Origin of the sequence: Corynebacterium sp. HMSC29G08, assembly GCF_001806875.1 — a bacterium.
GTDB lineage: Bacteria > Actinomycetota > Actinomycetes > Mycobacteriales > Mycobacteriaceae > Corynebacterium.
This window is the reverse complement of sequence record NZ_KV786237.1, coordinates 1-57036: the sequence shown is the minus strand read 5'-3', so window position 1 is coordinate 57036 and position 57036 is coordinate 1. Positions and strand designations below refer to the sequence as shown.

Below are 57036 nucleotides of genomic sequence, written 5' to 3'. Positions count from 1 at the left end.
CCACAGCCGCCGTCTGGATCTTCCGCCAGCGCAACCGCGCGGTCCTCAACTGCTCCTGCCACCGGCCGTTATCTACATCCAACACAAACGCCACCCGAAGAACCTCAAATACTTCTTCCAGGCATGGACGGAAACGGTGCCCTCCCGTTGGAAAGTGAAACTGCGAAACTCTCGACGTCCCCTCAAAGTACCTCTTCACCTGGTTACTTCTTTCAGGGTTCAGCTTTGCAGCAAAACCAAGCAAGTGCGTGAATTCATCCCTGTGCGCATGAACATGAATATGCGAACTCGGCTGATTCGGATTCTGGTCCTTCACATATTCAATACGAAAAAGCGGCTCGGTTTCTGTCTTGCCATACGGATAAACCGCAAACTTCGATGATTCAACCGCCAAATAGTTTCCTCCGCTGTCCCATGAACAGCGATATTCAGGAACTACGCCCAACACTTTCTTGCCTTGGGAAAAGAGCGGAATTATCCCCTGCTTTCCTTCAGATTGCGACAAGCGAATCGAAGCGATATCTCCATCACCCTGGTGCAGCAGACTGTATTCAAAAACGAACGAAGACCCAGTGAACGCTTCAACAGCATCACTGAGTTCTTCGTTGAACGCTTCGATCTGCTGCGTCAGCGCGTCAGCGTTACTATCAATGCTTCCCAAGAAGCCACCGTAGTTCCGAAATGCGCTGCCATACGCCCTGCTCGGTAGGTGATAAATCGTACGAGTGGGCACGCTCCTCGAACGCCTCGATTCCACCTTCTACCTGCTGCTCGAGATTATGTAGCTCCTGCTTAGCCTCCTCAACCGTGAGTCGGCGAATAATCGGCGTAGACATAATCCCTCCTTGGAAATGTTCTTGTTGGTTCGCTGTGCCCATTGTTGCACACTGGGGTAACACGCCAGCAGATGTTCGAAATTGTTGTTCGAGCTGAAGGCAGGCGATCAGTCGTAATCCTGTAAACGAGGGGGCCTCGTTTACAAAAGCCCAGGTCGGGTTCGTCACATCCGTAACAAATCGCTTTGTTTGCAATGAGGCTAGCGGGGCGCGTGGGATTAACGCAGGTCAGGGGGTATGTCTCCTACGAGGCTTCGCGGCGCGCAGGTCCACGCAGATAAAACGTGTCGACGATTTCGTACTTCGGCCCGCCGGAGCGGCCTTTGCCCAGGTGGGATTCCATGAGGTGGATTTCATCCACGTGCCAGCGGGGGCCGGAGTAGATGGAGAGGGCGTGGGCGTGGTCCTCAAGAAGCCAGAAGTCCCTGGTACGGGTGCCGGTACGGGCGACGGTGAGGTGGGCGCGCTGCCGGCCGCGGGCGTCGGGCTCCAGAAGGCAGTCAGCCATGAGGGTCTTCAGCTCCGCTTTGTCGCCGCCGACGCCGATCCACAGGGTGCGGCGGTCGAAGCAGCCGGCGCCGCGAAGCCGCAGCTCTAACGGCGAGGCCCAGGCGGTTGCCTGGGCGAGGATGTCGGTGACGTGGTCAGCGTCGTTGGGCTGGGATCCGTAGAACGCCAGCGTAATGTGCCAGTTGTCCGGGTCGGTCCAGCGGGATTCGGTGCCGAAGCCGTCGCGGATCGGGCGGAGTGCGGTGATGAGGTGCTCGCGGACCTCGGTTGGTGGGACGATTGCGGCGAACAGGCGTCTCATGGCCTCAAAGGTACCCTGGAAAACAATGTTTGACTTGGAGAAAATCGGGCGCGGCCTGCCGGTGGCTGGGGTGCTGGGCCAGTTGCCTGAGGCGGGCCCGCTGGTGGTTGAGGCGCCGCCGGGTACGGGTAAGACGACGCTGATCCCGCCGGCGGTTGCGAATGCGCATGGGAAGACGCTGGTCACGGCCCCTCGCAGGGTTGCGGTTCGTGCGGCGTTTCGGCGCCTTTCGCTTCTCGACGACGCGCAGCTTTCCGGCTACGCCATCCGCGGCGAAGCCAAGCGTGGTGAGTTAGTGGAGTTTGTCACCCCCGGCGTGCTGCTGAACCGCCTGCTGAAGGACCCGGAGCTGAGGGGTGTGAACGCGGTGATTTTGGATGAGGTGCACGAACGTCAGCTGGATACGGATCTGGCGTTGGCGATGTGCATGGAGGTGGCGATTCTTCGGGACGACTTCTTCCTCACCGCCATGTCCGCCACCTTGGACGCGACGGCGTTTGCACACCATATGGGCGCGCACGTGGTGTCAACCCAGGCGGAAACGTACCCGTTGGAGGTGCAGTATGCGCCGCATGCGGGACGTGCGTCAGGCACAAAAGAGTTCTACGAACATGTGGCGTCCCTGGCCGCTAGACCTGGCAAAGAACCAGCAACAGCACAGGGCCGCACCTTGGTGTTTGTGCCGGGGGTGCGTGAGGTGGAGTTAGTGTGCGAGGCACTGCACAAGCACGGGGTGGCAGCCGCACCCCTGCACGGGCGGTTGACCAGCGAGCAGCAGGACCAGGCGCTTTACGGGGATGCGCCGGTGGTGGTTTCGACGGCCGTGGCGGAATCATCTGTAACCGTGCCGGGCGTGCGCAAGGTTGTGGACGCGGGCCTTTCAAGGGAGCCGCGCAGGGATGCCCGCGGCATGACTGGCCTGGTTACGGTGTCTGCATCCAAGGCGAGCGCGAACCAGCGCGCGGGCCGTGCGGCGCGTTTGGGGCCGGGCACCGTGGTACGCGCATACTCGGAGGCTGACTACCAGCACTTTCGTGAAGACATCGCCGCGGAGATCACCACCAGTGACCTCACGGCAGCGGTGTTGATGATGAAGGCGTGGGGCTCCCCAGACCTGCCGCTTTTGACCTCGCCACAAGCTGCGGCGCGTCAGCAGGCGGAGGAAACGCTAGAGGCACTGGGCGCGCTGAACAACCGGGGTGAGATCACGGACTTCGGCCGCGCACTTGCCGCGTTGCCGGTGGACCCACGTTTGGGTGCCGCGCTGCTGAAGTTGGGCAGCGGCGCCGCCCCCACGGTCGCGGCGATTGCGGAGGGCCTAAGCGGTGACTTAAGCCGGGTGGATCCCCCGCGCAACCAGGTCACCCGCCTGGCCAAGCTCGCGCCGAAGGGCCCGCCGGTTGCTGCTGGTGAGGTAGTCAGCACCGCGTTTCCGCAGTGGGTGGCCAAGCGCATGGGCGAGGAATACTTGCTGGCCAGCGGCACGCGCGCCACGTTGGATCCGAAGATCAACCTGACAGGCGCCGAGTGGATCGCGGCCGCTGAGGTGCAGCGCACCAAACACAACGCCGTAATCCGCGCGGCTGCCGCCACGCAGCTTCCAACCGAGCGCATCACGCAGGGCTACCGTGCGCATGTAAATAAGGACAAGGTGCAGCTTCGCAAAGTCAAAGCCATCGGCGCAATCGAGCTCAGCGCAACGCCGGTCGCCCTCAACGCCTCAACCAACACCGTCGCCGCCAGCGAGGCACTGGAAGAGGCCGCCGCATCATTCCGCTTCGAGGACTTCCTGCTTGATAGCAACGAACGCGACCTCCTTTCCCGTCTCACCTTCCTCCACGAGCAAGCTGGCTGGCCGGATATTTCGCGTGGGGATTACGCGGTTGAGGTTGGGGAGGTGTTGCGTGGGGCGTCGATAAGCAAATGCGACATGCGGGCCGCAATGATGCGCAACCTGCCGTGGGAGCTGGCCGGCAAGCTGGAGCAAAGCGCGCCGGAGCGCCTAGCGGTGCCCAGCGGGTCGCGGCCGAAGATTTCCTACGAGACCGGTCGGCCTGTGGTGCGCGTGAAACTGCAGGAATGCTTCGGGCTGGCCACCTCGCCGGTGGTTTCCGGGGTGCGCGTGCTATTTCACCTGCTCTCGCCTGCCGGACGCGAACTTGCGGTCACCGATGATCTGCGCAGTTTCTGGGACGGGCCCTACCAGCAGGTGCGCAAAGACATGCGTGGCCGCTACCCCAAGCACCCCTGGCCGGAAGACCCCTGGAGCGCCAAAGCCACGGCGAAGACCAAGAACAAAATGTAAACCGCTACATTATCGGCATGACAACTGCGCATAAGACGCACACCACGGCCCACGGCAGGACGCACACAGTGTCCATGTGGACGCTGGTGTCGCTGATCATCGGCTCCACGGTGGGCTCCGGCATTTTCGCGCTGCCACAAAACATCGGCTCCGCTGCGGGCCCCGGCGCGATGCTCACCGGCTGGCTGATCGCCGGCGTGGGCATGCTCTCTATCGCCTTCGTCTTCCAGATCCTTGCGCGGCGCAAACCGCACCTAGACTCCGGCGTGTACTCGTATGTGCGTGCGGGGTTGGGTGATTTCATCGGGTTCGCCTCCGGCCTGGGCTACTGGCTTGGTTCCGTCATGGCGCAGGTGGGCTACGCCACCTTGTTCTTCGGCACCATCGGCTACTACTTCCCCATCTTCCGCAATCAGTGGGTGCTTGCCCTGGCGGTATCGGTACTGACCTGGTCGATCTTCTTCATGCTCACCCGCGGCATCAAACAGGCGGCGGTGATGAACGTGGTGGTCACCGTTGCCAAAATCGTGCCTATCCTTGCCTTCATTGTGCTGGTGGCATTCCTGGGCTTTAGTTGGGACAAGTTCACGTTCGACTTCTGGGGCGAAAGCTCTGGCCTGTCGTTTTCCAAGCAGCTGCAGGGCATCATGCTCTACACCGTGTGGGTGTTCATTGGTATTGAGGGCGCATCCGTCTACTCCAAGCAGGCATCCAAGCGTACGGACGTTGGCCGTGCCACCATCATCGGGTTCCTGTCCGTTTTGGGTCTTCTGGTTGCCGTGTCCACCTTGAGCTACGGCGTGCTCACCCAGCAGGAACTGGCCGCGCTGCCGGACAACTCCATGGCAGCGGTACTTGAGGCGGTTGTGGGACCTTGGGGTGGCGTGTTCATCTCCATCGGCCTGTGCCTGAGCGTGCTTGGCGCATACGTGTCCTGGCAGATGCTGTGCGCTGAACCCATCGTGCTCATGGCTAATGACGGCCTGCTGCCGAAGCGCCTGGGCCGCGCCAACAACGCCGGCGCACCATTTACGGCGCAGCTGATCTCCACGGTGGTCATCCAGTTCTTTGTCATCGTGTTCTTTGCCAACCAGACCTCCTACAACGCCATGGTCCAGCTGGCAACGATCATGTACCTTTTGCCGTACATTTTCTCCGCGCTGTACCTCGTGCTGCTTGCGCTGCGTGCGGACAAGAACCCGGCCGAGGACACCGAGAACGCCGAGGTACGCCCAGACCGCGCAACCAACTCCAAGCACTTGGTTGTTGCCGCCGTGGCGTTCATCTACTCGCTGTGGCTCATCTACGCCGCTGACATGGTGTACGTCCTCTTCGGTGCGCTCGCCGTGCTGCCGGGCATCATCCCGTACGTACTGACTAAGCGTGCGCATGGTGAGCGCCTATTCAACGCCTTCGAGTGGTTCGTTGTCGCCCTCGTTGTCATCGGTTCTGTGTTAGCCGTGGTTGGACTGGTCAACGGGTCCCTGGTGCTGTAGAGGATTTCAACCAGGGCTAGTCAGCCAAGGCTCTGATGGCATCGAGGAAGTTGGGCATTGCTGTCGATGGATTCGGTCCGGCCTGCCCTGCCTTCACCCTTCCCAGCTGAAGTGCCACAGCTTTAGCCTCCCCATAGCGGCCAAAAGGGAAGTCAGTTTTCAGTGTCTTACCGCGCATGAGACCAGCGGATGCGCAGCGCTTGTCTAACTCTGCACTAGTCGTGGGCGGACGTGAAGATTCGTCAGCATGGCAGAGTAACCACACTTCGAATTTCAGGTTAGAAACAACAAGTACAATGCCCTCCTTTTGCGCAAGCGCAATTGCTTGCCGCAGAGCAGTGGGCTGTTTTCCTTGATTCCATTGGTCCACGTCCACGACAGCGAAGCAGCAAGCGTATGGCACCACATCTCCACCTTGATCGTTTGCTTCATCGCGAATACGGATGGCTTGTTCCACCACGCTAACTGGGTTACTAGTCCACTTTGTCTTCGGCTTCTTGCTCAACTTCGGTCTCACCACAAGCTGTACCCCGAAGTCTTCACTGATGATTCCTTTGAGGCGCTCGAAGTATTGGGGCTCTGTCACCGTGCCTTCCGTAACCACGAGAACTTTGTTCTCTACCTCGTTCTGCGGCCGCCTCGCCGTTGCCTTTCTCCGCGACGGATTACCAGATCTGGACTTCCTTGCTGCCATTAGCGCTAACCACCAACATTCGCGTTAGTTAGGCCCCGTAGCGTTGCCGGGGAGAGGTTCGGGATCGCCCGGTAGCGACCGTCAAGGTAGCGGCGCTCATAGTTCGCACGCGAATCCTTCGTGAAATCCGCCAACGAGTAGACCGTGGTCTTGCCGTCAGAGCCTTTTTCGGTGAACCAGAACGACTGTTCCTTCAGGTTCAGCTCCTGCATCCGCTCCAGCAAGTTTGTGCTGTGTGAGGTGAAAAACAGTTGCGCGCCGCCCACGTTGATTGTTGTGTCTGTGAAAGCTTCAACGATGAGAAAGAGCAGGTGCTGGTGCAGGTGCGCATCAAGCTCATCAACAACTACCACACCACCGGTCTTTAGCGCTTCTACCAAAATGGTGGCGAGTGAAAACCAGGTAACAGTGCCGTCGGATTGCTCGCGTAGTCCGAGCGACATGGTGCCGTCCTCGGTTTGGTGCTCAAAGATCAAGTGCAGTGCCACCGCTTCCAGGTCTTTTTCTGAAAACTCGATGACTCCCCCGTCACCGTCGGAATTCGTCAGCGCAGCGCCTGCCCTAGGGGAAGGATGCAGCTGCTTGAGGGAAGCGGCCGCCGTCTGAAGCTTCTCAACGAGGTCCGGTGGCAACTTGCTTTCATCGAGTGTGACGTGGACTATGCCGGTGTCCGCAGCGACAAGAAGCTGTCCTACATCATCAAAGTTCATCCCTCCGCTTCGCAGCGCTCGCATCACATTGTGAATGCGCTGCTCACGGTGCTGATCACTCAAAGCGATGAACCGCAGCGAATCAACGATCGCCTGAGCCAAACCACCGAGTTTTCCAAACCGTCCGCGCAGCGCAACCGAAAGATAAAGCTCGCGAGGGTTGGCAAAGCGCAAAACAGCCCGCTCATCTTCTGAGACAAAGGTTTTGTTAGGCGTACTGCTCGCAACATCTCGCTCAAAGATTGTGGTCCAACGGCGATTGGGAACGTAATGCAACCATTCCCCCTCAACACCGAGACTGCCGTATTCGAACCCGTACAGGTACCGTGTGCCGTCTACAACAAAGTCGAGTTCAAAGAAGCTTGGCTTCACGCCAGAGGTCTCCGAGGCGAACGGGTAAAACATCACTTCACCTGGATCTTCGAGATCTTGCCAGCGGGTGGCTGAAAGACGGATGGCGCGGGAAAAGTAGCTCAACGCATCCAGCATGTTGCTCTTTCCAGACGCGTTTGCCCCCAACAGCACCGTCACCGGCCGCACAACATCTGCCCACGGGACATCAGGTACCGAGCTTTCGCCAGGCCACTTGGCAAAATCAATCGTCTGCTCATCAGCGATGCTTTTGAAGTTTCCGGCGGTAAATCGAATGAGTTGCACATCGAAAGGGTAACTTAAAAAGGCCTTCTACGTACTTTTTACGCAATTTTGCTTATTGGCTACAGCAGTTCTTCAATAAGCAACTTGGTGCTCAACACCACCACCAGCCCGAGCAGCGCGAACCGGACCAGCTTGGAGCCGCCGGCGAGTACCGTGCGTGCGCCGATTTGTGCGCCGATGACGTTGGCCACTGCAAGGCCGATGGCCAGTGGCCACACCACGTAGCCGCCCACGATGAACACGCTGAGCGCGCCGATGTTGGTGGCGGTGTTGACTACTTTTGCCATCGCCGCAGACTGGATGAAGGATTGCGCGAACACTGCGGTGAACGCCATGATGAGGAACATGCCGGTGCCGGGCCCGAAGATGCCGTCATAAAACCCAATAGCAGCGGCCGCCACAAGAGCCATTGCTTGCCGACGCCCCGTGAACACCCCATCACCGCCCACCCCAAACTCCGGCCGCAACGCCACAAACGTGCCTACGGCGAGGAGCAGCACGATGATGATGGGACGCACGACGCTGTCGCTGACCAACGCCACCGCCGCGGCACCACCCGCACTTGCCGCGCCCGCCACTAGGGCAAACAACCATGTTGCCTTGGGCACGCCAACCTTGCGCACCAACGTGATCGCCGCAGAGGCCGTACCCGTGAGTGCTGCGACCTTGTTGGTGGCCAGCACGGAGGCCGCCGGCATGCCGCTAACGCTCATCAGCACTGGAATCAGTACCAAACCGCCGCCGCCAATCACCGCATCAATCCAACCGGCGAAGGCCGCAGCTATAGCAAGGATGGTGATGGCGGTTGGAGTCATAAGCGCAAAGGGTATCCTAAGCGGCTGTGAACCGTTGGCTTTTCGTAGTACCTGCTTCTGTGGCGTTGGGCGCCCTGTTGAGTTGGGTGCACGTACCGGCGGCATGGATCTTGGGGGCGATCATCGCCTCCGGTGCGGCGGCGCTGTTTGGCAAGAAAGAACTTGAGGTCAACGACATCTTCTTTAGGTTCGCCCGCGGCATCATCGGCGTGATGGCGGCCCTGCCACTGATTGGCATCCCGCCAGCGGACCTCGTGCGCTACCTTGTGCCCGGTCTGGTCAGCGCGGTATTCATCATTGCACTGGCATTTGGCGGCGGCATCATCCTGGCTAACCACGGAGTGTCACGTGAGACGGGCGTGTTGTCACTGTTGGCGGGTGGGGCGTCCATCATGCCGGCGATCGCCCATGAGGTTGGGGCGGACGTCCGCTACGTAGCACTGTCGCAGTACCTGCGGCTTTTGGTGGTGTCATTTACGTTGCCACTGGTGGCTTCACTGCTCGGGGCCACCGGCGACGGCAGTTTTAGCGCGCAGCCTACCCAGTGGTGGATGTGGATACTGGTTCCCGCCATGGCCTTTCTGGGCCAACCGTTGGGCAAGCTGCTGCGCCTGCCCAACGCGGCCATCTTCGGACCGATGCTGATGACCGTGATGGTTGGCTACGTGGTCAAGGTGCCAATCGTCAGCCCTGCGCCGGTTACAATTGCTGCGCTCGTTGCTATCGGCTGGATGGTCGGCGGTGGCTTAAGCGTGCCGGCACTGAAACTTTTTTCACGCATGCTGCCAGCCACGTTCCTCTACATCATCATCCTCATGGCAGCCTGCGCTGGCATGGGTTGGGTGATGTCGAAGTGGCTGGGCCTGACCCTGCTTGAGGGCTACCTGGCCACCACGCCCGGCGCGATTGAAACCGTGCTCGCCCTCTCTGCTGAAGGCGGCACCGGCCCAGCCGTGATCACCCTGCAGTTGATCCGGTTGATCTGCGTGGTGCTGTTCGCAGGCTACCTGCCGCAGATCCTGCTGTGGTTGAAGCGCCAGCGCTAAGTACACGCTTTCTCACGGCGCTTAGCGGAGCTAAGCGCCGTGGTTGAGCACATCACACGCCAGCATGTCCATCGGCATTGAGCCCAAGCGCAGCGCCTTGTCGTGGAAACGCTTCAGGGTCATGCCCTGCTCCAGGGCCTTGTCGCGCAGGTTCAGCCAATCGCGGAAGCCAAGGGCGTAGCACGGCGCCTGGCCTGGCCAACCCAGGTAGCGGTCCAGCTCAAACGCCACCTGTGCCTCGCCAAGCGCGCAGTTGTCGCGCAGGAATGCCTTGGCGTACTGGGCATCCCAGATGCCCGATCCGTCGGGGGTGGGTTTTTTGAGGTGCACGCCTACGTCGATAAGCACACGCGCCAGACGCAACCTGCGGGTATCCAGCAACCCCATGCGATAGCCCGCATCCTCAAAATAGCCATGCTCTGCCATGAGGTGCTCGGCGTAGAGCGCCCAACCCTCGCCGTGGCCGGAGTAGAACAGGTTACGACGCAGCAGGTTGATGCTGCGGCGCTGCAGAAGCGCGGTGCCAATCTGCAGGTGGTGGCCCGGCAGGCCCTCGTGGAAGACAGTGGTCAGCTCCTGCCAGGTGTGGAAGACCTCCTGGCCATGCGGCACGGACCACCACATGATGCCGGGGCGCTCCAGATCATCTGAAGGCTGGGTGTAGAAGATACCGCCGGAGCCCGCGCGGTCAATCGCGCACTCCACCTTGTGCAGCTCAGGCGGAACGGTGAGCTCATCGCCGTTGAGCTCAGCAAAGGCGCGCTCATTGACCGAGTTCATCCACTCCAGCAGCGCATCGGTGCCGCGCAGCTGGTAGCGCGGGTCCTCGTTGAGTTGGCGGTAGGCGGACAGCACGGTCGTACCTGGGCCGTAGAGCTCCGCCGCCAAACGCACCTGTTCATCTACGGTTTCTGCGAGCTGGTCCTTGGCCCAGTCATACGCCTCGTCCCAATCAATGTCACGGCCCAAGAAGAGACCGGCGAACAGTTCGTAGCGGTCACGGCCCACTGCGTCTTCGTGGGAGGACTGCGGAGAAAGCTCCGTGGACAGCCAGTCTGCGAACTCCGCGAACGCGTCCTTGGCGTCCTGCACCGGTGCGCTCTCCGGGTCCACGCCGAGCTGCTCCAGCTGCGAGCCGACCTCTGCCAGCGCTTCCGCCTGGTTAATCACGGCATCAATCTGGCGATGCGACGCCACGTTGCCCGTCTGCGCTGCCTCCGCCAAGGACTCCGCGTACCCGTGCAGGGCGCCGCGCACCTTGGACAGACGTGAGGCAATCGCCTCAATATCCTCGGGTGTCTCCTGGCTCATCAGGGAGAAGGAATCCCGGATGGTCTGCAGCGGCGAGTCAATAACGTTCAGGCTGCTGAGCCATTCACCGTTGTGGTGCAGCTCAAGCTCCCGGGTGATGCGGTCACGCACAACGGCGGCGGTGAGGTGGTCGACGTCATCAAAGTCGTCTTCATCGTCCGAGTCATCGGTGCAGTCATTCAGAGCGTCAATGTCCTGGACCAGGTCACGCATACGTCCAGCTACAGAATTCCAGTATTCCGGGCTGTAATCTTGCAGCTCACCGTCTAGGCCTTCCATGCCTAGTTGGGTGCCCATGGTGGGCACGAGCTCCGCCATGTCGTACACGAAGTCCTCGCAGGTAGCGTCAAGCAGGGATGGCTTGCGCAAGGGCTCGGATGTTGCAGTCATGGGAAGGCAGTCTATCCCAAAACGTGTGTTTTACCACGTAGCCGATTTTGCACAGCTCACTACGCCCCGAATGGACAAAGCGGTCTAGAATAGTGTAATCAATACTCATGGCTTTCCTCCGCCCTCAGACCCCCGCCGCCAAGTGCTTGCACCTCGTGCGGCTTGGTCAGCTGACCACCAGGGCCGAACTTATAGAGGCCACCGGACTATCCCAGCCCACCATTACTCGCGCAATCGCCGCACTTTCGCAGGCCGGCTACGTCACCGAACGCTTCGACCTAGCCAAAACGCGCGGCCGCGGACGCCCCACCGTCCCGCTCGAGTTGGCGGAGCTGGAAACCGTCCATGCCGGTATCTCCATCGGCACCGACGCCACCTACATCGCCCTGTTTGACCTGAAAGGCCGCACGCTGCGCTTCGTTGATGCGCAGCTACCCGTGGCAAAGCTGGACCAAGATGACTTTATCCAGCACATCATGGCCGAGCTGAACAAACTCACCGCCACCATCGACCGCCCCCTGGCCACCGTTGGCGTTACAGCTTCGGGCACCGTGACTACAGACGGCCGGGTGACCGCTCCCAACCTCAACTGGAAAAATGTTGCGCTGGGCGATCAGCTCCGCGAACAATTCTCCGTGCCCGTCCAGGTCAGCTCGGTGTCTGCGGCCATTGTCGGCTCTGAGATGCAGTCCAGCCGCAACCTGGCCACCCCCTCAGTCATGGCGCTGTTCGCGGATGACTCGCTAGCGTGCGCCATTACTACCAACGACGGCGTGCACAACATCACCGTCGAACGCGAGGACCTGACCACCTTTGGTCTGCTCAACGCCATTAACAAGCCGGAGATACAGACGCTGCGCCAGGCGGTGACGGACTCGAAGTACCAAACCGTGACCCGCCCGGCGCTGGACAAGCGCGCCCGCAACCTAGGCCAGCTGGTTGGTGAGCTCTGCACGGAGCACAACCCCTCCACGGTGGTCATCGCAGGCAGTGCGTTTATCGACGACCCCTTGTCACCCGCCCCCTTTGCCCAAGCAGTGCGCGCAACCGGCGACCACGCACATATTGACTTGCGCATGCTGCCCGGCCACCGCGAGATGGTCCGCGACATCGCTCGCGCCGTCGCCCTCGACCTGGTGCTTGCGGATCCTTTGGCGGTTGCCGCTGGCGCGAAGGGGTAAGTTCCTTTTAGTCGATGCGCTTGAGCCCCGTACTGTAGCGTTTTGCCAGTTCAACGTAGCTTTCCGCGTGCGTGATGCGCGCCTGTCGCGTCTCTGGGTCCAGCTCACGCTTCACCTTCGCCGGCACACCCGCCGCAATAGAAAACGCCGGGATCTCCTGGCCCTCCAACACCACAGCACCGCCGCCGATGATGGTGCCCTCCCCCACCACTGAGCGGCTGAGCACGGTGGCGGACATGCCGATCAGGCAGGCGTCTTCAATCGTGCACGAGTGCAGCATGGCCATATGCCCCACGGTGACGTACTGGCCTAGGACGGTTTCACCGCCGGTATCTACGTGAACAACAGCGTTGTCCTGGATGTTGGAGAAGGCGCTGATGGTGATGGCGCCAACGTCGCCACGCAGCACAGCCCCCGGCCAAACATTGACATTCGGGCCAAGCGTGACCTGCCCAATCACCGTGGCCTCGGGAGACACCCAGGCGGTTTCGTGGATGTTCGGCGTGTGGCCTTCAAAGCTGTAAATCATGGGGCAAGCATAAGGTTTGAGTGAAACAAACCCCCAAGCACGCCGAGAAGCGCCAGCAGCCCCACAACAATGCCAACGATCACCTCCGGATCCGAAGCGGAACTCCCGTCGCTCGACGGCTCATCCTTCGGCTTATCCGGCGCACCTGGCACAGGGTCTTGCGGCACATTCGGCGCAGGGGCGTGCGGCGTGTACTCCTTCAAACCTGTCGGGCTCTCCCCCTCCCGCGCCTGACGGTACAGGTAGAGCTCCTTTCTCCCCTTCTCCAACGCGGCACCACCAAAGGGTGAACCTCCGACCACGCCGACAGAATAGACGTGGCCCCGCCCCTTATGCGTGATGGTTACCTCACCAAAGCCGAAGTCTCGGTTTTCCGGGTCGAGCATGATGTGCAGGTGTCCATTAGACCTGCCATCAATGTGCTTGTAGTAGCCGTTCGCCTTCTTCAACACATCCAGCTCACCATGCCCCCACATTTTGGAGATCGCATCCTCCAACCTCCCGTAGGCGATAATCTCCGAGTGGGCCGCCCGCCCATTAATCGTGGCAACGCTAATACCAATCGATTTCCCGCGAAGGTGCGACAGTGAACCGACAGGCTGCTCCGCTGCGCGCTGGACGGCAATGCGGCTCAGGTTTGGATCAATAGTCGCCGCATTGACGTAGGCCTCTTTCGTTCCCAACCCGGCTTCGGCCGCAGCCCGGCGCAAGGAAGTGCCGTTGAAAGGCGGGTTGATGTCCCACATCTGACCACGCACCTTCCTCAGCTGCGGAAGCCCAATGGTGTAGGCGTCAGTGAAGTCGAAGCGGGAATCCACCGCCACACTCTGGTCAATGGTCGTGCCAAGCTCAACGCCCGTCACAGGGGCTGGCTCAGCGTAAGCAACGTGCGGGGGAACCACCGCTACAGGAACGGCAACGGAAGCGGCGACAGACGCGGCAAGCACACGACCCATAAAACGGGCTGAAAGATGATTAAACATTGCCTAAGTATAGCTGGCGTGCACCGCAGGCTGCGTAGACAACCATGAAGCACAGCGGCACCACCGTAAACGCCAAGTTCGGGACGGAGAACAGCCCGTTCGACACGTTTTCCGCCACAAACGGCAACATGAGCACGATCATCGGCGCGGCACCCCACCAGCGGTACACCACACAGCCCAACAGCACGATCCACACCCAGTGGTGATGCCAAGAAAACGGGCTAACCAGGCAAGACGCGATGCCGGTGAGGGCTACGGCGAGGGGGAGATCGTGGCATCGATAAGCAAAATAGGCCCCGAACGCCGCAACCGCCGTCACCACAACAGCCAGCAGCAACCACAGGGCCGTGGAGTCAATGCCTAGCTCACGGCTTAAAACCTGGCGCAGCGCCTGAGCGCCAGGATTGTCCGCAACGCCCACCCGATCCGAGTCGAACATGGCCTCAGTCCAAAATCGCGCCGCATCCGGAACCAGCTGAAACCCAACCGCCACCGTGCACAGGAACGTAAACGCGGCAACGGCAACCGAGCCCCAACGGCCCTGCACCGCCAGCAACACCAGAAAATACGCGGGCGTAAGCTTGAGCCCCGCAGCCAGGCCCGTACCAATGCCGGGCAGCCGATTGCGCGGCAGAAAATCCAGGCACACCAGCGCCATCAGGAAAATATTGATCTGGCCGAAATACAGCGTCGCATGCACCGGCTCCGTCGCCAGAATAAAAAACACCGCAAGCAAAGGAGCATTTATGCTTCTCGACGCCACGTAACACACCACCACCAACACCCCCACAGCCAGCGCATTCCACCACAACCCAAGCGCCGACGTGGGCTCACCGAACCACGAAAACACCACACCCGCAAACGGCGGGTACGTAAACGGCAATCCGGGCAGCAAATCCCCGTCATAAAGATCCTGGTGGTTAGCCATCCTCTGCCCACCAAGCAAATACACCTGCAGGTCAGAGGGCACCTCTTTGGTGAAGGCGCTTTCCTGCATCCCCGCGTTGACGCTGTAGCGCCAACCGCAAAACGCAATCGCGACAAGCAGAATCGCAGCGTTTAAGGCGGTCATAGTCGTCATAATCCCATGCCGTCCAAGATTTCATCGAGCGCCTCGCCGACCTCTGTACGCCACACCGTGTCCGCCTGCGCCCGGCGCGCCCTCGGCACGTTCTCCCCGAAGTACACCACGTTCGGCTTCAAACGCTCATGCAACGTGTGGCAATCCAAGCACACGACATGGTCCATATCCCCATGCAACGCAATCACGTTGCGGCTGCCGGCCTGCGAGTGAAGGCCGTCCACATTCTGTGTGACCAGCCCTGTCAGCCGCCCATTCTTACTGCGGTAATCCGGGATACCCGCGCCAGTGGATACGCTCGCACCGGTGATGACCAGGTTTTTCGGGTTTTGCAGTTGGCTCAATGTCCGTTCAAGCGCCTCCTGCGGCGGAGTCGCCGGCACCGTCTCATGCACCACCCGCTCAATGGAACGCACAGCGCTTTTATGCGCCATGGCCACAGCCGGGTCATCAAAAACGGTGAAATCTGTACGGTGCATCGCTGTTCAGATTAGTGTGTTGCGCATGGGGGATTGGAAAACGGAACTTCGGGGACAACTCATAGACATCCGTGTACGTCGAGCGCTGCCACGCGAAACACACGAAGCACTGCTGCGCGGGCGCCTCCAAGCGCTGTCCACATCGCACGCCATCGACGCCGTTGTCTACCTATCACTGCCCGTCAACCAGAGACACTGGCTGCGCGCCTACTGCGTGGGACTATCCACACACAACGCCGTCATCACCGGACGCGCCTCCGCCTACCTCAACGACATGTGGGTAGCCAACACACCACTGCAAGAAGTGCAGGTAGTGCTCAAATCCGTCCCGCCGCGCACCCAATGGCCGGCCGGCGTGCGCTACATCCAAACCACCGCCCGTGACATCGTGCGCGGCGACCACATGTCCACCACCAGCCCGTTCCAAACCTTCCTGCACATCGCGCGTTTCGACGGCTTCCCCCACGCCCTCGTCACCGCCGACTGGCTCGTCCAATTCGGCGGATACTCCGTAGCAAGTCTGCAACGCGAAGTGGCCATGTCACCGCGCGTCCCGGGCATCGCCGTGGCCACGCGCGCCGCTGTCCACGCCAGCACCCGGTCCGACTCCGCACCCGAAGCGTTCATGCGCGGCCTGCTTCTCAACGCCGGCTACACCGACCTCGAAATCAACCCCGTAGTCACCAACAAACGCTATCGAGTCGACCTTCTATACCGCGGCCGCATCGCCGTTGAAATGGACGGCCTAGTCAAAATGGACGGCACCACGTACGGCCCCACCGACCAGGCCTTCCGCAAGGAAAAATTCCGCCAAGACCACATCACCAACCACGGCATCGACTTCCTCCGCGTCGCCCCCTGGCTTGTGGAGCGCGAACCCGAACGCTTCCTCGCCATGTTCAACGCCGCCGTTGTCCGCATCTTCGGGCCCGACGCTGTGCCGTAACTTGCTTGGCGGTTTCTCGCGCGCGGGCGCCGTTCGGCCCTGTTTTCGTCCCGGTTCCGCGGCCCGTTTTCGCAGATATGCATACCTCGATATGCATACTCAATGGTCAGAGCGTTTTTTCAATAAGGACCCCGTTAATGAAAATTGACCGTTACCTGCGGGTATGCATATCGAGGTATGCATATCTGTTCCAGGAGGGGCCGTGAAGGGAAGCCGGAACACCCCTACCGGAACGGGACTTCGCCGATGGTGCGTCGTAACTTGCGGGTGCGCAGGCGTTCGGGGCGGCGCGCCAATTTCTCCATGGCGCGCACAGCGCACATGACGTGGGCTTCTTTGGAGTTGGCGTAGAAGGCCTGGGCGCCGGCGGGGAGTTTCGGTACGGCGTGCAGCGGCAGGTCGGAGACGGCCAAAAGCGCGCCGTAGGGGACGCGGTACCGGTAGCCGTTGGCGGCGATGGTGCAGGATTCCATGTCTACGGCAGCGGCGGTGGAGCCGCGGAGCCAGTTCCAAAGGTCGCGTGGCGCTTTCCATTCCCAGTTTCTGTCGCCGGTGGACAAGACGGTGCCGGTGCGCATGAGGGAGGTGTCCTCGCCATAGACCCGGGTGACGGATTTCTCCAGCGTGCGCTGGATTTCGGGGACGGCCGGGATGGGTAGTTCGGGCCGTAAATGACCGTCTAACAAGTAGTCGTGGCGTTCGTAGGCGTTGCCAAGGATGAGGTCCCCGATGCGCATGCGGGCGTCCATGCCGGCGCAGTGGCCGATCATGATCCAGGCCTCGGGGCGCAAGACGGCCAGGCAGTCGGTGATTGTTTTGGCGTTGGAGGGGCCCACACCGATGTTGATCATGGTGATGCCGTCGCCGCCTTTGGTGACTAGGTCGTAGCGTGGCATTTGGAATTTGGACCCGAGTTCGAGGTCTTCGACGGCGACGGTGTCGGAGATGGTTTCACCGGAGGGCAAAACGAGCCGGGTGTAGCGGGAGTCTTCGCTGGCCAGTTCGCGCACGCCGAAGCGCACGAATTCGGTGACGTGCATGGCGTAGTTGGTGAACAGGATGTATTTCTGCAGGGTGTCCACGTCGATGCCGGTGTAGTGGCGCAGGCGTGCGATGGCCAGGTCGAAGCGCTGGGGGCCGAAGTGGAACAGGGGTTTTTCGGTTCCGTGGAAGGCGTCCCAGTGGCCGTCCACAATCGCGTCGTCAACGGCGTCGAGCGCGGGTCGCGGAACAAACTCGCGCGCTTCCGCCGGTAGTTCCCCGTAGCCTTCCAGGCCGGGGATGTATTCGGGCGGGATGCAGACGTCGGAGTAGGTGACGGTGACGTCGCAGTCGTAGTTGGATGTTAAGGCGTCAAGTTGGGCGCGCAGGTAGCCGGCCATAAGGTCGGGCCGCGATAACACGGCGGAGTAGGTGCCGGCTTCGTCGACGTAGCCGAAGGGTTCGAGGCGGTCGATCGGTTGCCAGTGTTTGACGGTTACGGACAGTTTTGGATAGCGCACGTCGGTGTATCGGTGCCATTCGCCGGTCTTGAGGGTGTCGTGGGCGAGGGTGACGGAGGCGTCGTAAAGCGAGCTAAGCTCCTGAACTGTGTCCATGAACCATACCGTAGTTACTCCAGGCCTCCCTGCGCCCGACGATGCCGCGATTGCCCTGCTCAAAGACCTGATCCGCAACGCGTGTGTGAATGATCTGACGCCGGATTCCGGCCAGGAGATCCGCAATGCGGTCACGTTGGAGGAGTTTTTTCATCAGGGGCTTTTGCTTGCCGACGCCCCGTTGCCCATCCACATCCGCCGCTTCGAACCCCACCCGGGGCGGATGTCCGTGGCGTTTAGCATTGAGGGCTCGGACCCTTTAGCGGAGCCGCTCACGCTGCTGGGGCACACGGATGTGGTGCCGGTGGATGCGCCGAAGTGGACGCGCGATCCGTTCGGCGCGCAAGAGGTAGACGGCAAGATTTTTGGGCGTGGCGCAACGGACATGCTGTACATCACAGCATCTATGGCCGCGGCGGTGCGTGACGTGGCGATGCGCGGGGTGGCCCCGCGCGGCACGTTGACATTTGTTGGCTTGGCGGATGAGGAGGCCCGTGGCGGCCTCGGCGCTGGGTGGATTGCGGAGCATGAGCCGGAGGCGTTTTCTTGGCGCAACTGCCTGTCCGAGGAGGGCGGGTCTCACCTGCCGGTTGAAGACGGCAGCGACGCATTGATCGTGGTCGTTGGCGAAAAGGGGGCTGGTCAACGACGGTTGACGGTGCATGGTGATGCCGGCCATGGCTCGGCGCCGCATGGGCGTAAGTCCGCGGTGGTCAAGATTGCAGAGGTTGCCAGGCGCGTGGCTGCGTTGGAGCCGGAGGTGACGCGCGACGAGCCGTGGCCGGGCTACGTGCGCGCGTTCAAGTTTGATCCGGAGACGGAGGCAGCGCTGCTGCGTGGTCAGGGCTACGAGGCGCTCGGGGAGCTGGCCCGTTACTCGCACGCCATGAGCCACTTGACCTTGGCGCAGACGGTGCTTCGCGCCGGTCAGGCGATTAATGTGTTGCCGTCGGTGGCGTGGTTGGAGATGGACATCCGCCCGCTGCCGGGCCAGACGCAGGAGGATATTGACGCGCTGCTGATTGAGGCACTGGGGGACATGGCTGATGAGGTGGAGATCACCCACCTGATTACTGAGGACGCCACCGTCTCCCCCGCCGAAGGCCCCCTCTACCAGGCGATTCTGGATACGTTTGAGGAGTTCTTCCCCGGCGTACCCGTGGTGCCCACGTTGGCGGCGGGCGGTTCGGACTTGCGCTTTGCCCGCCGGATGGGTGGTGTGGGTTACGGCTTTGCCATGCACCAGCGCCATCAGACGTTGGGCAGTGTGCTGGATACGCTGCACAGTCATGACGAATACGTGGAGGTTGAGGACGTCCGGCTGACCGCCCGCGCCTACCGTTCATTGATACAAAAGTTTCTCATGTAACACATGCGTCACTTCCGTGGCATACTGTCGTGCATGCGAAATTCTTTCTCTGCACGCATCCTTGCCCTTAGCGCCGCCGTGGCCAGCACGATTGCCCTGGCACCAGCCGCCCAGGCCGATGCTATTGACGACGCTTTGGCGAAACTCCCCTCCGGCCCCATCTCTTGCGACCAGGCGCAGCGCTACTGGACCAACGAAGCGGACTACAACTCCAAGGTCCGCCAGGCACAGACCATCGCTCGTTTTGACCGTCGCGGCCCGCAGATCCTCGATGCGCTCGCGCGTGTCGACGAAGCCGCGAACCGCTGCGGCCTCAAAGGCGGCGGCGCGCAGAACAACGGTGGCGGCAACGGGGGCCGCGCGCAGAACAACGGTGGTGGCGGCGCGCGGAACAACCAGTCGGCGCCCCAGGCTCCGGCCCAGCCAGGTCAGCCAGCCCAGCCGCAGCAGCAGGCCCCAGCCGCTCCTGCCCCAGCCGCGCAGAACACCATCGTGCTCGCCCCGGCTGGCGCGCCGTCCTTCGAGGTGCCGGTCAATGGCGTTGGCACTGTGGTGTTGCCGGACGTATTGGCGATGCTCCGCCAAGCCCTAGCCACCATCCTCGATTTCTTCAAGATCAAGGTCCCGGGCATCAACTAGCCGACGCTAACGAGCCGGGACGCTCTGCGCTCGCAACACCGCCGGAAACACAGATGTGCATACCTCGATATGCATACTCAATGGTCAGAGCGTTTTTTCAATAAGGACCCCGTTAATGAAAATTGACCGTTACCTGCGGGTATGCATATCGAGGTATGCATATCTGCTAAACCAGGCCGGGCAACCGCGTCCCTAGCTCCACTCGTAAAGAGTGTGCCCGCCAGCGTGAATGCGCACGCCCGGGGTTGGCGTGAGCCACGCGTCGAGTTGAATCTCCTGCGCGCCAGCGCCAAAGTCACTGCCAGCACCGCCGTCAGTGCCAGAATCAACACCAGTGCGGCAGACGAAGCTGATCGTCTCGTTGGTTTTGTCGAGGACTTTGAGGGTGGCGTGGGTGAGGGGGGCGTTTTGGCGTCGTAAAGCAATAAGCTCCTGGAGCTGCCTGTAGATCCACCAGCCCATCGGGGAAAGCTCACCTGGGTGGTCAGGCAGCGGCGGGCGCACATTGTCGTCAGCGGCGAAGCCCTCCGTGCGCAGACCCTCGAAGCCCTGCTCATCGCCGTAATAAATGCTGGGCATGCCCGGCACCATCATCAGAATCGCCATCGCCAGCGGCAGCTTGTCCTGCCCCACCTTCGACGCGATCCGGTCCACGTCATGGTTGCCAATGAACGTGTTGGTCAGCACCTGTTGGGCGATTGCGTTATGACGCTCAAGCGCATGCGCAAGCTCCCAAAAATTGCCATCTACCAGCGACGACCAAATACCTTTCCACAGTTCGTACTGCGTGACTGCGTCCAGGGTGCCGGCTTGGGTGATTTCGGCGTAATCGCCGTGGATGACCTCGCCAAGAAACATCGCATGGGGGAACTCCTCGCGAACACGCGCAAGGACCTCGCGCCAGAACTCGGACGGGACGGAATACGCAACGTCCAAGCGCCAACCCGCAATACCGCGACGCAACCAGTGGCACATGATGTCCACAACGTGGTCCTTCACCCGCTGGTCAGCGTGGTGAAGCGTGGCCAACTCTGCGTGACCCTCCCAATCCGTATCCCCCGCCAGGCCTTCTGCCACCCACGGGTGTGTGCGGGCAACGTGGTTAAACACACCGTCTATCATCACGCGGATGCCGCGCTCATTGCAGGCAGCCATGAGGTGGTCAAAATCCTCGTTGGTGCCAAGGCGGGAATCGATTGTGTAGTAATCCAACGTGTCGTAACCGTGGCCCACCGACTGAAAAATCGGACCTAAGAGCAGGCCGTTGCAGCCCAGCTCAATCAGGTAATCCAGCCACGCCTCCAACTTTGGCAGGCGGTGGGCGGCATCCTGCGGGTTGTCCCCGCGGTCACGAATCGGCGCCCCCGTTGCCCCAAGAGGATAGACGTGCCACCAAATTGTGTTGTCAATCATGCTGGCCAGTCTAGGGGCCAAACATAGCCAGCGGGATCACCGCAACCCCATCCGCGCGCCGATACGCCCGCGTCCCGGTAGTCAACACCACGGTGTCCACCACATCCTCTGGAAGTTGCTCGCGGAACCACAGCAAGTGCCGCACATCCTCATCATCCACATCCACGCTGAGCTTGACCTCAATGGCAATGATGTCCCCATCCGCGTTTTGGACAATCAGATCAATTTCCCGATCCCCCTTAGACGTGCGAAAATGTGACACGCTGCCAAAAACTGCCTGGGCAGCAACACGAGCCGACAATGTAGCAAGCGACTCAAACAGCGGCCCCAACATGTAGTTAAAGCGGGTGCTTAATTTCTTCGCCGGAATCTTCAACAAACGCAGCACAAAAGCAGGGTCCGCCAGCTGGTGCTTCGGCGCACGTGCCAAACCGGCAAACGGTGAACGACGGAAATCCCATGCAGGCACCGGATCCAGCATCCAAATCTCTGCAAGTTTTTCGCGGTACTTCATGGTGGTGGTCTTTGCTGGCTTGTCGGCGTCTCCAGGCGTCGCCGCGTCCAAAATTTCCTGGTAGCTCGTCGTAGTGGAGCTTGCCGCCGCGTACGCCGCCAGCCAATTCATTAACGACGCCGCATTGCGCACCGTATATCCCTGATCCGGCAAGTCCCTATCCACAATCCGCGCTAAATAGGAATCCAGCTGCTGTTCTCTCACCAGCTGGGGTGCCTGCATGAAGCCAGGGAAACCACCGCTGGCAATGGCCTCGATGTAATCAGTCAGAGTTTTCTCCGTAGAACCGCTGACATCAGCTGTCCCTTGAAAGAGGTCCCGCAGACTAATATTTGCCTGCCAGCCCGGACGCTCAAACAAAGCCAGTGGACGCATACGCAACGAAATAATTCGAGCTGCGCCACTATGCGTATCAGTGCCTGCCACCGGCGTGGCCGAGCCTGTCAGCAGAAAACTGCTGGCCTCGGCGCCGTCATCCACCGCTCTACGCACACGATTCCAAGACTGTGGTTCCACCTGCCATTCATCAATAAGCAACGGTTTTGGAAACGAGCTAAACGAAGGGTCCGACGCCAACGCAGCGGCATCCGCGCTTTCATCCAACCTCAGCACCGTCTTCGCGCGGCGCGCGGCTGTCTCTGTTTTGCCCACGCCTTTTGGCCCCTCGATGGCAATCGCAGAAACGTACGGTAAGAGCTGGTCAAGCTGCATGTCCACAACTCTTGGCAAGTAACCCATAGCGCGAACGCTACCAATTTTCCGCTCTGAACGCTACTTATTTTCCGTCGTGAACACTACTTATTTTCCACCAGCATCGGCGTCTTCGCTGCGCTTCAGCCACGGCTGCAGCCCCTTGGCTAGACGCGCACGCCAGCCTTTCGCCACCTCCGCGTAGCCTTTCTCCTGCGAACCGGCACCCCTGCGGGTGAGGCTGACTTTGGTCTGGCCGGAGCCGGAGTCATCGTCGTGGAAGTCGAAGACCAGCTCGGCGTCGTCGTCTTCCTCGGCTTTCCACACAACGCGTGTGCCGCCGTCGGTCTCCTCCACGGCCGCGGATTCAAGGTTTTCAAACCCAGCAAACCCGTCAAGCCCGTCAAACTCACTGTCCTCGCCGTCGAACCACTCGTTCGGCTTGGTAAAGGCGCTCAAGACCTCGTCGCGTGAGCCGGGCACGGAGAAGGACGTGGTGAACTCGCGGATGGCACGCGCGGTGGTGCCGTCGGAAAACTCGTAGTCACTCATCGCCTGGTCCGGGTCGTAGATGGACACGTCCACGCCCTGGTCCCGGAACTGCATCAGTCCGTCCTTGATCAGGTCGCGGCCTGCTTTGTTGAAGGAGGTCACGCGGGAGACGTCGAGGACGAGGCGGGGGGCTAAACGCATGCGTCGTAACGCATACAAGTTCTTTTCTGCAATGGCGAAGTTGATCATGCCCTGCAGCTCCACCACCGTCGCGCCGTCCACACTGGACACGGAGCGGATGCCCGGCGCGAAGTAGAAGTTGGAAGACACCAGGTTCAAATCCAACGCGCTGGACAGCTCCCGGAACAGCTTCACGCCGCGCACCGAGTTGCCCTGCGCATCTAGCCGGGGGCTGAGCGAGGCAATGCCAAGCTGGCCGGGCATCGTGCCAATCAAACCACCCGCAACGCCGGACTTCGCCGGGATACCCACGTTGACCATCCAGCGGCCGGAAGCGTCATACATGCCGGCAGAGACCATCACCGCCTGCGTGACCCGGCAGGCCTCAGCGGTGAGAATCTTCTCCCCCGTCACCGGCTGCGTACCACCGTTTGCCAGAGTGGCGGCCATCAGCGCCAGATCCTTCACCGTGACCAGCACGGAACACTGGCTGATGTAGCTGGACACGGCCTCATGCGGCTGGTCAGTGACCATATCTGCCTCACGCAGCAGGTGTGCCAGGGCCATGTTGCGGTCCGCGGTAGACATTTCGGACTCAAAGATTTCCTGATCCACCGCCAGCTCGCGGCCGGCCAGGCGGGAGAAGTAGTCACGGATCTTTTCCACCCTCTTATCGACGGCCATCTCAGGACCGCCAATCAACTGATTGACCGTAATGGCACCCGCGTTAATCAGCGGATTCGCCGGGCGCCCCTTGCTGTCCAGGGACAGCTGGTTGAACGCCTCACCGCTGGGCTCCACGCCGACGTATGTGTGCACCTCTTCAGCGCCGTACATGTCCAGGGCCAGCGCGTAGACAAAAGGCTTGGAAATGGACTGGATGGAGAACTCATAGTCGGTGTCGCCGGCGGAGTACATGTGGCCGTCGATAGTACAAAGCGCCAACGCCAACTTGTCTGGGTCGGCGTTTTTGAGTTTCTCAATGTAATCGGCGCGCTCACCAGCATCCTGGTCGCGCACCGCATCCAACATGGTGTGAAGGTACTGCGTTACCGGCGATGTCATGCAGCCGAGTCTAGGTCCGAAGCCGTCTTCGGGTTCTTATAGAAACACACCCAGGTGATGAGACCGAACAGCAGAGAAATTCCTGCAACCAGCCACAACACGTCCTGGTATGCGTCAACGTACGCCGCGTCGTACCCCATGCTCGGCTCCCCCAGCGCCACCCAGCGCGCCATCAGCGCACCGGTAATGGCCACGGTGATCAGCGCGCCGAACTCGTAGGCCACCTCTTCCACGCCGGCAGCCATGCCGGAGCGGTGCGCGGGTGCGGAGCCGATAATTGCTGTGGACGCCACGCTCATCACCAAACCCAGGCTGAACCCAAGCAGCGCCAACGCGAGGATCTCCAGCGGCAAGGAGCCCGCCTTCTCCCCCGCGATGAGCAGCAGCGTACCGACGCCACCACCCACAAACCCACCCGCAATCAACGGCAGAAAACCAACACGGTGCAGGTTTGCGCCCCCGAGGATGGACGCAGGCAGCGCACCGAGCGCCATCGCAATGATGACAAGGCCGGCGTGCAGCGGTGAATAGCCGTTAATAAGCTGCAGCTTCTGCACCGTGTGCAGCTCAGTACCGATGAGGACGAACATGCTGCCGCCCGCCGCAATCACGCCACCCAAGAAGATCGGGGAACGGAAAATATCCAGCGTGAGCAGCGGATCTGTCAGGCGCTGCTGGCGGAAGTGGAACAAAAGGCCAAACAACAGCATCGCCACTACAGCAACCGCCATGACCACGGTCGTGCGCTCCGGGTTCGCCGCCTGCTTAATGGCCACGGTCAGGCCTAGCAGTGTGATCAGGGAGTAAATGGAGGACGGTGCGTCCCACTTCTTCGCCTTATTCGCCACATTCGGCGGCGCGAGTACCGCCGTAGCCACCAGCGCGATGATGACCACCGGCACGTTGATCAGAAACAGCGAGCCCCACCAGAACTTCGCCAGCAGCAGCCCACCAATCACAGGGCCCATGGCATTACCCACCACTGCGACCGCGCCCCACAGGCCAATCGCCGTGTTGCGTTCCTGGCCGTTCGGGAATGTCAGGCTGATCAGCGCTAACGTGGCCGGCATCATGGTTGCGCCACCGATGCCCAGGAAGGCGCGAGCCGCGATCAGCATCTCCGGCGTCGGCGAAAACGCCGCCATAAGCGAGGCCGCACCGAACACAACCAGCCCCACCATGAACATCAGGCGGTGCCCCACCCGGTCCCCCAGCGTGCCCGTGCCCAACAGCAGGCCGGAGAGCACCAGCGGGTAGGCATTAATGATCCATAGGGCCTGGCTTTGCGACGCCCCGAGCTGCTCCGTAATCGACGGCAACGCCGTATACATAATCGAGTTGTCCAAACTGATCATGAACAGACCCAGCGAAATGATGGCAAAGAACATCCAGCGCTGGCGCTTTTCGGAAGCGTCGGAGAAAGGTGAAGGCGTCGATGGCGGAGGAGTTTTCATAGCGGGAGATATTCTCGCCTTTGATTCGCCGAACCACAAACGAAGCGCAAACGACAAATGGGCCCTGCCTTCTGGCAGGACCCATTTACGTTCGCGAGTACGAATGTTTAGAAGTGGATGCCGTACTTTGCAGCTGCAACACGAACGGCATCCGGGATAGCGATGCCCGGGCGCTGCTGGACCACGGTGAAGACCTCAAGAACGGACCAGATGAGAGCGATGGAGGAAAGGGTACCCAAGACTGCGGAGATTGCGAGTTCCATATTTTGAATCCTTTAATGTTGAAGGGGCTAAGAACGCCCACAGCTTAACCTTAAGTTTCGCCAAGCGTCATAATTTCAGTGAATTATATTCATCAGAGCCCGCTTCGACCGTCTATCCGGGAAAGTTTGTAGCTAGTTACACCCGGCTACCAAGCCATTTTTCTACAGGTAGCCGGGTGTGGGTAGCTACAAACGTTTTTTCAACCGTTTAAGCCCGGAGCAACGGAACAACGGAAACACCCCGCGCGATTTCTCGCACGGGGTGTTTGTCTGTGCCCGGGGGGGGACTTGAACCCCCACGTTCTTGCGAACACTGGCACCTGAAGCCAGCGCGTCTGCCAATTCCGCCACCCGGGCTTGGGACTCGATAACCATAGCACCTCACACGGGCATAACAACAAATCGCCAGGCACGCGACCGTTTTTCGGGCAATTATTCAAAGTTGAACGCCACCAGCCCAACGTGGTTTCTAGGTTCGTGTGCCATCGGCACCTATACTTACTGCGTCATAAGGCACCCGTGCGCACGCGCGCACAGGCAAGCGCATACAAACGCATGTAGAGCAGCACCAGTAAAGGAGGTGAACGGGAATGTCATTGATGGACAGGTTGGCCAAGCTGGATAGTTCCATTCAGCGCGGTTTGGATAACTCCATGGCTGCGGTGTTTGGCGGCAAGGTTGTCTCCGCTGAGTTGGAGGAGCTCATCCGCCAGGAGGCGCAGGATTCGTTGGTTGTTACGGACCAGGATGAAGTTGTGGCACCGAACGTGTACGCGGTTGGTGTGTCCTCGAAGGATCTGGAGAACCTGTCTAAGCAGCGTGATTTGCCCGTTGACCTTGCTGAGCAGGTGATGCGTTTTGTGCGTAATCAGGGCTGGTTCTTGGATGGGCCGGCTGTTGTGCGTATTGCTGAGGAGTCTGGTTTGCGTACGGGCCAGCTGCGGGTGTCGTCTTACATTGATTCTGTGCCCGATGTGGGAAGTGGGTTTGACGCTATTGATGCGGAGCCTTCTCCGGCGGCGGTGGCTGCGTTTGCGCGGCGTCGTGAAGCATCGGCACATGAACAGGAGGATGCTATGTCCGAACCAAATGCTATGAAGCCTGTTTCCGGTGGTGGGCAGCCGACGGTGAGCTTGCTGCTTCAAGACGGCTCGTCGAGGACCTACCTCGTCCACGAAGGGTCCAACATTTTGGGTCGTTCCAACGATGCTGATTTCAGGCTGCCGGATACTGGCGTGTCGCGTCAGCACGCGGAGATCACGTGGGATGGGGAGATTGCGGTGCTGGTGGATTTGGAGTCCACCAACGGCACCACGGTCAATGATGAGCAGGTTGATAACTGGATGTTGGCAGACGGTGATGTGATTACGCTTGGCCATTCCAATATTGAGGTGCGCATTGTGCACCCGCAGGGCAGCAACAGCACTGGCCAGGGCGAGGCAAACACTGGACAGGTGCCGCATTTCCCGGAGGCTGTGGAGCCGCCGGCTGAGCCGGTTCCGTACCCCGGCACTGAGTTTTTCCAGCCGCCAGCACAGCCCAACAACTCATAACCCCCCTGCCGGAAGGATGCCCATGGATGCCACTGTGATTCTGAGCGCTCGTTTTGGGCTGCTCGCCCTGTTGTGGCTGTTCATCCTGCTGGTGGTGTTTATCCAGCGCAAGGATGTTGTGCGCGCGGCGGGGATGGTGCCTAGGCAGGCGGCACGGCAAGCGCCGGTGAAGCGGGAGAAGCCGCGGCATCTGACTGTGGTTGAGGGTCCGTTGCAGGGCTCTCATATGGATGTCTCCTCGTTGGAGGAGCTGACCATTGGCCGTGGCCCGGATAATGACTTCCAGCTGGGTGATGATTTTTCTTCGGCACGGCACGCGCGGTTGTTCCGGCGTGGCAGTGAGTGGTTTGTTGAGGATCTAGATTCGCGCAACGGCACGTTTGTGCAGGGTATGCGTATTGATCAACCGGAACGGGTGTCTGTGGGCACTGATATCAAGATGGGACGCACGATTGTGAGGCTGGTGCCGTAATGAGTTCCGTACAGGGATCTTCGAAGAATTTGCGCCTTGAGTTCGTCGCGTCTTCTGACCGCGGCCTTGTTCGCGGCAACAATGAGGATTCGGCGTACGCTGGCCCGCATTTGTTGGCACTTGCAGATGGCATGGGTGGCCACGCCGCCGGCGAGGTTGCTTCCCAGATGATGATTGAGCATCTGGAGCATTTGGATAAGGATCCGGCGGATGCGGACATGCTGGCGCTGCTGGGTGCTGCGGCGGATGATGCGAACGCGGCGATTGCCGCTTCGGTGCGTGAGCACTCGGAGCAGGAAGGCATGGGCACGACGCTGACAGCGGTCATGTTCAACGGTGAGCAGCTTGGCCTGATCCATGTGGGTGATTCCAGGGGCTATTTGCTTCGCGACGGCACGTTGAAGCAACTCACCGTCGACGACACGTTCGTGCAATCTTTGGTGAACGAAGGCAAGCTGGCGCCGGAAGATGTGTCCTCGCACCCGCAGAAGTCGTTGATTTTGAAGGCCTACACGGGCCGGGATGTCGCACCACATTTGGAGATGGTGGATGTCAAAGAGGGCGACCGTTTGCTGCTGTGCTCTGACGGGTTGTCGGATCCGGTGACGGCAGAGACCATCGGTGTGGCGCTTGGCCAGGGGTCGGTACAAAACGCAGCGGATCGTTTGATCGAGCTGGCGCTTCGTTCCGGTGGTCCGGATAACGTCACTGTGGTGGTGGCGGAGGTTGTGGGGGGCGGCGCTGCGGCGTCGGCAAGCAATGATGCCCCTGTGAAAGCCGGTGCTTTGGCGCCGAGCTTTGACACGACCCACCCGGATTCCTCGGCGGGGCGGGCGGCGGCGCTGTTGCGCAAGTCGGAGACGATTGAACCGGACCACAACCGTGCGAAGCTACAGCCTGCGGATGATGCGGGCGATGATGCGGAGGGTCCCCAACGAAGCAGGTGGACATGGGTGATCGGTGCGCTGCTGCTGGCGCTGATCCTGGCGTTTTCAGCAACAATGTGGATGCGCAACCAAGCGCGGGAGACCTACAATCTGACCACCGATGAGCAGGGTGTTTTTGTCATCGAGAGCGGCCGCGGCGAGCCGGTGCAGCAGGTGTGTCTGGATTCAAAAAACACGATGCGCACCAAGCCGTATGACGAAGATGCGAAAAGCACAGCGGACTGCCACCTGTTTTCCCAAAGTGACCTGCCGGAAAGCCAGCGCGATGCGGCGGGGCGACTGCCCTCAGGCACGTACGACGAGGTGCTGGGCATGCTGGGCAGGCTTGCAGACGAGGCGTTGCCGGTCTGCGTGGACCGCGACAAGACGGAAGCTGAGCAACCTAAGTGCCGGGAGGTGAAGTAGTGCGCGGCGTTTTTGGGCGGAACAAGGAACTGGTGCTGCTGCTGTGCTCGGCAGGGCTGCTGCTGTTGATGCTGTTTAGCCTTGAGCTGAGCCAGGGCCGCACCCTGACCGCGGAACTGTTGTACCTGGTGGGCGGTTTTGTTTTGGTCTACGGCATCGCGCATGCGGCGATTGGTTGGCTAGCACCCTACGCGGATCAGCTACTACTGCCGGTAGTCAGTCTGCTCAACGCGATTGGCCTAGTCATGCTGTATCGGCTGGGCTTTGCGGATAACGCAAGTGGGTTGGCGTCACGGCAGATGCTGTGGTCCCTTGTTGGCGTGGTGCTGATGGTGCTCACGCTGGCGATTGTGCGCGACCATAAAGCGTTGTCGCGCTACTCCTACCTGCTGGGTATCCTCGGTCTGATCCTGCTGGCGTTGCCGTTGGTGTGGCCGCAGCCGCCGAATGTGAATGCGCGGATTTGGATTTGGATCGGCCCGTTTTCGCTGCAGCCTGGTGAGTTTTCCAAGATCCTGCTGCTGATTTTCTTCGCGCAGCTGCTCACCCAAAAGCGTGCGCTGTTCACGGTGGCCGGGAAGCGGTTTTTAGGCTTGACGTTCCCGCGTCTGCGTGACTTGGCGCCGATTCTGGTGGTGTGGGCGATTGCCATTTTGATCATGGGCATTTCAGACGACTTCGGCCCTGCCCTTTTGCTGTTTGCCACCGTGTTGGCCATGGTCTACTTCGCCACTGGGCGCACCTCCTGGCTGCTGATCGGTGTGGGACTGGTGGCTGTTGGTGGCTACGCCGTCTACCAGGTCAGCACCAAAATTCAGCAGCGCGTGGCCAACTTCCTTGACCCGCTGGAGAACTTCGAAACCATCGGCTACCAGCCATCCCAGGCGCTGTTCGGCTTGAGCTGGGGTGGGTTGACCGGCACCGGCCTTGGTTACGGGCATCCGGGGATGATTCCGGTTGCGGAGTCTGACTACATCCTGGCGGCGCTTGGTGAAGAACTTGGCCTGGTTGGCTTGGCTGCTGTGCTGTGCCTGTTCGCGGTGTTTATTTCCCGCGGCTACCGCTCCGCCCTGCAGGTGCGAGACACCTACGGCAAACTGCTGGCCGCAGGGCTTGCCACCACGATTGCTATCCAGATCTTCGTGGTTGCCGGTGGCATTTCTGCCATGTTGCCCATGACTGGTCTGACCACGCCGTTTATGTCGGCCGGTGGTTCCTCCGTGATGGCCAACTACATCCTGCTCGGGCTTTTGCTTCGCGTGTCCAACGCGGCGAACCGCCCGACGGAGTTTGATCAGGGTGCGCTGCGGAAAACGCCACGCAGTGTGCGTAAGCGCGCAGCGCAGCCTGTGGGAACGGGGGCGTAAATGAACAAGTCCATCCGCCTCGGCGCATCGTTTGCGCTGCTGCTCATTGTGGCCTTGTTGGTCAACCTGACCGTTGTGCAGGGCTTTCGTGAAGACGTCTACGCGCAAGACCCCCGCAATGCCCGCACCACCGTGGAGCTGCGCCAGATTAACCGCGGCCAGATCAACGCGGGCGGATTGGTGTTGGCGGAGTCCTTCCGGACAGAGGACGGGTTCTACCAGCGTTCCTACCCCAACATGCCGTTGTCGTTCGGTCCTGTGGTGGGCTACGTCTCGGACCAGTACGGCACGGCCCAGTTGGAAGCCGGCTTGAATGGGCAGTTGACTGGGGATACCGCCGGGGCATCATCACGCTTCCTGCGCACCGGGTTGGAAGAGGACCAGGTGGGCAACAATGTGGAGCTGACCATTGACCCGCAGCTGCAGGCGCAGGCATACGAACTGCTGGCAAACCCTGGGTACGAAGGCGCCATTGCCGCAATCCGCCCTAGCACTGGTGAGATCCTGGCGCTGGTCTCTACCCCGTCCTATGACCCGAACCTGATCGCTGACCCCGCAACAGCAGAGGGCACCTGGGCTGATGTGAACAACAACCCCGGCAAGCCGCTGTTGAATCACGCGACGCAGGACCAGCTGCCGCCGGGTTCCATCTTCAAGATCATCACCACGGCCGCCGGCCTGCGCAACGGCTTCACGCCGGACTCCCTGCTGACGGGTGAGGCGCAGACCATCCTGCCGGGCACCGACATCCCGCTGACTAACTACGGCGGTCAGGTGTGCGGCAGCGGCGGCCAGGTTACGTTGGCCACCGCCTTTGCATTGTCCTGCAACACGGCGTTTGTGCAGATGGGTCTTGAAGTTGGGGCGGACGCCATGCGTGAGGCGGCAGCCGCCTTCGGCGTGGGTGAGCGCTACGACCTTGGCATGCCCAACGCGGCCGGCAGCTTGGGCGATCTGCCCAGCGGTCCGGAGGTGGCGCAGTCTGCCATCGGTCAGCGCGACGTAACCATGACCGCCCTGCAGGCTGCAGTGATGGCGGGCATTGTGGCCAACGACGGCGTACGCATGAAGCCGTACGTGGTCTCCCGCGTGACACGCCCCAACCTGACGGAGGCGTACAAGGCGGAGCCGGAGATGCTCAATGAGGCGCTCACCCCTGAAGAGGCGGCGACGCTTGCCGGGCTGATGTACGGCTCTGAGCGCTGGACCTGGGGTTATGACGGCAACGGCTTCGCGTCCAAGACTGGTACCGCGGAGCACGCCGAGGGCGCTGACCCGCACGTTTGGTATGTGGCATTTGATGACGCAAAGGATGTGGCCGTGGCTGTCGTCGTAAAGAATGGCGGCAACTTGGGTGCAGGCGCAACCGGTGGGCAGGTGGCCTCGCCGCTGGGACGTGCGATCTTGCGCGCAGCACCGGCAGCACCGGCTCCGGCGGAGGAAAACACCCAGCAAGAGCAGGGAAATAGATAGGTGAGTTGCTAAGCATGAACACGGAAAACCGCGAAGATTTACAACAACTTATCGGTGATGACTACCAGCTGCAATGGGTCATCGGCCACGGCGGCATGTCCACCGTGTGGTTGGCAGACGATGTGGTCAATGAACGCGAGGTGGCGCTGAAAGTCCTGCGCCCAGAGTTCTCCAGCAACCAGGAGTTCCTCGCCCGCTTCCGCAACGAGGCGCTGGCCGCGGAGGGCATCAACTCCCCCAACGTGGTGGCCACCTATGACTACCGCGAGGTCACCTCTCCTGCTGGCTTCAGTATGTGTTTCATTGCCATGGAGTACATCCGCGGCGAATCCCTGGCTGACCTGATTGCCCGCGAAGGCCAGCTGGAGGAGTCGGTTGCCCTGGACGTGCTGGAGCAGGCGGCCCACGGTCTGGCCATGATCCACCGCATGGGCATGGTGCACCGCGACATCAAGCCGGGCAACCTCATGATCACCCAGAACGGGCAGATCAAGATCACGGACTTTGGCATTGCCAAGGCCGCAGCCGCAGTTCCGTTGACGCGCACCGGCATGGTGGTGGGCACCGCCCAGTACGTCTCCCCTGAGCAGGCGCAAGGGTTGTCGGTGACTCCGGCCTCTGACGTGTACTCCCTGTCCGTGGTGGGCTACGAGATGCTGTCCGGCAGGCGCCCGTTTACCGGGGATTCCTCGGTGTCGGTGGCGCTTGCGCACGTGAGCAACGAGCCGCCGGCACTGCCGATTTCGGTCTCCGCGCCGACGCGTGAGCTCATTGAGATTGGCCTGCGTAAGAACCCGGAGCAGCGTTTCCGTGACGGTAATGAGATGCAGCTAGCTGTCAGCCAGGTGCGAAACGGCATGCGCCCTGCCCAGCCGGGTGGGCGCACGCAGGTGATTGCGGCGGAGCCTTCGGCCACTGCGTCTACCCAGATGCTGGCCAACGTGGCTGACGCGCGCACCACTCGCCCGGCTGGGAAGTACCCGCCGTCCGCGGCGATGGCGGTGCAGGACAAAGCCCGGCGCGCTGCCGCTGAGCAGGCGGCACGTGAACAGGCTGAGGCACAGCGTGCAGCACAGGCAGCACCGGCGCGTACAGATACAGGCAAGAGCAGCGCGGCAGGTCCGATCATTGCGGCGTTGTTGTTGCTTGCGCTGATCGGCGGCGGCGTTGCTTGGGCATGGTCGGCGGGCATGATTGGCGGCTCCTCCGCGAGGACCACCACGCCGATGGCTCCCACCACCGCCGCCACGGCAACGGTGACGGAGACCCAGACGCAGGTGCAACAGCCGCAGCCGGAGCCGCGCGAGGTGCCGACGCAGGACGCCCCGGGCACGATCACGTTTGAGCCGGAGACGAGCCAGCCGAGCACGACGAAGACGCGACAGCAGCCGACACAGGAGCAGCCGCATCCTTCGACACCGCACCAGCCTACCCAGCCGCAGTCGTCCCAGCCCACCCAGCCGCAGCCGACGCAGCCCACCCAGCCGCAGCAGCCGGATCAGCCGCCGGCATCGTCTGCGCAGGAGGCGCCGACAACGCCGCAGGACAATGGTGAGTTAGAATCACAAGCTGACCCATCTGTCACAGGAGGTGACAACTAACACATGATGATCGCTGACCGCTATGAGCTCGGGGGCATCATCGGCACGGGCGGCATGTCTGACGTCTACGCGGCTACGGACACGGTCCTTGGCCGCCAGGTCGCCGTGAAGATGTTGAAGTCTGACATGGCGCGTGATGAGAATTTCCGTGAGCGTTTCCGCCAGGAGGCAAAAAATTCTGCGCGCCTGAATCACCCGAACATTGTGGCGGTGTATGACACGGGCTCCCAGGACATCGATGGCCTGGAAGTGCCGTTCATTGTGATGGAGCGCGTTGTTGGTAGGAACTTGAGGGACATCGTGCGTGACGACGGCCCGCTCACCCCCCACAACGCCGCCACCTTCATGCAGCCCGTAACCAAAGCGCTGCAGTCTTCGCATGATGCCGGGATTATTCACCGTGACATCAAGCCGGCGAACATCATGGTCACCAACACCGGCACGGTGAAGGTGATGGATTTTGGAATTGCGCGGGCGTTGGACGACGCGACGTCTGCAATGACCCAGACCTCTGCCGTGATTGGTACGGCGCAGTACCTTTCCCCTGAGCAGGCGCGCGGCAAGGCCGCGGATGCCCGCAGTGACATTTACGCCCTGGGTTGCGTGATGTATGAGGCCGTAACCGGCCAGCCGCCGTTTGAGGGCGAATCGCCGTTTGCGGTGGCGTACCAGCACGTGCAGGAAGACCCTATGCCGCCGAGCGAGCGCATTGCGGGCACGTTGAGCCCGAATGAGGCCGTGAACATTGATTCGGTGATTCTCACGGCGATGGCGAAGCACCCAGCGGATCGCTACCAGTCCGCCGATGAAATGTGTGCGGACCTGGAGCGTCTGGAACGCGGCTCTGTGACGGAGGCGGCGCGCAACCACCTGGCTGCCGCAGAGTCGGATCTACATGCGTCCAACGCCACGGACCAGACGGTTGTTGGTGGCACGGCGGTGGCTACGGATCGTGCGCCAGTGCGCAGGGAACCAGCCCGTCGCGCGGACGCGGCGCGTGCTCGCGAGGAGCACTCCCGCTACGAGGACCACCGCCGCGCCAACGAGAAGACCGGTACGTCAACCTGGATGAAGATCTTCGCCGCGTTTCTGGGCGTTGCCCTGCTCAGTACCGCGGGTTGGTTCGCGTACTCCTACTTCTCCGATCAGCGCCAGGCCCAGGAGCAGATGATTATGGTGCCGGACGTAGTGGACAAGCCGCGTACAGAGGTGATCGGGCAGCTGGAGGCGCTCGGCCTTCGCACTGTGACCTCTGAAGAGCCGAGCCCGGACATCGCCCGCGGCAACGTGATTGGCACCAGCCCGGCCATTGGCTCGCAGCTGCCGCCGGGATCCCTGGTCACCGTGATTGTGTCTTCCGGCCGGGAGCTGACGGATGTGCCGGACCTGAGCAACCTCACCGCACAAGACGCGCTTGAGGCGTTGGAGCAGGCAGGCCTTGAGCTCAACGAGGACATTCGGAAGGAAAACTCCGACACCGTGCCAGACGGCTTGGTGATGTCGCAGCACCCGGCGGCTGGTTCGCAGCTGTCGAAGGGCTCGAAGGTGCTGATCACGGTCTCCGAAGGCCGGGAGAAGGTGGAGGTGCCGTCCCTGGTTGGTTTGAACGTAAACCAGGCAACGGCAACCCTGGCCGGGCTGGATCTGCGCGCCACGGTCACCCGCGTGGACTCGGAGCGCCCGGACGGTGAGGTGCTTGCCGTCGCCGGCGCCAACACTGAGGTGGAGACCGGCACGACGGTGGAGCTGCGCGTGTCCAACAACATGTTGATGACCATGCCGCAGATCACCCGCATGCACCCCACGGAGGCTGACCAGGCGCTACGGGATCTGGGCTGGACGGGTCGTCTGGTCCCCGGACCGCCGGTTCCAACTGGGGCTGCGCTCGATGGCGGGTTGATCGGCCACCAGGAGGTCGCCGCCGGTGATGTTGTCCGTAAAGACCAGACCATTGGCTACAACCTCTGGCAGTTTGATGCCTCTGCACTCATCCGTTAAGTAACCAGCGTTAAGTAACCAGCGCAGCCGGTGATAGGCTAGCGCTCTAGCGTTGAAAGGACTGCACACATGCCCAAGGCAAAAGTGACAAAGGACGCCGTCCGTCCGGTATCTACCACCTCGGCCGGCACGTCGCGTACCCCGGTGAAGATCAACACCGGCGGCACCCCGACCTGGTACAAGGTCATCATGTTCGCGCTGATGCTGCTCGGCTTGGCCTGGATTGTCGCCTTCTACATCTTCGGCGACCAGGTCCAGTTCCTCGCTCAGCTCGGCCCGTGGAACTACGCCATCGGCTTTGCCGGCATGATCGTTGGCTTGCTGATGACCATGGGGTGGCGCTAACTATCCACACCTATCCACAGGCTGTGGATAACCCTGTGGATAAGCCCGTGGATAACCCTGTGGATTTAATGCACGGGGGTGGACATCGGTAGCGTCGGCAGCCACACTGCCAGCGCCGATAGCCCCAAACACACCCAAGCAGTGACCCACCTGGTCTTCGTGTTTGAATGCGTCAACGGCCACGCCACCAACGCCCCCACCAACAACCCACCCACGTGTCCCCACACGCTGACGTTGGTGGCTACAAACGTATAACCCACGTTTACGGCCAGCAGGGTGAGGGGGGCGATGAGGTCGGTGTGGCGTCGATAAGCAAGAGCTACTAGCACCGCCATCAGCGCAAACAGGGCCCCCGAAGCACCCGCCGTGGGCACCCCAAAAGCACCCACGAGCACCATGCTTGACGACGCCAACGTAAACCCCCCATACGCCACCACAAACGGCCCCGTCCCGATCGCACGCTCAACCTCCGCACCAACGAGTACCAGCATGAGCATGTTTAAGGCGAGATGCGTGGCATCCAGGTGCAAAAACCCAGCCGTCAACGCGCGGGTGTACCCAAAGCCAGTGACCTGCGGGCCGTAAAGAATCATGTGTTCTGCAAGGGATGACCCCCACACCACCTGCGTCAACGAACGTGTCTGGAGTGCAGACACGCAAAAAACCGCGACGCACACGGCGACAATGATGGTGGTCGCCGGTGCGCCGCGGACAACGTTACGGAAAACGTTAATTGCTAAGCCCGCTTAGTTAACGTCCACGGACTCAATCACAACGTCCTCAACCGGGCGGTCCATGCGGCCAGTCTGAACGTTGGCAATCTTGTCCACAACCTGCTTAGATGCCTCATCGGTAACCTCACCGAAGATGGTGTGGCGGTTGTTCAGCCACGGGGTGGCGTCCACGGTGATGAAGAACTGGGAACCGTTGGTGCCCGGGCCAGCGTTAGCCATGGCCAGCAGGTACGGGCGGTCGAACTGCAGCTCTGGGTGGAACTCATCAGCAAACTGGAAGCCCGGGCCGCCGGTGCCGGTGCCGGTCGGGTCGCCGCCCTGGATCATGAAGCCCGGGATGATGCGGTGGAAGATCGCACCGTTGTAGAACGGGCCCTCATCGGTGCCAGAGGCGTTTTTGGTGGTGTAGTCTTGCTCGCCCGTTGCCAGGCCGGTGATGGTTGCCACGGTCTTCGGTGCGTGGTTGCCAAACAGGTCAATCACAATGTCGCCGTGGTTGGTGTGCAACGTCATCGTCTGCGTTTTCATAGTCATGGTGACTAGGGTACGCGGTATCCGGAAGCCCTGAAAAATTTCGCGAAATTTTTCAGCAACCTGGGGTTTTAAAGTCACACCCGTAACAAATCGATTTGTTTTCAGAGTTTCCTTTGCCAACTGCCGAGGACTACGGTTAGCGCATGACTGAAAAAGCCCCCGCCGGAGTTGTCGCCTCTTTCCGGTATGCGTTTTCCTCCCCGGCGCGCCTGCGCACCGAAGTGTTTGCCGGCATGACCGTGGCGCTTGCGTTGATTCCGGAGTCCATCGCCTTTTCCATCCTCGCGGGCGTGGACCCGGCGGTGGGGCTGTTCGCCTCTGTCATCATGGCGATCACGATTTCGTTCACCGGCGGCCGCCCTGCGATGGTCACTGCCGCCACCGGCGCTATCGCCCTGGTGATTGCACCGGTGATGCGCAATCACGGCTTTGACTACTTCATTGCCACGGTAATCCTGGGCGGTGTGTTCCAGATCCTGTTGGCCGCCTTTGGCATCGCCCGCCTTATGCGGTTTATCCCCCGCTCCGTGATGGTCGGTTTTGTCAACGCCTTGGGCGTCCTCGTGTTCACTGCCCAACTGCCGCACCTGTTCAACGTGCCGTGGTTGGTGTACCCGCTGGTAGCCATCGGACTAGTCATAGTGGTCGGACTGCCGCGACTAACCACCGCGGTCCCCGCCCCTCTCGTGGCCATCGTGGTGCTGACGGCAATGGTCATCGCGTTCGACTGGTCTGTGCCCAACGTTGGTGACATGGGTCGGCTCCCAAGCTCGCTGCCGGAGTTTTTGCTTCCTAACGTCCCGTTAACCCTCGAAACCCTCTCCATCATCGCACCGTATTCTCTGGGCATGGCAGTGGTTGGCATCATGGAATCTTTGATGACTGCCAAGCTTGTGGATGACATCACCGACACCCACTCCGACAAAACGCGCGAAACCTGGGGCCAAGGCGTAGCCAACATTGTCACCGGCCTGTTCGGCGGCATGGGCGGCTGCGGCATGATCGGCCAAACCATGATCAACGTGCGCGAATCCAGGGCACGCACCCGACTGTCCACGCTGATCTCTGGCGCGTTCCTCTTGGTCCTGATGCTGACGTTGAACGAGCTTGTGGGTAAAATCCCCATGGCGGCTTTGGTTGCCGTGATGATCGTGGTGTCTCTGGGCACCATTGACTGGCACTCCATCCACCCACGCACGCTGAGGTTCATGCCGCTGTCTGAAACGACCGCGATGGTGGTCACCATCGTCGGCACGCTGGGCACCGGCAACCTGGCTGTTGGCGTTGTGCTTGGTGTGCTGACGGCGATGGTGACCTTCACCCGCCGCGTCGCCCACCTCGTGCGCTTGGAAATGGTGGAGGAACTGGACACGAATAACGACGGCCACCCCAACATCCGCACCTACAAAGTCCACGGCCAACTGTTCTGGGCGTCAAGCAATGACCTTGTGTACCAGTTCGACTACAGCGACGAGGCCGATCACATCATCATCGACCTGTCCTCCGCCGAGATTTGGGACGCCTCCACCGTAGCCACCCTCGACTCCATCACCCACAAGTTCCAACAAAAAGGCAAAACCGTAGAGATCGTCGGCCTAGACGGTCCGAGCAAGTGGCGACTCGACCACCTCTCGGGCCAACTCGGTGGCAGCTAGCCAGAGCTAGCCAGAGTTAGGGCCAGCCGGCTGGCAGCCCAGGCCAACAGCAGCGGGCTACAGGCCGGCAACGACCTCGTCGCGGGCAGCGACCAAGTTGCGCAGGGACGGGTCGACTTCCTTGTAGCCGCGGGTCTTTAAGCCGCAGTCCGGGTTGACCCACAGGCGCTCGGTCGGAACGTTCTGCAACGCAGCACGCAGGAGGTCCGCAACCTCGTCCTTGGAAGGCACGCGCGGGGAGTGAATGTCCCACACGCCGGGGCCGATTTCGGAGTGGAAGGTCTCATCCAGGTCCTCAAGCAGTTCCATGCGCGAGCGAGCGGCTTCGATGGAGGTGACGTCTGCGTCAAGCGCTGCGACGGCCTCGATGATCTGGCCGAACTCGGAGTAGCACAGGTGGGTGTGGATCTGGGTTGCCGGCTTGGCGTCCAGGGCTACCAGGCGGAAAGAGCGGACGGCCCAGTCGAGGTAGGAGGCGCGGTCGTCAGCACGCAGCGGCAAAAGCTCGCGCAGTGCGGGCTCGTCGATCTGGATGACGTTGATGCCGGCTTCTTCAAGGTCCCGGACTTCGTCTGCGAGGGCAACGCCGAGTTGGTCGGCGGAGACGGACAGCGGTACGTCGTCACGCTTAAAGCTCCAGGCCAGGATGGTGACCGGACCGGTGAGCATGCCCTTGACTGGCTTGTCGGACAGGGACTGCGCGTAGGAGGCCCACTCCACCGTCATCGGGTTCGGGCGGGAGATGTCGCCGACCACAATTGGCGGGCGGGTGCAGCGGGAGCCGTAGGACTGGACCCAGCCGTTTTCGGTAACCACGAAGCCGTCTAAAAGCTCGGCGAAGTACTGGACCATGTCGTTGCGCTCGGCCTCACCGTGGACGAGCACGTCGATGCCGATCTCTTCCTGCAGCTCGATGACCTGCTTGATTTCGGCCTTCAGGGCGTCCTTGTACTGCTCATCGGTGAGTACACCGGCCTTGTGGTCGGCGCGGGCCTTGCGGATTTCCGGCGTCTGCGGGAAGGAACCGATCGTGGTGATTGGCAGCTTCGGCAGGCCAAGCTCCTCGTGCTGGATCTTGATGCGCTCCTCGAAGACCGGCTGGCGCTGCACGGAACCCTCCGGCAGAGCTGCGACGCGCTCCTGGACGGCAGCGTTGTGGGTGCGCTCGGATTCGGCGCGGGTGCGCACTGCGCGGTCAGAGCGGCTGAATGCCTCAGCGGCGGCCTCTTCACCTGCAACGAGTGCCTTGATCTCGGCGATCTTCTCGTCTGCAAACGAGAGCCAGTTGGCCACGTCTACCGGCAGGTTCTTCTCTGCGTCCAGCGTGTGCGGCACGTGCTGCAGCGAGGTCGAGGTAGTCACGTGAAGGTTGTCGGCAACGCCCAGCTTCTCCAGCAAAGCAACCTTCTTGCGCAGGTCGGCGGCCCAGACGTTGCGGCCGTCGATAACGCCGGCAACTAGGGTCGTGCCAGCATCAACAGCCTCGCGGACGTGGTTTGCGTAGTCCGGGTCCACGTCCAGGGTCCACGGTGCGAGATCCACCTGCAGTGCCTCAACGCCAAGGGAGCCGAGCACTGACAGTGCGTCGCGGGCAGCGCCGTACGGGGTGGTCAGGTAGACGTTTGGGCGGGCATCAGAACCCAAAAGCTTGGTCCATGCCTCGCGCAGGTAGCCGGCAATCTCAGCGTCCGGGGTGGACAGGTCAGCCACCACGGCGGGCTCTGCAACCTGGACCCACTCCACGTCGGCGTCCTTTAAGGCGCGAAAGACCTCGGCGTAGGCGTTCACAAGAGCCGGGAGCAGCGACCATTCGGCCGGCTTGGACAGTGCGATCAGGGTGACCGGGCCAACCAGGTAGGGGCGCACGGTGTGTCCTGCTTCCCGTGCTTCGGCGACAAGCCGAAGCACGCGCTCCGGCACGGCCTTAATCTCCTGGCCTGCGGAAATCTCTGGCACCAGGTAGTGGTAATTGGTGTCGAACCACTTGGTCATCTCCAGCGGCACGCGCTCATCGTTGCCGCGGGCCAGCGCGAATTCCTCATCCAGGTCGGTACCGCCCGGCACCAAGCCTACGGTGAGTGCGGTTTCCAGCACCTGGTCGTAGTACGCCACGTCTGCCGGGATTGCGTAATCCTCGTCTAGACCTAGGTCGCGCAGGTGGTTGTACGTGTCAATGCGCAGGGCGCGGGTGGTGGAGCGGAACGTATCAGCGTCGATACGCCCGGCCCAGTAGCTTTCTAGCGCGCGCTTGAGCTCGCGGTTCGCGCCGATTCGCGGGTAGCCTTCGATGGTTGCCTTGGGAAACGTCATGTTAATCCTTGTGTTCGATGCCAATGCGCTGCAAAAGGTCGCGCGTTACGGCGAGATTGTTGTGTGTGTAAATGTGCAGGCCGCCCGTGCCCGCGTTCAGAATCGTGCGCGCCAGGTCCGCCGAAAGCTCCATGCCTAGCTCATACTCCTGTTCAGGAGTCGCCGCTGAGCTCAGTTGCTTTTCGACGCCCCGCGGAACCTCCAACCCACTCAACTGACCCATCCTCTTCGCCCTGGCAAGGGAGGTGATCGGCATGATTCCGGGAATCAGGGGAATCCGCACACCTGCCATGCGCGCTACCTCAACAAACTCCAGGTAGTCGGCGGCGTCAAAGAACAGCTGCGTGATGGCGAAGTCTGCGCCGAGGCGCTGCTTTGCCAGCAGCACGTCCAGGTCGTGGTCAAAGTTTTTGCTCTCCGCGTGCCCGCTTGGGTAGCACGCCACGGACAACGCCAACTTGCCTGCTGCCAGGCGAAACGCCTCTTCCTCCTGGACCTCATTGATCAAGTTCAACAGGTCGGTGGCGTAAGCAAGGTAGCCTTCCGGCAGCGCTTCTTGGCCGGGCTGCAGGTCCCCGCGCAGGGCGAGGAAGCCGCGCACGCCGGCGTCGATAAGCTGGCGGATCCAGCCCTCAAGCTCCACCTTGGTGCCGGCAGTGCAGGCGAGGTGGGCAATCGGGCGCAGGTCAGTCGTGCTGGCAATGCGTGCGATCAGTGCGGAGGTTCCCTCCAGCCAATCGCTGCGCATGGAGCTGGTGACGGAGACGTAATCCGGGTGGTAGGCGGCAAGGCCGGCGATCAGGTCGTCGAGCTTCTCGGTGTCGGCGGTGTTGCGCGGCGGGATCAGCTCAAAGCTGAGCGCCGTGCGGCTGCGCCGCGACACACCCTGGTCTGCGCCGGGGTGTGTGCCAAGTGCTTCTTCTGCGGTGTCCAGTGGCGCTGAGGCGGACAACCGCGTCGAAGCAATAGTTCCACGCATGGAAAACATCTGCCTTTCGGATCTCAATTGGGGCGGCTGGCCGGGTGGGGCTCTTGCGCTCTGCACCGTTTTTCAACGGTGGTTTGAAAAGTTATTCTCCGTTCACATCCGCCACAATGTACCTCTTGGTCTACTTAGCATTTATCCAGCATATGGCAGCTTTCTGAAATGAATATTATTCGGCCAAATGAACCGCTTGGTCCATTTCATGCGTGTGCAAATTAGCTTGTGCAAATTAGCTAGGGTAGTTGTGTCACAGAAATTTGCAACCGAAGGAGACCCCCATGAACAGCACACTGCTCAGGCTTGCCGTGCGCGGCGCAACCGACGCCTACAACTACCTGCGCAACAGCGCGGACAAACGGGAGCGCGAAGTCTATGACGCGCTGCTGGAGGCCGTGAAAAACGGCCGGATTGGTGAGGTTACGGAAAAGGCCAACATCGACCAGCTAGAAACGCTGTTTAGCAACGCGCGTGCTGAGGCCGGCGACGTCACCCGCGATATCCACGACCGCCTCGACCGCCGCCGTGCAGCCTTTGCCGCAGCAGCCCCAGACCGCAAGGCACGGCGCGAAGCGCTGGGGGGCGCGGCCGTAGGCAAGAAGGGCAAGCCCGCCAAAAAGAAGAGCAAGGCCGGCAAAGTTGTCGGCGGCCTGCTGGGTACGGCAGGACTTGCGGCCGCTGGCTGGGCGCTTTGGGAGTTCGTCCTAGCAGAGAAGCTGGACCAGCAGGCCGCCGGCAAGCCCGCCTACACCCCGGAGCCAACGCGTACAGAAACCGGCACCGCTGGCACCGCCACGCTGGTGTACTCCACCCGCACTGAAGATGACTACGGCAAGGATGACTACGGCAAGCACGCCGCTGGTCCGCTTGGTGAGGATCCGGCAGAGCGCGACGAGGAGCTGCTGGCCTCTATCGACGAGCAGCTGACCACCCTCGACGCGCTCGACGATGACCAGCGTGAAGCCACCGCCCCACGCCACCAGCTGCGCGAAGATGACTAGTTTGCTTGACCTGCTTCCCGCCAAGCGGTCAGCAGGTGGCGCACGAGGCGCTGCCGTACGTCTGGGAACAGCTCCGTGAACTGATCATCCATCGGGCGGGTAACCACGACTAGTTCGGTGGCGAACTCGATTGGCGTCAGGTCCGGGTCAATCAGCCCGTGCTCGGCGGCTTTACCCAGTAGCTCGCTCACGCGCTGGAAGAACACCTCGTAATCCGATTCAACCTCGTAGTCATCGGTGGCTGGCAGGTCTGCCACAAGTGCGCCTACCAGCATGCCCATGCCGTAATCCATAAGCGTGAGTACGAAGGTTTCCCACTTCTCTTCCGGGTTCGTATCAAAATCCTGCACGGTTTTCTGCAGGTATTCCTCCAACAGCTGAATGAAGCCTATAGCGCAGGCCTCACGCAGCGCCGCGCGCGAAGGGAAATGTCGGTACAGGGTTGCAATACCTACTCCTGCGTCGGCTGCGATGCTTTCGTACGTGACTTGTGAGGCCGGTTTGGTGCGGTAGTGCTCCATGGCAGTGGTGAGTATCTGGGAGCGTTTCAGGCGGGCGTCGGCACGCAAGGGCCCCTCCTTCTTGACACGTTTCTTTTTCGCGAGCATGATAACACCATCAATAACTGATAGTAAACCCTCCACTTGGAGAATTATGAAGACAGTACTTACCGCGCACGACCTAGTGGTGCACGACGGGGGAACCCCAATCAACCTCGACGCGGGTGAAGGCATCACCATCATCCAAACCAAACGCGAAGTGGGCGGAACCAAACTCGCAATGGCACTCGCGGGCCGGCACAAACCCCAATCCGGCTCAGTCGACGGCCCCGGCTTCAAGCGCACCGCGCTTGCCGGGGTGAATTTCATCGATGAACTCGAACGCATGGTCAGCGCACGCGAATGCATCCGCGAACAAGTCGCCTGGGCGCAACCCTTCTTCGCCCGCGTGCCCAAAAACATCATGGAACACAAGCTGGTCCAGCCATGGCTCGAACCGCTACAGCTAGAAAATTTAGACGTAGACAAGGCAGTCGGCGATCTTGGCGTGATGGACCGCTTCCGGCTCCGCATCCTGCTGGCGCTGATCTCGCGCCCGGACGCGGAACTGCTGGTTGTTGATGACATTGACCAGCTGAAAAAAATGGCACTGCGCCACGAAATCCTGCAGGACCTAACCAAGGTGGCGGCGCGCGTGCCGGTCATCGTGACCACGGTGAATGAGGAGCTATGAGCGGACTACACATTGGAACAAACTTCCGGAAGTTCTTTCACGGTAAGCTCCCCCCACTAGCGCTGATTGCCATCACGCTGCTGCCGCTGCTCTTCGGCGGCCTCTTTGTTTGGAGCTACTACGACCCGCTCGGCAACTTCCACAAAGTACCCGTGGCGCTGGTCAACTCTGACGAGGGCGAAGCCGGCCAGCAGGTGGTCGATGAGCTGCTTGAGCAATCCCCGATGGATTTCCACCTGATCAGTGCCGAAGAGGCCCGCGAAGGCGTGGACAACGGCACCTATTACATGGCCATGGAGATTCCCAAGGACTTCACTTCTGCCGCCACCAGCGTCCGCGATGAGAACCCGCACCAGGCCAAAATCAACGTCACACTGAATGAAACCAACGGTTTTATCCCCACCATGTTGGGCAACGTGGCCAGTGGCCAGGTGGCTGAGGCCGTCTCCAGCACGGTCGGCGCGGAAGTGGTTGAGCAGCTCTTTGTGGGCTTCAACACGGTCGGCGAGGGCATGGATAAAGCCGCCGATGGCGCCAACCAGCTCGACGAAGGTGCCAAGAAGGCCCAGGACGGCGTAGGCCAACTCGATGCAGGCGCGGGCAAGCTGGACAACGGCATGCAGGAGTTCAACTCCAAGCTCCAGCAGTTGCCACCCGCGGCACGCCAGTTGGACGATGGCATGGGCCAGCTTTACGACGGCGCCCAGCGCCTCTCCACCGGCCTCACCTCCGCGGCCGGCGGCTCGCAGCAGTTGTCGAATGGTTTGAACCAGCTCAAGCAGGGCACGGACCGCCTGGGGGCGGGCGCCGCCCAGATCGCCGGCGGCGTGGACCAGATCACCGGCTTCGCAAACTCCCTGGGCTCGGCGCAAGCGGCGCTCAACGACATCGACGCAGGCCTTGCCCAAGTCATCGCGGACCTGGACGCCTCCCCTATCCCCGGCTCCGAGATCATTGCCAACCAGGCCCGCGCCACCCGCGCCCAACTCAACTCCGGCGCACTGACCACCGTTGCCGGCGTTGACTTGGTCGGCCAGATGAACCAGCTGCAGCAGGGCGCCCACGAGCTGGCCAACCAGTTGCAGGACCCAACCGCGCAGTTCCGCTCCGGCATTGACCGCGCGACCAGTGCGGCGCAACAGCTTGCCGACGGCCTCGCGCAACTCGAAAACGGCTCCGGCACCCTCATGGCCGGCATAACGCGTCTCAAAGACGGCACCAGCCAGCTCGTCGTCGCCGCCAACACCGCCGCCGACGCATCCTCCCAGCTTGCGGCCGGCTCGAACCAGCTGGTGGTGGGGCTTGGTTCGCTTAATAGCGGCCTCGTGCAACTCTCCGACGGCACCGGGGAGCTCTCCCTCAAGCTTTCGGATGGCGCCCAGCAAGCTCCCCGCTGGGAAGGCGACCGCCTGAACAAAGCAGTGGACGCCGCCTCACGCCCCGTCGTGGTCAACCAAGTTGGTGACTCCGTGACCTACTTCGGCCGCGGCCTCTCCCCCTTCTTCCTGGCCTTGTCCCTGTGGTTCGGTGGCCTGATCACCTTCATGATCTTCCCGCCGCTCTCCCGCCGCGCTATCGACTCCGGAGCGCTTGCATACCGAGTCGCTCTCAACACGCTCATCCCCTCCTACCTCATCGGGTTCGCCCAGGTGGTGGCGCTGTGGATCGTGCAGGTGCTGGTGCTGAAGGTGGAGCCAGTCCACCCGGTCTGGATGTTCGCGGTGCTGCTGATCTCGTCATGGTCTTTCATCACCACGATTTTTGCGTTGAATGCGTTATTTGGGGCGTCGATAGGCAGACTGGCCACTATGGCCCTGATGTCCCTGCAGCTAGTGGCCTCGAACGGCCTCTACCCACCTGAAGTGCAGCCGGAGTTCATCCAATGGATCCACAGGCTGGACCCAATGACGTACGTGGTAGACCTGACACGCATCGCCATGTTCGGCACCACAAGTACCGACCCACGCCTTATGCACGGCATCGTCGTCCTTATGTGCCTGGCCGTCGGCTCCTGGCTGGTGTCGTGTCTGGCGCTTCGTCTACGACGCAACATCCGCGAAAAGGACATCCACCCCGAAATCGCGGTGTAGCGGATTGCCTCTAGTGCGTGAGGTCTAGTGCGTCGACCTCGGGGGCCTTCGACACGTCATAGGTGGCGCTGTTCAACCTTGCCCGCCTGGGCGATCGCGTTACCTGCGAGGATGACGTGGTTCGTGGCGTCTGCAAGCGGGGCCTGACCACTGTCCTCTGACATGCGGATCTGCGTCGCCGTCTTCACATCCAACACGCCAATAACCCACGGGTCCTGCAACTTATCTGGATCAGTAGATCAGTCATATACTTCCCAGCTCTTCGGCACCTTAATCCTCAACGGACCGGAGCTGACCTCCACCAAGTCGGAAACCTGCGCGGTGGTTTAGGCGGTGGTTGCGACGGTGGTTCCTGGCGTGTTTGCTCATGAGGGGGTCCTCTCGCATCTGTCGCTAGTGCTTAGTTGCGCCTCTTCACCTAAACACAGAGCAAGTCCATGGCCATCTCGGTGGGATTCCAGCAGTCAAGCTCCCCAGCCTCCATGGACTGGTCGACCATGTCCCGTTCCTCGTCCTCCCGGATGTATTCCGAGGCGTCCGGTTCATCCGGGTCAGAGGGCTCTGACGGGAGTGGCGCCCCGTCGCTGAAATGCTTAGATTGCTTTTCGACGCCCCGTTCCCACCAACCTTCCTCGCCGGCCGCGACCACGGATCGGAGGATTTCGCAGCACCAGCTGCTGCAACCGCACCACCTGTTTCTGCTGGTGCTGGAGATGGTGGTGCCGGCGCGGGTTCCTGCTTCTGCTGCTCGGGCTCTTTCGCACAGTTCAACGGACGCGCCAGAATGCGTGCCGACGAGTTCTTACCCGTCTCCCTCGGCCCCGAGACAAATAAGCGTGATTGACACGCCCATTGTCCAGCGCTGTGGACAGCGGGCTCATCTAGGTTCGACCTGCATAAACCAAGCAAAAGATAAACTCTGAGTCTATGTCAATAGAGACCAGACATTAGCGCTCTTGGGGGGATTGAAATTTGAAGAGACGGGCGGTAATTAAGAAGTTAAAGCTTGAGGCGCGGCGGCGCTGGCGGCAGCGCTAGCACCACGAACCCCTGAGACGCTAGTCGTTGAGGCGACCGGTTTCGGCAATCACACGCTCGCGGAGTTTGCCGGTGGCGGCGACTGCGGCAATGCAGCCGGCGAGAACAAGTCCGATCAGGGCAGCGAAGATGGTGAGCTGGGGTAACACGTCGACGGGAATGGCGACCATTTGAAAGCCCAGCAGGTTGCCCATGCCGAAGCCCAACAGGGTGACCAGCACCATTGGCACGCCGATCTCTCGGATAGCCACGGAGGTGTGGTACTTCGCGGGCGCACCAACGAAGTAAAGGGACTTGGTCAGCTGCTTCTGCTCCACCACAGCCAAGGCCTGAGTAAGCAGTGTAGAGGCGGCGAGAAGAATGGCACCGAAGATCGCAGTGGTGGCCACTCCGACGGGAATATCGGTTGTAATCATCTTTAGGGCCGGATCCTCTTCTACTTCTGGAATGGCAGAGATCCAGCTACAAAAGCCAGCAGTGAATGCAAGGAAGTACAGCGCCGCGACACGCTTCCATGTCGTCCTTGCGCCGCGTCCGACGCGGCGGGTGGCCACATAGTTGGCGGAGCCAGGAAGCAGGTAGCTGAATCGGGCGATCAACTGGATCACTCCGACGGCGATGAGAGCGTTGACCGTCAATACGCCGGCAACAACGACGAGCACCATTATGAATTCGGCGGCATCGGCCCCCGGGGCGATCGTTAGCGCGCTCAAGTAACGGTACAAGACAATCATGGCCACGACAGAGCTGACCAGCGTGATCAAGCTTTGCCCCTTTGGCGGAGTCTTCTTGGTCACACCCAATGGGGTCACGGCCACGCGGCGCAGAGCCAGCCACACGGACGCGGCGGCTAAAGCCAGCACCACGATCCAGGCGACAGGCACAACCCACCAGGTGAACATCTCCCATGCGCCGATGCGCTTTTCCTGGAAAGTCAGCAACGACCACGCCGGAATGCTGACCAGATACAGCACAGTGCCAACCCCGAGGCCGACAAGTGCCTGGCGCAGGGCGTCGAGAATCATCATTCCGCGCACTTGGCCGGAAGTCGCGCCGATCAAACGCAGGATAGCCAACTGCTCTTCACGTCCACCAAGATTTGCACGCGCAGCCTGGGTAAGGAGAGCGAGCAAGGTTGGCACGACTAGCAGTGATGCGAAAAGAGCGAGGAAGACGTAGCTCAACGTAATGGGGCCACCGAGATCTTCTTCGATGGCTTTCACCGCTTCATGCGGGTACCACATGCGTTGCGCGAACATCCACGTTCCGGCAGCCAGGGTGCACAGAATCCAGGTGGACACCGAGAATGCCACGAGTGACAAGGCGCGGACCCAACGTTCGCCGGTCTGGCGTTGCGCGCGACCCTCTGCAGACGAGGACTGCGCAGCGGTCATCAGTGTCATCGCACTCATGCTTGCACCGCCTTCGCAGCACCCTCAGAGTGGATGAGGCCATCGCGGATCTCGATCCTGCGGTCGCACCATTGGGCGATCTTCGGGTCGTGGGTCACCAGCACGAGCGTCACTCCGGATTTTTGTGCAACAGCAGTGATCTGCTGCATCACCTCGTGGCCGGTGGCCTGGTCGAGAGCGGCAGTCGGCTCGTCGGCAAAGACCACCGACGGCGGCCCGGCCAGGGCACGCGCAATCGCCACACGCTGGCTCTGCCCGCCGGAGAGCTGCCCGGGGAAGCGGTTCACAAAATTCCCCAGACCCAGACGGGTGAGCATGTCAGTGGCTTCCGCGTGGGCCTTCGAGCGAGACTCGCCACGCATGATCTGCGGCAGCGCCACGTTCTCCTTCGCGGTCAGTTCAGGAAGGAGTTGGCCGTCCTGGAAGATGAAGCCGAAGTGGTCGAGGCGGAGTTGGGAACGGGCGGCGTCGTTAAGCGATGCAATGTCGCGCCCGTTGAAGCGGACCTCGCCGTTATCGGCGACGAGCACGCCGGACATGCAGTGGAGCAATGTCGATTTGCCGGAGCCGGACGGGCCCATGATCGCGACGGATTCGCCGGGCTCGATGTTTAAGCTGATGCCTTCGAGGACCCGTTGCTGGGTGAATGATTTGGTGATGTCGTTCAGTTCAAGCATGGTTCCATTTCACCGCCTGGTGCGTGCGACCGCCATGGCGCAGGCTCCCAAATACGGGTAGTGCTAGCACTACCCCGCTACCCTCGTGTGCATGTGGCGGAAGAAGAACCACGAGGCCGAGGCTGCGCAAGCAATTCACCAGCTCACGGCGTCCCGGCGCAAGATTGCGGAAGCATACGAGATCGAGCGCATGCGCATTGAGCGCGACCTGCACGATGGCGCGCAACAATATTTCGTAGCGGCCGCGATGAAGCTCGGTGAAGCACAGCTTGAGACCGATTCGCCGCTTCTCGACGCCGCTGCCCGCGACCTCAAAAACGGCCTCGACGCCCTCCGCCGCACTGTGCACGGCATTCACCCGCGCGAACTGACCGACCGCGGACTCGTCGAAGCCATCGAAACCGCCGCCGCAAAATACGGCCCGCACGTCACTGTCCGTGCCCCGCACACACTTCCGCTTATCGACGATTCCGTCCTCGCCGCCGCATATTTCTTCACCTCTGAGGCCCTGACCAATGCCGCGAAGCACGCCCCTGGTGCGCCCGTCAGCGTGCTGATCACCTGCGATCACACGTTGAATGTCGCAGTCACTGACTCCGGGGACGGTGGCGCCCGCATTGTCCATGGTGGTGGGCTCGATGGCATGCGCGAACGCATCGCTGCATTCGGCGGGTCAATGGAAGTGCATTCACCCCACGGTGGACCTACCACCGTCACAGCGCGCATACCGTTGCTGCTGTACCGAGGAGAAAGTGGACTAGCACCATGAAGATCGTGATCGCTGATGACTCCGCCCTACTGCGTGAAGGGGTTGCGGGTCTACTGACTCGGCACGGCCACGAGGTCGTCGAGCAGGTCGGTGACGCAGATGCGCTACCCAATGTCGTGGCACAACACTCCCCAGACTTGGTGATCACCGATGTCCGCATGCCACCCAAAATGCTCGACGATGGACTCCAAGCAGCCCTCGCGCTACGCGAGCAAGGCCCGATCAATGTGCTTGTCCTCTCCCAATACGTCGCGCCTGCTTATGCGCGCGAATTGTTCTCCGGCGGCGATGGCGGAACTGGCTACCTGCTCAAAGACCGCGTCGCTGAGGTGAAAGACTTCGTCCAGGCCTGTGAGACTGTCGCAGCCGGTGGTGTGGTCATCGACCCCAATGTCGCCAGCGAGCTCATGGCCGCCAGCTCGCGTTGGCTGACCACGCTCACCCCACGAGAACGCGAGGTGCTCGAGCTCATGGCTGAAGGCCTGTCCAATGCCGAGATCGCCGGGAAGCTCTATTTCTCTGGCGCCGCGGTGGCTAAGCATGTGTCCAGTATTTTTGCCAAGCTCGGGCTCACGCCGGATGAGGAGAATCGCCGCGTCCGCGCGATCTTGATGTACCTGTCTGAGCGCGGAATCAGCTAGCAGCATCGGGTGGCCTAGTCGCGGTTCCAGTCCCCCAGGTCCATCCGGCGGCGGCGCAGGCCCAAAACGTCGATAATCTGCGGGAACTCCTCCGTGAACGTGTGCACGGCATACGCGTTATCCCACACGATGTGGAAGTCCGGCGTCGCGGTCTCCATCGTGGCGAGCTTGCGCACGACCTCCTCGGTCACGGTCCCTACCCTAAACATCGGATAGCAAACATCGGATAGGGCCGAAAAGCGGCCAAAAACGGCGTTATCCGATGTTTGCTATCCGATGTTTGCGTGCAGCACCCCTCCGCGCGCAGAGGGCAAAACGAAAGGCTCCCTAACCTTCCGGCTAGGGAGCCTTCCCTTATTCCTTGTGGAGCATAGGAGAATCGAACTCCTGACATCCTGCTTGCAAAGCAGGTGCTCTACCAACTGAGCTAATGCCCCGTTCGGTTTCCTCGAGAGGATCCCGGTGGGCCTAGCAAGAATCGAACTTGCGACCTCATCGTTATCAGCGATGCGCTCTAACCGACTGAGCTATAGGCCCTTGGAACGAGATAGAACATTACCTAGCAACTTGATAACAACCAAATCGCCAGGTAGATAGCTATCTTTGGACTTATAACTCACGCTATAACGCGCGCTTAAACACAATCCTAGCGGACTCGGTTGGTCATTGTGTAGGTTATGCCGCCAACCATGTCCGCAATGGAGTTGTAAATCACCGCCAGAAGCGGCGAGATGACCGCGATGAACACCACACCTATCAACCCCACCAACGCGGCGCCAGAGAGCACCAGAGCCATGTCAATGACCTGGTCCCCGCCCACGCCGCCGATTAGTGAGTTGACGGAGTCAATGACGCCGGTCTGCTCGAGGCCGAAGTAGATGAGGGTGGCTGCGAGCATCCATACGACGAAACCGACCAGTGACATGATGGTCGCCACCTTGAACACGGATCCGACGCCGATGTGCTTGATGGCAACTTTGCGCGCCGCCATGGGCTACTCCTCGCCCTCAGAAGCCCCAGCACCAGCACCAGAAGCCTCAGCACCAGCACCAGCATCCAGCGTCTTCTGGCCGGTTGCCACTGCGGTTGCTTCCTCTTCGCCTTCGTCCTCAACGTTGCGGTCGATGGCGAGGAGCTCCACGTCGTCCGCAAGGTCCACCAGGCGTACGCCCATGGTTGCGCGAGACGACGGACGGATCTGGTCCACCTCAGTGCGGATCACGCCGCCGGCGGAGGTGATCGCGAAGATCTGGTCTTCCTCCTCCACAGCCAGCGCGCCGATGAGTTTGCCGCGCTTCGGGGTGTACTTGAAGGTCATCACGCCCATGCCGCCGCGGCCCTGGGTGTTGTACTCCTCAATCGCGGTGCGCTTGCCGTAGCCGCCGGAGGTAGCCACCAGCAGGAATTCGCCATCCTTGGCCACAGCCATGGACAGCAGCTGGTCGTCTCCACGGAAACGCATGCCCTTCACGCCAGCGGTTGCGCGACCCATTGGGCGCAGCTGCTCATCGTCCGCAGTGAAGCGGATGGCCTGGCCCTGTTCGGAGACCAGCAGCAAGTCATCTTCCTCGCCGGCAAGCACGGCGCCGATCAGGGCGTCGCCCTCGTTGAGGTTGATGGCGATCAGGCCTGCCGAGCGTGCGGATTCATAGTCGGAGAGGCGGGACTTCTTCACGCGGCCGTCGCGAGTAGCAAGCACCAGGTACGGCGCGTCCTCGTAGGACTGGATCTGGATGATCTGTGCGATCTTCTCCTCCGGCTGGAACTCCAGCAGGTTAGCCACGTGCTGGCCACGTGCGGTACGGCCCGCCTCCGGCAGCTCGTACGCCTTCAGGCGGTACACGCGGCCGAAGTTGGTGAAGAACAGGATCCAGTCGTGCGTGGAGCAGATGAAGAAGTTCTTCACCACATCGTCCTGCTTCAGCTCGGCGCCGCGAACACCCTTGCCGCCGCGCTTCTGGGACTTGTACGCATCCACCTTCGTGCGCTTGGCGTAGCCAGTGGCCGTGATGGTGACCACCACGTTCTCGCGGGCGATCAGGTCTTCTTCCGTCACGTCGCCGGTTGCGGCAACGATCTGGGTGCGGCGCTCATCGCCGTACTTATCAACGATCTCCTTGAGCTCCTCGCCCACAATCGCGCGCTGGCGCTCCGGCTTGGCCAGGATGTCCTTGTAATCGGCGATCTGCAGCTCGATCTCGGCCAAGTCGTCGATAATCTTCTGGCGCTCCAGCGCAGCCAGGCGACGCAGCTGCATCGCGAGGATTTCGTTGGCTTGGATCTCGTCGACGTCGAGAAGCGAAATGAGCCCCTGCCTAGCATCATCCACCGTGCGGGAGCTGCGGATGAGCGCAATGACCTCATCCAGCATGTCCAGGGCCTTCACCAGGCCGCGAAGGATGTGGGCGCGCTTCTCAGCTTCGTCCAGACGGTACTGGGTACGGCGAACAATAACCTCGATCTGGTGCTTCACGTAGAAGCGCAGCATCTGGTCCAGGCGCAGCGTGCGCGGCACACCGTCCACAATGGAAAGCATGTTGGCGGAGAAGTTGGTCTCCAGCGCAGAGTGCTTATACAGGTTGTTGAGCACCACGCGCGGCACAGCGTCACGCTTGAGCGTGACCACGATGCGCATGCCGACGCGGTCCGAGGACTCGTCGTCAATAGCGGAAATGCCCGCCATCTTGCCCTCATTGATCTGGGTGGCAATGCTCTGGATGAAGTTATCCGGGTTCACCTGGTACGGAAGCTCCGTGATGGTGATGACCTGGCGCTTGCCTACCTCTTCAATCTCCGTGACACCGCGCATGCGGATGGAGCCACGGCCGGTGGTGTAGGCATCCTTGATGCCAGAGTCGCCCACGATCAGACCGGCGGTTGGGAAGTCCGGGCCCTTCACGCGCTCCATAACCGCGTCGAGGGTGGTCTGGTCATCCGCGTCGTGGTTGTCCAGGATCCAGTAGATGGCCTCGGCCAACTCGTTCAGGTTGTGCGACGGGATGTTCGTGGCCATGCCAACCGCGATGCCGTTCGACCCGTTCATCAAAAGGTTCGGCACGCGGGACGGAAGGACGGTCGGCTCCTGGGTCTTGGAGTCGAAGTTCGGCGCGAAGTCCACGGAGTTTTCGCGGATGTCGCGTACCATCTCCATGGCGATTGGGGTGAGCTTGCACTCCGTGTAACGCATAGCCGCTGGGCCGTCGTTGCCCGGGGAGCCGAAGTTGCCCTGGCCGTCTACCAGCGGGTAGCGCATCGCCCACGGCTGCGCCATACGCACCAGGGTGTCGTAGATGGCGCTGTCGCCGTGCGGGTGGTAGTTACTCATGGTCTCGCCGACGGCCTTCACGCTCTTGACGTAGGAGCGCTCGGGGCGGAAACCAGCGTCGTACATCGCGTAGATCACGCGGCGGTGCACCGGCTTCATGCCGTCGCGCACCTCGGGGAGCGCACGACCCACGATCACGCTCATGGCGTAATCGATGTAGCTGGTCTGCATCTCCTCGTTGATATCAATGGGTTGGATGCGGTCGAAACCGTCACCACTCAAAGTGTCATCTGCCATAGGCGCCATTCTAGCCCTCTTCCTAGGCCCTAAGCTGGTGCGGCGTGGTATCACTTTGGTATGGCTATGACGTTGCGACTCACCACAGAAGAGGACAAAGCCCTCGTTTTATTGGCCTCCGCGTGGGGCTGCTCCAAACAGGAAGCCGCCCGACGTGCCGTGGTCACCGCCGCCACCCGCATGTTGGACACGGCAGCCGTCCAAGCACTTGCCCGCGACATGATCCCGGAGTACCGCGCCACTGAATCCCGCATCCGTCAGGCCCGAGCATGAGAAACTTCACAGGCGAGCAGCTCTTAGCCATCGCAGACGAATTTTGTCCTATATATAAGGTGCAAATCCGCTCATTTGCAGCAATCGCCGCCTGCGCCGCCATCCCCGGCGCCCGGCTGCACGGCGTCCCTGTGTGTCAATCACCGCAGGAAGGGGCCTTTTTGCTTGCCGACGCCATACGCAACCTCTCCCCGCTGACCTCCCACAACCACGAATTCGCAGCTACAGCACAAGAAATATATTTTCGCTGGACTAACCAGATTATATAGCTTACACTGCACTTGTTCTATCCTTAACGGTCCATAAGGGGTATGAGTTATGAAACTGAACAAGCAAGTTGTGGCTATCGCGGCCACCTCGGCACTGCTGGGAGGCGCTATCACGGTTCCCACAGCCATTGCTGAGGAAGACACCGGGGAGGTAATGGCAGTCACCGCCGCAACCGCCGAGGAAGTCAGCGCACCAGTAGATGGTTTCTCCTGGCCTGCGCTACAAATCACCGCTGGCGGCACGGGTGAAATCAAGCCGACGAAGACACCGAGCGACTCGGAGACCTACCGCTTCACCGGCCCGGGTGATGGCTACGGCTACACCTTCTCCACCGACCACAAGACCGGTGTGATCAAGGTCCAGGCGCCGGCAGATGCCCAGCCAGGCTCCAGCCTCACCATGACCATCGGTGTGTACAAGCTCAATGACAAGAAGACCCGCTACGAAGAGGTGGGCAAGTACAAGACCTCCATCGAGATCGTGGAGGGCGGTAACAACAACGCCAACACCTACGATGTCAGCTACGCTCCGCTGACGGTCAAGGAAGGCCAGTCCGCTGTTGCGAACAACCAGGCCAAGACCCTGCCGGTGGGCACCACGTTTGAAATCACCCACAGGCCGGATCGCTACTCGGTGAGCGTGGATCAGAACGGCAACGTGACTGTCACGCCTGACAGCAAGCTTGGCGCTGGCTCTACCGCTACGGTTCGCGTCAAGGTCACCTACCCGGACAAGTCCTACGAGTTCGCTGATGTGGAAATCACCGTGGCTGATAAGGACGGCAACACCACCCCGGCCAATGAGCGCGACAATGCGAAGTACAACCCGACCTGGCCACAGGTCACCGACGCCAACGGCGCAGCTGGTAGCACCACTACCGCCAATCGCTCCGGCGATGTCCCGGCTGGCACCACCTTCAAGCTGCGCGAGGATCTGCTGGGCAACCTGCGTGACTTTTTCGACATCACCGTCGCCCAAGACAACGGCAACGTCACGGTGTCCCCGAAGCGTCCGCTGAAGGCTGGTCAGCAATTCCAGATTGCTGTTGAGGCCACCTACCCGGATAAGTCCACCTCCACCAAGACTGTCACGTTCAGGATTGGTACGGACGGCAAGTGGCAGTCCCAACAGGCAAGCGTGAGCTACCCGGAGATTGTCACCCCAGGCGATAAGGAAGGCGTTTCCACCCCGAAGCGTGAAAACGTGCCGGAGGGAACCAAGTTCGCCCTTTCCACCGCTCTGCCGGAAGACTGGTCCACCAGCGTTGATGAGAAGACGGGCGAGGTGAGGGTGAAGGCGCCTGCCAACTCTGGCGCAGGCGTGTCCGCATCCTTCTACGTTACGGCAACCTTCCCGGATGGCTCGAAGAAGTCCTATCAGGTGCACTTCCGCACCACCGAGCCTTCCAGCAAGCAGGCAGACGCTCACACGGTCACCTACCCGGACACGGTGCTGACCGCGGGTGGCTCTGTTACCGCTACCCCGTCGGTGAACCCGGCAGCACCCGCTGGCACCGTTTTTACTGGTCCTAACCAGACCAAGGATGGCCTGACCATTGCCACCGACAGCAAGACTGGTGTGGTGACGTTCTCTGCGGGTGCTGGATTCTCTGGTGCAACGGCAACCATCCCGGTGATTGTACGTTTCCCGGACGGCACCACGAAGCGCACCGATTTCAAGCTGACCGTTAACCCGGCTAAGGGCCCTTCCACCACCCCGAAGCCGGAGACCCCGAAGCCGGAAACGC

51 protein-coding genes, 3 tRNA genes and 1 pseudogene (1 of these 55 only partly in view) are annotated in these 57036 nt (G+C 61.1%); 24 read left to right on the top strand and 31 right to left on the bottom strand.

Going from position 1 to position 57036, the window contains the following annotated elements; genetic code table 11:
• From HMPREF3101_RS05145 to thpR, 3 genes are all read right to left on the bottom strand, one after another.
• Window positions 1–661, bottom strand: the 5' portion of a protein-coding gene (locus HMPREF3101_RS05145; protein WP_070463359.1) for a hypothetical protein. It extends 113 nt beyond the left edge of the window; 661 of the gene's 774 nt are visible here — the first part of the coding sequence; it begins with the start codon at window positions 659–661; the stop codon falls past the left edge of the window.
• Complete coding sequence (locus HMPREF3101_RS05140) at window positions 648–836, bottom strand: hypothetical protein (protein WP_070463357.1); 189 nt, start codon at window positions 834–836, stop codon at window positions 648–650. Before HMPREF3101_RS05140 ends, HMPREF3101_RS05145 begins: the two co-directional genes overlap by 14 nt.
• Before the next feature lie 244 nt (window positions 837–1080).
• Window positions 1081–1647 (bottom strand): RNA 2',3'-cyclic phosphodiesterase, encoded by a 567-nt coding sequence (gene thpR / locus HMPREF3101_RS05135; protein ID WP_070463355.1) that lies wholly within the window; start codon window positions 1645–1647, stop codon window positions 1081–1083.
• A 25-nt stretch (window positions 1648–1672) separates the two neighbouring features.
• Here thpR and HMPREF3101_RS05130 point away from each other — a divergent pair, with 25 nt between their 5' ends.
• Complete coding sequence (locus HMPREF3101_RS05130) at window positions 1673–3952, top strand: ATP-dependent RNA helicase (RefSeq protein ID WP_070463353.1); 2280 nt, start codon at window positions 1673–1675, stop codon at window positions 3950–3952.
• A 17-nt stretch (window positions 3953–3969) separates the two neighbouring features.
• Window positions 3970–5448 carry an amino acid permease gene (locus HMPREF3101_RS05125; protein ID WP_070463351.1) on the top strand — a complete coding sequence of 493 codons (1479 nt, stop codon included), beginning with the start codon at window positions 3970–3972 and terminating at the stop codon, window positions 5446–5448.
• Between the two features lie 16 nt (window positions 5449–5464).
• Here the strand turns inward: HMPREF3101_RS05125 and HMPREF3101_RS05120 are convergent, their stop codons facing one another.
• Genes HMPREF3101_RS05120 through HMPREF3101_RS05110 form a run of 3 tightly spaced genes read right to left on the bottom strand, consistent with a single transcriptional unit; the run spans window position 5465 to window position 8324 of the window.
• Entirely contained in the window at window positions 5465–6142 is a 678-nt protein-coding gene (locus HMPREF3101_RS05120) for an RloB family protein (protein WP_070463349.1), read from the bottom strand.
• Between the two features lie 5 nt (window positions 6143–6147).
• The gene (locus tag HMPREF3101_RS05115; protein WP_070463347.1) at window positions 6148–7509 is read right to left on the bottom strand and encodes an AAA family ATPase; all 1362 of its coding nucleotides are present in this window, start codon (window positions 7507–7509) and stop codon (window positions 6148–6150) included.
• Window positions 7510–7568: 59 nt separating this feature from the next.
• Window positions 7569–8324, bottom strand: coding sequence for a TSUP family transporter (locus HMPREF3101_RS05110; RefSeq protein WP_070463346.1), 756 nt, complete (start codon window positions 8322–8324; stop codon window positions 7569–7571).
• A 26-nt stretch (window positions 8325–8350) separates the two neighbouring features.
• Between HMPREF3101_RS05110 and HMPREF3101_RS05105 the strand changes: the two genes are divergently transcribed.
• Window positions 8351–9370, top strand: coding sequence for an AbrB family transcriptional regulator (locus HMPREF3101_RS05105; protein ID WP_070463344.1), 1020 nt, complete (start codon window positions 8351–8353; stop codon window positions 9368–9370).
• Window positions 9371–9400: 30 nt separating this feature from the next.
• Here HMPREF3101_RS05105 and HMPREF3101_RS05100 read toward each other — a convergent pair whose 3' ends face one another.
• On the bottom strand, window positions 9401–11071 hold the full coding sequence (locus tag HMPREF3101_RS05100; protein ID WP_070463342.1) for a DUF885 domain-containing protein: 1671 nt from the start codon (window positions 11069–11071) through the stop codon (window positions 9401–9403).
• Window positions 11072–11178: 107 nt separating this feature from the next.
• Between HMPREF3101_RS05100 and HMPREF3101_RS05095 the strand changes: the two genes are divergently transcribed.
• Entirely contained in the window at window positions 11179–12252 is a 1074-nt protein-coding gene (locus HMPREF3101_RS05095; protein ID WP_070463340.1) for an ROK family transcriptional regulator, read from the top strand.
• A 7-nt stretch (window positions 12253–12259) separates the two neighbouring features.
• On the opposite strand, the gene HMPREF3101_RS05090 is transcribed toward HMPREF3101_RS05095, so the two are convergent.
• Genes HMPREF3101_RS05090 through HMPREF3101_RS05075 form a run of 4 tightly spaced genes read right to left on the bottom strand, consistent with a single transcriptional unit; the run spans window position 12260 to window position 15324 of the window.
• Window positions 12260–12781: a gamma carbonic anhydrase family protein gene (locus HMPREF3101_RS05090; protein ID WP_070463339.1), complete on the bottom strand. Its 522-nt coding sequence runs from the start codon at window positions 12779–12781 to the stop codon at window positions 12260–12262.
• Window positions 12778–13764 carry a hypothetical protein gene (locus HMPREF3101_RS05085; RefSeq protein ID WP_141737363.1) on the bottom strand — a complete coding sequence of 329 codons (987 nt, stop codon included), beginning with the start codon at window positions 13762–13764 and terminating at the stop codon, window positions 12778–12780. Before HMPREF3101_RS05085 ends, HMPREF3101_RS05090 begins: the two co-directional genes overlap by 4 nt.
• Window positions 13757–14836 (bottom strand): glycosyltransferase 87 family protein, encoded by a 1080-nt coding sequence (locus HMPREF3101_RS05080; protein WP_070463336.1) that lies wholly within the window; start codon window positions 14834–14836, stop codon window positions 13757–13759. Before HMPREF3101_RS05080 ends, HMPREF3101_RS05085 begins: the two co-directional genes overlap by 8 nt.
• A 5-nt stretch (window positions 14837–14841) precedes the next feature.
• Window positions 14842–15324, bottom strand: a complete 483-nt coding sequence (locus HMPREF3101_RS05075) for a Sir2 family NAD-dependent protein deacetylase (protein ID WP_070463334.1) — start codon at window positions 15322–15324, stop codon at window positions 14842–14844.
• Between the two features lie 25 nt (window positions 15325–15349).
• Here HMPREF3101_RS05075 and HMPREF3101_RS05070 point away from each other — a divergent pair, with 25 nt between their 5' ends.
• On the top strand, window positions 15350–16270 hold the full coding sequence (locus tag HMPREF3101_RS05070) for a hypothetical protein (protein ID WP_141737362.1): 921 nt from the start codon (window positions 15350–15352) through the stop codon (window positions 16268–16270).
• Window positions 16271–16494: 224 nt separating this feature from the next.
• On the opposite strand, the gene amn is transcribed toward HMPREF3101_RS05070, so the two are convergent.
• A complete protein-coding gene (gene amn, locus HMPREF3101_RS05065; RefSeq protein WP_070463331.1) occupies window positions 16495–17868 on the bottom strand; it encodes an AMP nucleosidase in 1374 nt (457 codons plus the stop codon).
• Between amn and HMPREF3101_RS05060 the strand changes: the two genes are divergently transcribed.
• Window positions 17867–19237 carry a M20/M25/M40 family metallo-hydrolase gene (locus tag HMPREF3101_RS05060; protein WP_070463329.1) on the top strand — a complete coding sequence of 457 codons (1371 nt, stop codon included), beginning with the start codon at window positions 17867–17869 and terminating at the stop codon, window positions 19235–19237. The genes amn and HMPREF3101_RS05060 overlap by 2 nt on opposite strands.
• A gap of 33 nt (window positions 19238–19270) precedes the next feature.
• The gene (locus tag HMPREF3101_RS05055) at window positions 19271–19876 is read left to right on the top strand and encodes a hypothetical protein (RefSeq protein WP_070463328.1); all 606 of its coding nucleotides are present in this window, start codon (window positions 19271–19273) and stop codon (window positions 19874–19876) included.
• A 192-nt stretch (window positions 19877–20068) separates the two neighbouring features.
• On the opposite strand, the gene HMPREF3101_RS05050 is transcribed toward HMPREF3101_RS05055, so the two are convergent.
• The 6 genes from HMPREF3101_RS05050 to HMPREF3101_RS05030 all read right to left on the bottom strand — a co-directional run bounded on the left by HMPREF3101_RS05050 (window position 20069) and on the right by HMPREF3101_RS05030 (window position 26304).
• Entirely contained in the window at window positions 20069–21289 is a 1221-nt protein-coding gene (locus tag HMPREF3101_RS05050; protein WP_070463326.1) for an alpha-amylase family protein, read from the bottom strand.
• A 10-nt stretch (window positions 21290–21299) separates the two neighbouring features.
• On the bottom strand, window positions 21300–22541 hold the full coding sequence (locus HMPREF3101_RS05045; protein WP_070463324.1) for an ATP-binding protein: 1242 nt from the start codon (window positions 22539–22541) through the stop codon (window positions 21300–21302).
• Between the two features lie 60 nt (window positions 22542–22601).
• Complete coding sequence (locus HMPREF3101_RS05040; protein WP_070463322.1) at window positions 22602–24230, bottom strand: glutaminase; 1629 nt, start codon at window positions 24228–24230, stop codon at window positions 22602–22604.
• Window positions 24227–25684 (bottom strand): MFS transporter, encoded by a 1458-nt coding sequence (locus HMPREF3101_RS05035; protein ID WP_070463321.1) that lies wholly within the window; start codon window positions 25682–25684, stop codon window positions 24227–24229. Before HMPREF3101_RS05035 ends, HMPREF3101_RS05040 begins: the two co-directional genes overlap by 4 nt.
• 107 nt (window positions 25685–25791) lie before the next feature.
• Window positions 25792–25947, bottom strand: a complete 156-nt coding sequence (locus HMPREF3101_RS12105; protein WP_168160163.1) for a hypothetical protein — start codon at window positions 25945–25947, stop codon at window positions 25792–25794.
• 273 nt (window positions 25948–26220) lie between these two features.
• Window positions 26221–26304, bottom strand: a tRNA-Leu gene (locus tag HMPREF3101_RS05030).
• Between the two features lie 233 nt (window positions 26305–26537).
• Between HMPREF3101_RS05030 and HMPREF3101_RS05025 the strand changes: the two genes are divergently transcribed.
• From HMPREF3101_RS05025 to crgA, 8 genes are all read left to right on the top strand, one after another.
• The gene (locus tag HMPREF3101_RS05025) at window positions 26538–27500 is read left to right on the top strand and encodes a DUF3662 and FHA domain-containing protein (RefSeq protein WP_083280094.1); all 963 of its coding nucleotides are present in this window, start codon (window positions 26538–26540) and stop codon (window positions 27498–27500) included.
• Window positions 27501–27522: 22 nt separating this feature from the next.
• Entirely contained in the window at window positions 27523–27972 is a 450-nt protein-coding gene (locus HMPREF3101_RS05020) for an FHA domain-containing protein FhaB/FipA (protein ID WP_052205652.1), read from the top strand.
• Window positions 27972–29324: a PP2C family protein-serine/threonine phosphatase gene (locus HMPREF3101_RS05015; RefSeq protein ID WP_070463319.1), complete on the top strand. Its 1353-nt coding sequence runs from the start codon at window positions 27972–27974 to the stop codon at window positions 29322–29324. Before HMPREF3101_RS05020 ends, HMPREF3101_RS05015 begins: the two co-directional genes overlap by 1 nt.
• Complete coding sequence (locus HMPREF3101_RS05010; RefSeq protein ID WP_246816655.1) at window positions 29324–30691, top strand: FtsW/RodA/SpoVE family cell cycle protein; 1368 nt, start codon at window positions 29324–29326, stop codon at window positions 30689–30691. The genes HMPREF3101_RS05015 and HMPREF3101_RS05010 overlap by 1 nt, the downstream gene beginning before the upstream one ends.
• On the top strand, window positions 30692–32164 hold the full coding sequence (locus HMPREF3101_RS05005) for a penicillin-binding transpeptidase domain-containing protein (protein ID WP_070463317.1): 1473 nt from the start codon (window positions 30692–30694) through the stop codon (window positions 32162–32164).
• Between the two features lie 14 nt (window positions 32165–32178).
• Entirely contained in the window at window positions 32179–33765 is a 1587-nt protein-coding gene (locus tag HMPREF3101_RS05000) for a serine/threonine-protein kinase (RefSeq protein WP_070463315.1), read from the top strand.
• Between the two features lie 6 nt (window positions 33766–33771).
• Entirely contained in the window at window positions 33772–35763 is a 1992-nt protein-coding gene (gene pknB, locus HMPREF3101_RS04995) for a Stk1 family PASTA domain-containing Ser/Thr kinase (protein ID WP_070463376.1), read from the top strand.
• 69 nt (window positions 35764–35832) lie between these two features.
• On the top strand, window positions 35833–36108 hold the full coding sequence (gene crgA, locus HMPREF3101_RS04990; protein WP_070463313.1) for a cell division protein CrgA: 276 nt from the start codon (window positions 35833–35835) through the stop codon (window positions 36106–36108).
• Between the two features lie 65 nt (window positions 36109–36173).
• Here the strand turns inward: crgA and HMPREF3101_RS04985 are convergent, their stop codons facing one another.
• Both HMPREF3101_RS04985 and HMPREF3101_RS04980 read right to left on the bottom strand, forming a co-directional pair.
• The gene (locus HMPREF3101_RS04985; protein ID WP_246816654.1) at window positions 36174–36764 is read right to left on the bottom strand and encodes a rhomboid family intramembrane serine protease; all 591 of its coding nucleotides are present in this window, start codon (window positions 36762–36764) and stop codon (window positions 36174–36176) included.
• A 90-nt stretch (window positions 36765–36854) separates the two neighbouring features.
• Window positions 36855–37376, bottom strand: coding sequence for a peptidylprolyl isomerase (locus HMPREF3101_RS04980; protein ID WP_070463374.1), 522 nt, complete (start codon window positions 37374–37376; stop codon window positions 36855–36857).
• Window positions 37377–37519: 143 nt separating this feature from the next.
• Between HMPREF3101_RS04980 and HMPREF3101_RS04975 the strand changes: the two genes are divergently transcribed.
• A complete protein-coding gene (locus tag HMPREF3101_RS04975; protein WP_070463309.1) occupies window positions 37520–39031 on the top strand; it encodes a SulP family inorganic anion transporter in 1512 nt (503 codons plus the stop codon).
• Window positions 39032–39088: 57 nt separating this feature from the next.
• On the opposite strand, the gene metE is transcribed toward HMPREF3101_RS04975, so the two are convergent.
• Both metE and HMPREF3101_RS04965 read right to left on the bottom strand, forming a co-directional pair.
• Window positions 39089–41341, bottom strand: a complete 2253-nt coding sequence (gene metE, locus HMPREF3101_RS04970; protein WP_070463307.1) for a 5-methyltetrahydropteroyltriglutamate--homocysteine S-methyltransferase — start codon at window positions 41339–41341, stop codon at window positions 39089–39091.
• A 1-nt stretch (window position 41342) separates the two neighbouring features.
• Window positions 41343–42320: a methylenetetrahydrofolate reductase gene (locus HMPREF3101_RS04965; RefSeq protein ID WP_070463373.1), complete on the bottom strand. Its 978-nt coding sequence runs from the start codon at window positions 42318–42320 to the stop codon at window positions 41343–41345.
• A gap of 284 nt (window positions 42321–42604) precedes the next feature.
• On the opposite strand from HMPREF3101_RS04965, the gene HMPREF3101_RS04960 reads away from it, so the two are divergent.
• On the top strand, window positions 42605–43324 hold the full coding sequence (locus tag HMPREF3101_RS04960) for a hypothetical protein (RefSeq protein ID WP_070463305.1): 720 nt from the start codon (window positions 42605–42607) through the stop codon (window positions 43322–43324).
• Here HMPREF3101_RS04960 and HMPREF3101_RS04955 read toward each other — a convergent pair.
• Window positions 43321–43893, bottom strand: a complete 573-nt coding sequence (locus HMPREF3101_RS04955; RefSeq protein ID WP_070463372.1) for a TetR/AcrR family transcriptional regulator — start codon at window positions 43891–43893, stop codon at window positions 43321–43323. The genes HMPREF3101_RS04960 and HMPREF3101_RS04955 overlap by 4 nt on opposite strands.
• Before the next feature lie 85 nt (window positions 43894–43978).
• Here HMPREF3101_RS04955 and HMPREF3101_RS04950 point away from each other — a divergent pair, with 85 nt between their 5' ends.
• Window positions 43979–44557 (top strand): hypothetical protein, encoded by a 579-nt coding sequence (locus HMPREF3101_RS04950; RefSeq protein ID WP_246816653.1) that lies wholly within the window; start codon window positions 43979–43981, stop codon window positions 44555–44557.
• Entirely contained in the window at window positions 44554–46647 is a 2094-nt protein-coding gene (locus HMPREF3101_RS04945) for a YhgE/Pip domain-containing protein (RefSeq protein ID WP_070463303.1), read from the top strand. The genes HMPREF3101_RS04950 and HMPREF3101_RS04945 overlap by 4 nt, the downstream gene beginning before the upstream one ends.
• Window positions 46648–46703: 56 nt before the next feature.
• Here HMPREF3101_RS04945 and HMPREF3101_RS12100 read toward each other — a convergent pair whose 3' ends face one another.
• Window positions 46704–46868 (bottom strand): hypothetical protein, encoded by a 165-nt coding sequence (locus HMPREF3101_RS12100; RefSeq protein ID WP_168160162.1) that lies wholly within the window; start codon window positions 46866–46868, stop codon window positions 46704–46706.
• 368 nt (window positions 46869–47236) lie between these two features.
• Between HMPREF3101_RS12100 and HMPREF3101_RS12095 the strand changes: the two genes are divergently transcribed.
• Complete coding sequence (locus HMPREF3101_RS12095) at window positions 47237–47491, top strand: hypothetical protein (RefSeq protein WP_168160161.1); 255 nt, start codon at window positions 47237–47239, stop codon at window positions 47489–47491.
• Window positions 47492–47705: 214 nt separating this feature from the next.
• Here the strand turns inward: HMPREF3101_RS12095 and HMPREF3101_RS04935 are convergent, their stop codons facing one another.
• Both HMPREF3101_RS04935 and HMPREF3101_RS04930 read right to left on the bottom strand, forming a co-directional pair.
• A complete protein-coding gene (locus tag HMPREF3101_RS04935) occupies window positions 47706–49097 on the bottom strand; it encodes an FtsX-like permease family protein (RefSeq protein WP_083280093.1) in 1392 nt (463 codons plus the stop codon).
• Window positions 49094–49774: an ABC transporter ATP-binding protein gene (locus tag HMPREF3101_RS04930; protein ID WP_070463296.1), complete on the bottom strand. Its 681-nt coding sequence runs from the start codon at window positions 49772–49774 to the stop codon at window positions 49094–49096. The genes HMPREF3101_RS04935 and HMPREF3101_RS04930 overlap by 4 nt, the downstream gene beginning before the upstream one ends.
• Before the next feature lie 91 nt (window positions 49775–49865).
• Between HMPREF3101_RS04930 and HMPREF3101_RS04925 the strand changes: the two genes are divergently transcribed.
• Together HMPREF3101_RS04925 and HMPREF3101_RS04920 are read left to right on the top strand one after the other, a co-directional pair.
• Window positions 49866–50543, top strand: a complete 678-nt coding sequence (locus HMPREF3101_RS04925) for a sensor histidine kinase (RefSeq protein WP_070463294.1) — start codon at window positions 49866–49868, stop codon at window positions 50541–50543.
• A complete protein-coding gene (locus HMPREF3101_RS04920; RefSeq protein WP_070463292.1) occupies window positions 50540–51184 on the top strand; it encodes a response regulator transcription factor in 645 nt (214 codons plus the stop codon). The genes HMPREF3101_RS04925 and HMPREF3101_RS04920 overlap by 4 nt, the downstream gene beginning before the upstream one ends.
• A gap of 56 nt (window positions 51185–51240) precedes the next feature.
• On the opposite strand, the pseudogene HMPREF3101_RS11715 reads toward HMPREF3101_RS04920, so the two are convergent.
• From HMPREF3101_RS11715 to gyrA, 5 genes and pseudogenes are all read right to left on the bottom strand, one after another.
• Window positions 51241–51378, bottom strand: a pseudogene (locus HMPREF3101_RS11715) (aminotransferase); the annotation flags it as partial.
• A 170-nt stretch (window positions 51379–51548) separates the two neighbouring features.
• A tRNA-Ala gene (locus HMPREF3101_RS04915) sits at window positions 51549–51621 on the bottom strand.
• A gap of 26 nt (window positions 51622–51647) precedes the next feature.
• A tRNA-Ile gene (locus HMPREF3101_RS04910) sits at window positions 51648–51721 on the bottom strand.
• A gap of 109 nt (window positions 51722–51830) precedes the next feature.
• Window positions 51831–52175 carry a DUF3566 domain-containing protein gene (locus HMPREF3101_RS04905; RefSeq protein ID WP_070463291.1) on the bottom strand — a complete coding sequence of 115 codons (345 nt, stop codon included), beginning with the start codon at window positions 52173–52175 and terminating at the stop codon, window positions 51831–51833.
• A gap of 3 nt (window positions 52176–52178) precedes the next feature.
• Window positions 52179–54746 (bottom strand): DNA gyrase subunit A, encoded by a 2568-nt coding sequence (gene gyrA, locus HMPREF3101_RS04900; protein ID WP_070463369.1) that lies wholly within the window; start codon window positions 54744–54746, stop codon window positions 52179–52181.
• Window positions 54747–54806: 60 nt separating this feature from the next.
• Here gyrA and HMPREF3101_RS04895 point away from each other — a divergent pair, with 60 nt between their 5' ends.
• Window positions 54807–55019, top strand: a complete 213-nt coding sequence (locus HMPREF3101_RS04895; RefSeq protein ID WP_052205666.1) for a hypothetical protein — start codon at window positions 54807–54809, stop codon at window positions 55017–55019.
• A gap of 318 nt (window positions 55020–55337) precedes the next feature.
• Window positions 55338–57036 (top strand): Rib/alpha-like domain-containing protein (locus HMPREF3101_RS04885; RefSeq protein WP_210386170.1); only part of this gene is annotated, 1699 nt, incomplete at its 3' end.

Coding starts and splice junctions, on each gene's coding strand:
- pknB (WP_070463376.1), top strand. CDS start 33,772: ATGATCGCTGACCGCTATGAGCTCGGGGGCATCATCGGCACGGGCGGC.
- HMPREF3101_RS05120 (WP_070463349.1), bottom strand. CDS start 6,142: ATGGCAGCAAGGAAGTCCAGATCTGGTAATCCGTCGCGGAGAAAGGCA.
- thpR (WP_070463355.1), bottom strand. CDS start 1,647: ATGAGACGCCTGTTCGCCGCAATCGTCCCACCAACCGAGGTCCGCGAG.
- HMPREF3101_RS05060 (WP_070463329.1), top strand. CDS start 17,867: ATGAACCATACCGTAGTTACTCCAGGCCTCCCTGCGCCCGACGATGCC.
- HMPREF3101_RS04935 (WP_083280093.1), bottom strand. CDS start 49,097: ATGAGTGCGATGACACTGATGACCGCTGCGCAGTCCTCGTCTGCAGAG.
- HMPREF3101_RS05020 (WP_052205652.1), top strand. CDS start 27,523: ATGGATGCCACTGTGATTCTGAGCGCTCGTTTTGGGCTGCTCGCCCTG.
- HMPREF3101_RS05095 (WP_070463340.1), top strand. CDS start 11,179: ATGGCTTTCCTCCGCCCTCAGACCCCCGCCGCCAAGTGCTTGCACCTC.
- HMPREF3101_RS05085 (WP_141737363.1), bottom strand. CDS start 13,764: ATGTTTAATCATCTTTCAGCCCGTTTTATGGGTCGTGTGCTTGCCGCG.
- HMPREF3101_RS04950 (WP_246816653.1), top strand. CDS start 43,979: ATGAAGACAGTACTTACCGCGCACGACCTAGTGGTGCACGACGGGGGA.
- HMPREF3101_RS05140 (WP_070463357.1), bottom strand. CDS start 836: ATGTCTACGCCGATTATTCGCCGACTCACGGTTGAGGAGGCTAAGCAG.
- HMPREF3101_RS05075 (WP_070463334.1), bottom strand. CDS start 15,324: ATGCACCGTACAGATTTCACCGTTTTTGATGACCCGGCTGTGGCCATG.
- HMPREF3101_RS05050 (WP_070463326.1), bottom strand. CDS start 21,289: ATGATTGACAACACAATTTGGTGGCACGTCTATCCTCTTGGGGCAACG.
- HMPREF3101_RS04895 (WP_052205666.1), top strand. CDS start 54,807: ATGGCTATGACGTTGCGACTCACCACAGAAGAGGACAAAGCCCTCGTT.
- amn (WP_070463331.1), bottom strand. CDS start 17,868: ATGGACACAGTTCAGGAGCTTAGCTCGCTTTACGACGCCTCCGTCACC.
- HMPREF3101_RS04945 (WP_070463303.1), top strand. CDS start 44,554: ATGAGCGGACTACACATTGGAACAAACTTCCGGAAGTTCTTTCACGGT.
- HMPREF3101_RS04925 (WP_070463294.1), top strand. CDS start 49,866: ATGTGGCGGAAGAAGAACCACGAGGCCGAGGCTGCGCAAGCAATTCAC.
- HMPREF3101_RS05025 (WP_083280094.1), top strand. CDS start 26,538: ATGTCATTGATGGACAGGTTGGCCAAGCTGGATAGTTCCATTCAGCGC.
- HMPREF3101_RS04905 (WP_070463291.1), bottom strand. CDS start 52,175: ATGGCGGCGCGCAAAGTTGCCATCAAGCACATCGGCGTCGGATCCGTG.
- HMPREF3101_RS12095 (WP_168160161.1), top strand. CDS start 47,237: ATGCTTAGATTGCTTTTCGACGCCCCGTTCCCACCAACCTTCCTCGCC.
- HMPREF3101_RS05005 (WP_070463317.1), top strand. CDS start 30,692: ATGAACAAGTCCATCCGCCTCGGCGCATCGTTTGCGCTGCTGCTCATT.
- HMPREF3101_RS05015 (WP_070463319.1), top strand. CDS start 27,972: ATGAGTTCCGTACAGGGATCTTCGAAGAATTTGCGCCTTGAGTTCGTC.
- HMPREF3101_RS04960 (WP_070463305.1), top strand. CDS start 42,605: ATGAACAGCACACTGCTCAGGCTTGCCGTGCGCGGCGCAACCGACGCC.
- HMPREF3101_RS05130 (WP_070463353.1), top strand. CDS start 1,673: ATGTTTGACTTGGAGAAAATCGGGCGCGGCCTGCCGGTGGCTGGGGTG.
- crgA (WP_070463313.1), top strand. CDS start 35,833: ATGCCCAAGGCAAAAGTGACAAAGGACGCCGTCCGTCCGGTATCTACC.
- HMPREF3101_RS04975 (WP_070463309.1), top strand. CDS start 37,520: ATGACTGAAAAAGCCCCCGCCGGAGTTGTCGCCTCTTTCCGGTATGCG.
- HMPREF3101_RS05125 (WP_070463351.1), top strand. CDS start 3,970: ATGACAACTGCGCATAAGACGCACACCACGGCCCACGGCAGGACGCAC.
- HMPREF3101_RS05110 (WP_070463346.1), bottom strand. CDS start 8,324: ATGACTCCAACCGCCATCACCATCCTTGCTATAGCTGCGGCCTTCGCC.
- HMPREF3101_RS05040 (WP_070463322.1), bottom strand. CDS start 24,230: ATGACATCGCCGGTAACGCAGTACCTTCACACCATGTTGGATGCGGTG.
- HMPREF3101_RS04965 (WP_070463373.1), bottom strand. CDS start 42,320: ATGCGTGGAACTATTGCTTCGACGCGGTTGTCCGCCTCAGCGCCACTG.
- HMPREF3101_RS05090 (WP_070463339.1), bottom strand. CDS start 12,781: ATGATTTACAGCTTTGAAGGCCACACGCCGAACATCCACGAAACCGCC.
- HMPREF3101_RS05000 (WP_070463315.1), top strand. CDS start 32,179: ATGAACACGGAAAACCGCGAAGATTTACAACAACTTATCGGTGATGAC.
- gyrA (WP_070463369.1), bottom strand. CDS start 54,746: ATGGCAGATGACACTTTGAGTGGTGACGGTTTCGACCGCATCCAACCC.
- HMPREF3101_RS05035 (WP_070463321.1), bottom strand. CDS start 25,684: ATGAAAACTCCTCCGCCATCGACGCCTTCACCTTTCTCCGACGCTTCC.
- HMPREF3101_RS05080 (WP_070463336.1), bottom strand. CDS start 14,836: ATGACCGCCTTAAACGCTGCGATTCTGCTTGTCGCGATTGCGTTTTGC.
- metE (WP_070463307.1), bottom strand. CDS start 41,341: ATGACGTTTCCCAAGGCAACCATCGAAGGCTACCCGCGAATCGGCGCG.
- HMPREF3101_RS05100 (WP_070463342.1), bottom strand. CDS start 11,071: ATGACTGCAACATCCGAGCCCTTGCGCAAGCCATCCCTGCTTGACGCT.
- HMPREF3101_RS05070 (WP_141737362.1), top strand. CDS start 15,350: ATGGGGGATTGGAAAACGGAACTTCGGGGACAACTCATAGACATCCGT.
- HMPREF3101_RS04930 (WP_070463296.1), bottom strand. CDS start 49,774: ATGCTTGAACTGAACGACATCACCAAATCATTCACCCAGCAACGGGTC.
- HMPREF3101_RS04920 (WP_070463292.1), top strand. CDS start 50,540: ATGAAGATCGTGATCGCTGATGACTCCGCCCTACTGCGTGAAGGGGTT.
- HMPREF3101_RS05055 (WP_070463328.1), top strand. CDS start 19,271: ATGCGAAATTCTTTCTCTGCACGCATCCTTGCCCTTAGCGCCGCCGTG.
- HMPREF3101_RS04980 (WP_070463374.1), bottom strand. CDS start 37,376: ATGACTATGAAAACGCAGACGATGACGTTGCACACCAACCACGGCGAC.
- HMPREF3101_RS05045 (WP_070463324.1), bottom strand. CDS start 22,541: ATGGGTTACTTGCCAAGAGTTGTGGACATGCAGCTTGACCAGCTCTTA.
- HMPREF3101_RS12105 (WP_168160163.1), bottom strand. CDS start 25,947: ATGGAACTCGCAATCTCCGCAGTCTTGGGTACCCTTTCCTCCATCGCT.